The sequence below is a fragment of the Burkholderia sp. B10 genome, assembly GCF_004368385.1.
GTDB lineage: Bacteria > Pseudomonadota > Gammaproteobacteria > Burkholderiales > Burkholderiaceae > Burkholderia > Burkholderia vietnamiensis.
This window is the reverse complement of sequence record NZ_PQMX01000051.1, coordinates 1-43,857: the sequence shown is the minus strand read 5'-3', so window position 1 is coordinate 43,857 and position 43,857 is coordinate 1. Positions and strand designations below refer to the sequence as shown.

Sequence of the window (43,857 nt, the reverse complement as noted above, 5' to 3'; positions counted from 1 at the left end):
TACCAGCGTCGTCGAAGGCATCAACAACACCATCAAGGTCATCAAGCGTCGGGCTTACGGGTACCGTGACGATGAATACTTCTTCCTCAAGATCCGCGCCGCCTTCCCCGGTAATCCTCGATGAACCGAAAAAAAGCCCGGTGCGCGATTGCTCGAACGCACCGGGCCCGCCATGCGGCAGCGACTGCCGCGCCAGCTTACTTGCGGTCGAACGAATACCGCCCCGGCCCGGTGAGCGCGAGCAACAGCAGGCCGCCGATGATGCTGACGTTCTTGTAGAAGTTGATCATCGCGACGTACTGATCCATCCCCTGCAGCGCCCAGTAGCGATGCCCGATCAACGCGGTCGCGAGCGTGTACGCCGCGAACAGCAGCGCCAGCGGCCGTGTGTAGAAGCCGACTGCGATCAGCGCGCCGCCGACCAGTTCGACCGCCACCGCGATCACCGCGGACAGCTCGGGAGACGGTGCGCCCGTCGACGCCATGTATGCGACCGTACCGGAGAAACCGGTCAGCTTCTGCCAGCCGAACAACACGAACAGAATCATCATCAACACGCGAGCGGCCAGCAGCAGCTCGTCCTTCTTCGACTCCAGCGACACGTAACGCATAGCAATCACCTTGAATTGACGGTTCGACGCATCCGGCACCGACGGCCGCCGAAACGGCGAACGCATGGATCGGTACCGAACCCTCCTCGCGCGATCGGTGCGGGCGTCCCTGCCCGCTTCCGACGAATCCGTCCGGTGGCGCGATCTCGGCGCTGCGGAGCGGTTCTGGCGAAGCACGGGTGCAGTCTACTGTCTCACCGGGAATCATCAATCCGTCAAAACAAGATTCGCTGTCACCCTCCGGTGGACAATTGTCACGTGACAAACGCAGCGTGTCGGCCGTGTGGGCCGATTGCCGCATCGCTTACCGCGTCACTTACCAGGTCACATCAGGTCGATTGGATAGCTGCTGTCGAGCTTGTCGTGCCACGCGCGCAGCGTTTTCGGCACGGTCTTTTTCCACGCCGGAACGTTCGTGTAGTACCGCATCCGCACGTCGTTGTGGGCGTCGAACACGAGGAGCCCGATCCACAGATCGGTGCCGCGGCGCATCACGATCGCGGCGTTCGTCGTCGCGATGCCGCGCACCCAGTACGACGTCACTTTTGCATTCAGGCCGTCGAGGTCGCGCTCGTCGTCGCGGTTATTGATCGTGTCGACGAGCGTCTGGTAATCCGCGCCGAGCAGCTTGTGCGCGATCGCATCCTGCCGCGCGTCGTCCAGCACCTTCAGCGTGACGAGATCCGCCGGCGGGCTCGCCTGCGCCTGCGACGCGGTCACGTAGTCGCCCGAATACACGACGCCCGCGCCGGCGCCGCAATCAGCGTCGCTGCCCTGCTGCGTCCCGCGCACGCGCGATCCGTGGCGGCTGAAGTCGAGCCGACATCGGTCCTGCCGAAACGTGCCGGCGTCGCCGTGCAGCGCGAGATCGCCGGCCAGATCGCCGGTGTTCGCGCCGTTGTTGCCGCTCAATTCGAAGTGAAGATGCGGCGCCGTGCCGGTAATCGTCAGCACGCCGCCAAGGGACGGGTTGGCGCTGTCGCGATACCAGGTCTGCTGCCAGCGGTCGGGCGCGAGCGGCGCGCCGTTCAGGATCGCAAGGCGCTCGCGATAGCGATCGGCGATGCACGAGGCGTCGCCGCCGCAGCGATCGCGCTGCGCGAGCCATTTCAGTTGGGCGGCCTTCAGCGCGGCCGTATCGCCGCCTTTCGCGCGCGCCTTCTGCCATGCGGTCGCGAGTTGAGTGTCCAGCGCGGACAGGCGTGCGTCCGCGCAGATTGCGTGTTCGGTCGGCGAAGCGGCCTTCGCACAGTCGAAACCGGCCGCATGGGTGGCCATCGGCAGCGCGGTCAGCCATGCGGCCGCCGCGAGCACGTGCGGAATCGCGTGGCGCGACGCGCGGGCGGGAAGCGCTGCGCTCGCGCGCATGCCGGCGTGAGGATTCGATCGGTTCGGAAGGATCATGGCGTTGGATCGTCGCTGGAGCGCGGGACCGCTGAAACGCCGGCCCGCGGAGTTCGGGGAAAGGCGCGCGACACACGATGCGACGTGCGCAACGCGGGCCCCAGCGTAACGCGAACCGGCCGCGCCATCCAGCTGCGCTATGCAGCCGATACCGCGTGTCCGAGCCGCTCGGCGAGAAACCCGATGAACGTGCGCAGCGTCACGAAGCCTTCCCGATGCTGCGGGAACACCGCGTTCAGCGTGAGCGGCGCCGGCGCATACGCATCGAGCACCGGCACCAGCGCGCCGCCGTCGAGCGCGGCGCCGACGATGAACTCCGGCAGCAGCGCGATGCCGAGCCCGGCGGTCGCCGCATCGCGCACGACCTCGCCGTTGTTCGCGACGAGCGGGCCTTGCACGTCGAACGTGCGCGCCACGCCGTCGACCCGGAATTCCCAGCCGACGCGCCGCTCGCGCCCGTACATCAGGCACGTATGGCCGGCCAGCTCCGCGGGCGACGCGGGCGTGCCCTGCCGCTCCAGATAGGCGGGGCTCGCGCACGCGATCATTTTCCATGCGCCCAACGGACGCGCGATCAGCGTCGAATCCTCGAGCGCACCGATCCGCAGCACGAGGTCGAAACCTTCGCCGATCAGGTCGACGCGCCGGTCGGTCAGGTCGAGGTTCAGCCGCACGGCCGGATGCGCGCGCAGGAATTCGGCGATCAGCGGCGACACGTGCGTGATGCCGAACGACAGCGGCGCGCTGATCTTCAGCGACCCGTGCAGTTCGGTGCTGCGCACCGACATCGCCTGCTCGGCGTCGGCGACTTCCGCCAGGATCCGCTGCGCGCGCGCATAGAACTCGTGACCCGACTCCGTCACCGCGAGATTGCGCGTATTGCGATGCAGGAGCCGCACACCGAGCGACGCTTCGAGCGCCATCGTGCGCCGGCTCACGAACTGCTTCGACAACATCAATTGGTCGGCCGCCGCCGTGAAGCTGCCCGCGTCGACCGTCGCGACGAAGATTCTCAGATCGTTGAGTTCCATATTGTCCACTCCAAGGTGACAGTCATTATCTTCACGGCCATTTATTTGTCAATTCGATTGACCTAAGATTCATCTCAACGAACGGCCGGCCCCACTTCCGAGGGCCGGCGACACCAAGGACACGCATCATGATCGAGACTCGTGCAGCAAACCAACGTGGCCGTGCCGAGCATGGCTGGCTCAGCTCCCGTCATACGTTTTCGTTCGCGAATTACTACGATCCGAAGCAAGTCGGCTTCTCCGACCTGCTGGTGATCAACGACGACCGCGTCGCGCCGGGCCGCGGCTTCGGCACCCACCCGCACCGCGACATGGAAATCCTGTCGTACGTGCTCGAAGGCGCGCTGGAGCACAAGGATTCGATGGGCACCGGGTCGGTGATCGTGCCGGGCGACGTGCAGCTGATGAGCGCCGGCACCGGCGTGCGTCACAGCGAGTTCAACCACTCGCCGGAAACGCCCGTGCACTTCCTGCAGATCTGGGTCGGGCCTGCCGAGAAGGGCGCCGAGCCGCGCTATCAGCAGACCAATATCGCGGCAGCGGACAAGCGCGGGAAGCTCACGCCGATCGTGTCGCCCAACGGTGACGCCGGTTCGCTGAAGATCCGGCAGGACACGCGGATCTACGCGGGCCTGTTCGACGGCGACGAGCGCGCGACGCTCGAGCTCGCGCCGGACCGCTATGCGTACGTCCACGTGGCGCGCGGCAGCGTGACGGTCAACGGCGTGACGCTCGGCGAAGGCGACGGCGCGCGCATCCGCGACGAACGGACGCTGACGTTCGCCGACGGTCACGACGCCGAGGTGCTGGTATTCGACCTGCGCCCGGTCGAAGTGACGGCCGACTGGGCATGACGCCCGTTCGGAACACCCGGCCCCGCCGCGCGCGGGGCCTTTTCTAATCGGAGATTCGCAACATGGCCAAGGTACTCGTCCTTTACTACTCGTCCTACGGGCACGTCGAAACGATGGCGCAGCACGTCGCGGAAGGCGCGAAATCGGTGCCCGGCGTCGAGGTCACGCTCAAGCGCGTGCCGGAGACCATTCCCGTCGACCAGGCGAAGGCGATCGGCGTCAAGGTCGACCAGGCCGCGCCGGTGGCTACCATCGACGAACTCGCGAACTACGATGCGATCATCTTCGGCACGCCGACCCGCTTCGGCAACATGGCCGGCCAGATGCGCACGTTCCTCGACCAGACCGGCGGCCTGTGGATGAAGGGCGCGCTGGTGGGCAAGATCGGCAGCGTGTTCGCGTCGACCGGCACGCAGCACGGCGGCCAGGAAACGACGATCACGTCGTTCCACACGACGCTGCTGCACCACGGGATGGTGATCGTCGGCGTGCCGTACGCCTGCAGCGGGCTCGTCGACATGAAGGAAATCACCGGCGGCACGCCGTACGGCGCCACGACGCTCGCCGGCGCGGACGGCAGCCGCCAGCCGAGCGCGAACGAACTGGACATCGCGCGCTATCAGGGCAAGCACGTCGCGCAATTGGCGGCGAAGCTCGCGGCCTAATGCTGGCGGGGGTGCGGCTGCGTGGCTGCATCGCTGCGTGGCTGCCCGCCTGTAGCACGCCGTAGCTCGGAGCTCGGGGTTTGGGCTCGTCGCTTGGCGCTGGTAACTCGTAGCTCGTAGCTCGAGTGTGTAGCTCGCAGCGCGTCACTTGCAGCCCGGAGTGCGGAGCTCTCACCGTATCGCTTGCAACCCGGAGGCCGGAGTACGTAGCTCGCAGCGCGTCACCTGCAGCCCGGCGCCCAGAGGGTGCAACTCGCAGTGTGCCGCTTGCAGCCCGGAGTGCGGAGCTAGTAGCTCGCAGCTCACCGGTCATAGCCCCCGCCCGGCGCGCGTACCGCGTCGCTCGGTAGCCGGTGCCGGTAGCGCCATAGCCCGTAGCCGCGCGCCTCCGTACGCGCCGCCCAAGCCGCATACGCAGCGCATACAATCGGGATAGGGGCGGCCAGTTGATCTGGCCGATCCCCTCCCACACCACCCGGCATGCGGGTCCGCACCGGGCGGTTCGAGCAGTTGAGGTTACGAGAGCCGAGGCACCCCAAGTCGGTCGAAGTAGGCAACAGGCATCGCTCGGTTCAGCAACAGGCGGCTGTTGTGCCACCAGCTCCGGCTGTTCGCGGCCACCTTGCGAGCGTCCGCCTCCGAGGCACCCAATGCCAACAATTCCCGATACATCGTCGTGCCACGGCGCCAGTGCTGGAGCTGCATCGCGCGCAACCTGTGCCGGATCCACTTGTCGAGTTCGCGGAACACCTTGGGCGTCTGCGCCAACTGGAAGTACGCCTTCCAACCCGGCATGTACGCCCTCAGACGCTCCGCTACCTCTGGCAAGTTTCTCCCGCCCGAGCGGCGGGTCAGTTCCCGGATGCGTTGCTTGAAGGTCTCCAGGGCCTTTCGGGCCACCGCACATTTGATCCGGCCGCCCGCGCCGCGCCACAGTCTGTAGCCCAGGAACTTGCGACCGGTCGCCGGTGCGACCGCCGTCTTCGCCTCGTTGACCTTCAGGTGGAGCCGATCGTAGAGCTTGCGCAGTCCTTCCAGCACCCGTTCGCCCGACCGGCCACTGCGCACGTACACGTTGCAGTCGTCGGCATAGCGCACGAACCTGTGTCCGCGCCTCTCCAGTTCCCGGTCCACCTCGTCCAGCAGCACATTGGCCAGCAGCGGCGAGAGCGGCCCGCCTTGCGGCGTGCCCTCGTATCGCTCACTGACCACTCCGCCATCCATGATCCCGGCCACAAGGTAGAGACGAATCAACCGCAGCACAGCCTTGTCGTCGATCCGCCTCGATAGCCGCTCCATCAGGATGTCGTGATTGACCCGATCGAAGAACTTCTCCAGATCCACATCGACCACCATCCGGTAGCCGTCCTGTACGTGTCGTTGTGCCATCAGCACCGCGTCGCGCGCTCGACGCCCCGGCCGGAAGCCGTAGCTGTGTTCGGAGAAGGTCGGATCAATGATGGGCTGCAGAACTTGCAGCAGGGCTTGCTGGATCAACCGATCCGCGACCGTTGGAATCCCCAGTTCACGCATCCCGCCATCCGGCTTCGGAATCTGGACTCGCCGCACCGGCCATGGCCGATAGCTGCCGTCCAGTAATGCTTCCCGAATCCCGGGCCAGTGCGTCTTGAGGTGTTCCGCCGTCTCGGCAATCGACTTCCCATCCACCCCGGCACTGCCACGATTGGCTTTGACGCGTTTCCACGCCATCACCAGATTCGCTCTCGCGAGCGCCTGCGATAGCAGACTGTCTCGCCCCAAGCCTCCAGTTTCGTATCGCGCCGTCCGTGCTTCATCACGCCTCGCTTCAGGCTCGGCTTCACCTCGCCATCCCGCGTTGCGCGCTACCTGCGTAGCCTTCTGATGCCCTGCACGTCCGAACGACACGTCCTTCGGCCCTCCTGCTCGTTCGGCCCTTTGCCCCCATACCAGCGGCTACTACGGCCTCTGCTGACTTCTCGCTCCGGCTCAGCACCGTCGCCCTTTCAGGCACAAGGCGAGATCTCCCCAGGTAAGAACGCACTCCTTCATCGCACAACCGCTGCATTTACGCCGCCTCGTCTTGATCACGAGAGCTTCGCGGTCTCTTGCCCGCTCGCCCTGCTCGGCAGTGCCTTCTATGCAGTTATTGTCCATCGGCTCGCGATTTACGCTCCACGCTTCCTCCCCACACTCGGTCGCCCTCATGCAGTTGCGCTTCACTTCATTTGCCGTGATCAGCTTATGGCGGGACTTGCACCCGCAGGAGTGCGCCCATGCTGGGCGCACAAAACCAACGGCGCCGGTTTCACCGGCGCCGTCTCCTTACCTCGCTCCCCGCCCGTTACTGCCCCGATGCCGGCGCGGCCGGCACGCTCTTCGTCGCGGGCGCCTTCTCCACCGCGTTCTGCGGGTAATTGCTCTGATCGTTGGTCAGCCGGTAGCCGCTGCCCGTTCCGATCGCCTTCAGGTCCTTCGCGTGGCGCGCGCGCGCCGCCTTGCGGGCGGCCTTCTTCTGCGCCTTGTCGAGCTGCTTCTGGGTCGGCGCGGATGCCGAAGCCTGCAGCGGCGCCGACGCCGCATCCTGTGCATATGCGGCCGGCGCGGCGGTCAGCAACAGACCGAACGACGCCGTGATTGCCGCTGCCACCGAAACCACGCGAGACTTCGTCATGGCCGGAACTCCTTGTCGATTGTTGGTTGTGGGTCGAACGCCCGCGTGCGATGCCGGCGCCGATGCAACGTTAGCCGATCGCCGGAAAAATGTCCGTGCCAGTTTCTGAATTCTCCTGATAACGGCCGCGATACGTCGGCGGCCCGCACATTGTCCATGCCGGCCCGAGGCGCTTGCCGCCGCGCCGCCGATTCGCAGCGCGTCGCACGACACGCCGCATCGCGGCCTGGCCGCCGTGCGCGCAAACCTCGCGAAAGCCGCAGCCGGCGAGCCGCCGCCGCCCAGCCTCAAATCCACCGCGACAACACCGGCAGCAGGATCGGCACGATGAACGCGGTGAGCACGCCGTTCAGCCCCATGCCGAGTCCCGCGAACGCGCCGGTTTCCTCGCCAATCTGAAACGCGCGCGCGGTGCCGATCCCGTGCGACGCGACGCCCAGCGCGAAGCCGCGCACGGCCGGCTCGTCGATGCGCAGCACGTTCAGGATCGCGCGCGCGCACACCGCACCGAAGATGCCGGTCGAAATCACCAGCACGGCGGTGAGCGACGGAATTCCGCCGATCTGCTGCGCGACGGCCATCGCGATCGGCGTGGTCGCGGATTTCGGCGCGAGCGACGCAATCGTCTGATGCGACGCGCCGAACAACGCCGCAACGCCCACCGCGGAAACGATCGCGGTCAACGAGCCGGCCAGCAGCCCGACGAGCAGCGGCAGCGCGGCGCGCCGCAGCTTCGACCACTGGCGATACAGCGGCAGCGCGAGCGCGACGGTCGCCGGGCCGAGCAGGAAATGGACGAACTGCGCGCCCTCGAAATACGTCGGATACGGCGTATGCGTGACGGTCAGCAGCCCGACGATCAGCGCGACGGCGATCAGCACCGGATTCGCGAGCGGGTTGAAGCGCGAGCGCGCATAGACGGCCTGCGCGATCAGGTAGGCGATCAGCGTGATGGTGAGGCCGAGCAGCGGCGTGGCGGCGAGATAGACCCAGATCGCGCCGAGTTTCGGGAAGGCCGTCATCGTGCCTCCCCCGCCGTGCTGGACGCGGGCCGCTGGCGCCGCAGCAACGCGCGCGTGACGAGCGCCGTGACGGCGATCGCGAGCGTCGTGCTCACCGCGAGCGCGACGACGACCGCGAGCGCATCGCCGCGCACGCGGGAAGCCGACACCATGATGCCGACGCCGGCCGGCACGAACAGCAGCGACAGATGGCGCAGCAGTTCGAACGCGGTCGGCTCGATCGCGTCGGCCACCTGCGGGCGCAGCATCACGAAGCCGAACAGCAGCAGCATGCCGATCACCGGGCCGGGCACCGGTATGCCGAACAGATAGGACACGCCTTCCCCGAGGCACTGGAAGGTCAACAAGACCGCGAACGCCTGCAGCATCAAACACTTCTCCCGAACGTGGCCGCGCCGGCGTGCCGCCGCGCGCGCGATGGGCCGGCCGCACCCGGCGCCGGCATGAACGATACGCGCGATCGTACCAACAATGAATGCGCCGCGCCCGCGCGCGGGGCCGTCACGCTGCCGGTTCGGTCCGCTTCGCGATGCCGCGCCTCGCCGCACGCGTCCCGCCCACGCAAAAAAGCGGCGGGCCGAAGCCCGCCGCTGCGCCGATCGGCTTAGGCGTGTTCACGCCGGCGCGAATGCCGCTCGCCGCGTTACTTCAGCCGCGCCGCGATTTCGTTGCCCATCGCCTTCATCGCGGCCTTCGTCGGCGCGTCGTTGGCGAGCGCGTTGAGCAGGCCGAAATCGTGGATCGTGCCGTCGTAACGCGTGGTCGTGGCGTCGACGCCCGCTGCGTCGAGCTTGCGGCCGTACGCTTCGCCTTCGTCACGCAGCACGTCGAACTGCGCGACCTGGATCAGCGCCGGCGGCAAGCCCTTCAGCTGCGCGACGCTCGCGCGCAGCGGCGACGCGTAGATCTCGTCGCGTTGCGCTTCGTTCTTCGTGTAGGCGTTCCAGAACCACTTCATCAACGGCCGCGTCAGGAAGTGTCCCTGCGCGTATGCGCCGTACGAGCCGGTGTTGAAGTCGTGATCCGTGACCGGCCACAACAGCCCCTGGAAACGGATCGCCGGGCCGCCCTTGTCCTTCGCCATCAGCGCGACGACCGCCGCCATGTTCCCGCCGACGCTGTTGCCGACCACCGCGAGACGGCTGCCGTCGACGCCGATCTCCGCACCGTGCGCCGCGACCCATTTCGTCGCCGCATACGCCTGGTTGATCGCGACCGGGTAATGCGCTTCCGGCGACGGCGTGTAGTTGACGAACACCGCGACGGCGCCCGATTGCACGACGAGATCGCGCACGAGGCGCTCGTGGGTCGGGAAGTCGCCGAGAATCCAGCCGCCCCCGTGGAAGAACATGAACACCGGCGGCGTGCCGCTCACCTGTTGCGGCCGCACGATCGTGATCGGCACCGACAGCCCGTCCTGCTCGATCGTGCGATTCGACACGTCGATGCCGGACAGATCGACCTTCACGCCGCTCTGCGCATCGACCAGCACCTGACGCGCCTTCTCGGGGCTCAGTGTCTCGAGGCCCGGCCCCTTCTGGCCGTTCAGCTCGGCGAGGAACGCGCTCGTCGCGGTGTCGGGGCGAACGGCTTGCGCGGATGCCGCGGTGGCGGCCGATGCGCCGGACCACGTGGCTGCGACGACGGCGGCGATCAACAGCGGCTTGACGATCTTCATGATGAAACTCCCTGGCTCAATCGGTATGCAACGGATGGACGGTGGACTGCGTGGTAGCGGAATCGGGCGCGATCAGACGAGCGTCAGCGTGACGTCGATGTTGCCGCGCGTCGCGTTCGAGTACGGGCAGACGATGTGCGCGCGATCGATCAACGTTTGTGCGGTTTCGCGGTCGAGGCCCGGCAGCGAGATCTTCAGTTCGACCTCGATGCCGAAGCCGTTCGGGATCGCGCCGATCCCGACGCTGCCCTCGATCGCGGCATCCGCGGGGATCGCGATCTTGTCGCGCGCCGCGACGAACTTCATCGCGCCGATGAAGCACGCGCTGTAGCCGGCCGCGAACAGCTGCTCGGGGTTCGCGCCCGCGCCGCCCGCACCGCCGAGCTCGCGCGGCGTGGTCAGCTTCAGGTCGAGGCCGCTTTCCGGCACGGTCGCACGGCCGTCGCGGCCGCCGGTGGCTTTTGCATGAGCGCGGTAGAGAACTTTTTCGATCGACATGACAGACTCCTTTTCAACGATGAGTGAGTGAACCAACTTGCAAACCGGAGCCGCGCGCCGGCGGTGTCGCCGTCGGCATCGCGTTTGTTTATCTACTCATAGATAGATAAACCAGCCCAAAAAGTGCGGATGTTTCATTCATCCGCTTCAAAAACTATCTACTACAAGATAGACAACCAGCCACAACAAAAAGCGGTGCAAACATGCCCGGCGCTCAAGCCCGGACCTTCCACACCGCCTCCACATCTTCGAGGCGCGCCCGCGTATGAAACAGCCGGCTGGCCAGCACGCTGCCCTGAAACGCCGCGAACAGCGTGCGCGCCGCCGATTCCGGCTTGCCGCTGAACTGCAGCGTGCCTTCGGCCGCGCCCTGGGTCAGCAGCTCGGCGAGCCACTTTTCGTTCGCCTTGAAGAACGCCTGCACCGCTTGCCGCACGTTGTCCGGCAACGATTCGATATCGGCCGCCAGCATGCCGCAGAGGCAGATCCGGTCGCCGTCGCCGAGCGTGCGCCCGAACAGCTTCGTGTACAGGCTCAGCTTCACGTCGGCAGGCAGTGCCGGATCGATCGTCCGGATCGCCGCGAGCACGTCGTCGCTGTAGGCCGCTACCGCTTCCAGCACGAGGTCGTCCTTCGACGGGAAGTAGTAGTGGATGCTCGACGTCTTCACGCCCACCAGATCCGACAGGTCTCGATAGCTGAAGCCGTTGTAACCACGCAGCATAATCAGCGTGATCGCATGATCGAGAATCTGTTCGCGGACGGTCGGTTTCGTTTCCATGGATCGAACTTTATCTACTCATAGATAGAGAGTCAAGCACTTTTTTACGGGTGCGGCGGCGGTGCGGCGCTTCGCTTCCTTACGACCGGCCTGCAGCGTCGGCGAATCGGTGCGACACTCGCTGCCGGACGACGCGGTCGCAACGTATGACGCTCGATCGACGTCGGATCGCGTGGCCGAATCACCGGAGGAAAAAGATCGATGTTTTCGTGGTTTGAACGACGCCTGCCCACCTTCCCGCTCGACGATCCCGTCACGCCGCCGAAGGGATTCTTCTCGTTCGTCTGGGCGTGCACGAAAGGCGCGCGCGGCTGGCTTCTGCTGATCGCGCTCACGTCGGCCGCGCTCGCCGGCTACGAGGCCGCGTTGTTCGCGATGATGGGGCGCGTGGTCGACTGGCTGTCGTCGGCGACGCCGGCCAACTTCGGCGGCCGCCACTTCGGCACGCTCGTCGGGTTCGCGGCGATCCTCGCGGCCAGCGCGCTGCTGATTGCGCTGCATACGCTCGTCAAGCACCAGGTGCTGGCGATCAACTTCCCGATGCGGCTGCGCTGGCTGTTTCACCGGCTGATGCTCGACCAGAGCCTGTCGTTCTATGCGAACGAGTTCGCCGGCCGCGTGACGACCAAGATCATGCAGACCGCGCTCGCGGTGCGCGATGCGCTGTTCATGTCGGTCGACGTCGTGATCGGGGTCGCGGCTTACCTGATCGGCATCCTCGCGCTCGCGGCCAGCTTCGACTGGCGGCTGATGATCCCGCTCGCGCTGTGGGCGCTCGGCTACGGCGCCGCCTGCGCGTTCTTCGTGCCGCGGCTCGGGCGCGTCGGCAGCGAGCAGGCCGACGCGCGCGCGCTGATGACGGGCCGCATCACCGACGCCTATTCGAACATCACGACCGTGAAGCTGTTCTCGCACACGCGCCGCGAAGCCGATCACGCGCGGCACGCGATGGAGGCGTTCAAGGCGACGGGCGACGCGCAGATGCGTCTCGTCAGCGCGTTCGAGATCGTCAACCATCTGTTGTCGACGCTGCTGCTGGTCGGCTCGACCGGCCTCGCGCTGTATCTGTGGCTGCACGGCGAGGCGAGCGCGGGCGTGGTCGCGGCCGTGGTCGCGATGGCGCTGCGCCTGTCGAGCTATTCGCACTGGATCATGTGGGAGATGACCGAGCTGTTCGAGAACGTCGGCACGATCCAGGACGGCATCAACACGCTGACGAAGGTGCGCAGCGTGCGCGACGCGCCGGACGCGACGGCGCTCACCGTGCCGCGCGGCGAAATCGTGTTCGACAACGTGCGCTTCGCCCACGAAGAACACGACACGCCGGTGTTCGACGGGCTGAACCTGACGATCCGGCCGGGCGAGCGGATCGGTCTGATCGGTCGTTCGGGGGCCGGCAAGTCGACGCTGGTGAACCTGCTGCTGCGCTTCTACGACGTCGACGGCGGCTCGATCCGGATCGACGGGCAGGACATCGCGCACGTGACGCAGGACAGCCTGCGCGCGGCGATCGGGATGGTGACGCAGGATACGTCGCTGCTGCATCGGACGATGCGCGAGAACATTCTGTATGGGCGGCCCGACGCGACCGAGCGCGAGATGCGCGAAGCGGCCGTGCGTGCGGAGGCGGCCGACTTCATCGCGCAGCTGCGCGACCGGCACGGGCGCAGCGGCTACGACGTCGAGGTCGGCGAGCGCGGCGTGAAGTTGTCCGGCGGCCAGCGGCAGCGCGTCGCGATCGCGCGCGTGATGCTCAAGGACGCGCCGATCCTCGTGCTCGACGAAGCGACCAGCGCGCTCGACTCGGAAGTCGAGGTCGCGATCCAGCGCAGCCTCGACAGCCTGATGAGCGGCAAGACGGTGATCGCGATCGCGCACCGGCTGTCGACGATCGCGGCGATGGATCGGCTGATCGTGCTCGATGCGGGGCGCATCGTCGAGGTCGGCACGCACGCCGAGCTGCTGCAGCGCGGCGGCATCTATGCGGCGCTGTGGGCGCATCAGAGTGGCGGTTTTCTCGGCGAGACGGCGGACGCGCAACGCGAGACGCAGTAATGCGCAGGCGGCGGCGCGGTGGGTGCCGCGTCGCCGCAGCACGCCACCGTGCGCCGTGCTATCGACGACGCAACGCGCAATAAACGCCCGCGGCGCTCGCGCCGAACACCAGATGCGCAACCAGCGTGATCGCGCCGCGCACCTGCGCGAACCACGGAAACACCGCGGTAAACGCGTACAGGTTGACGCCGTAGAGAACGAGCCCGAACACGGTGCCTGCGCACAGTGCGGCGCCGCGCGACAGATTGCGCACCAGCGCCGCGAGCATGGCTGCGTACGCGAGCGACAGCGCGGCGTGTACCAGCGTCGCCACGCCCATGATAGTCGGATCGAAACCCGCGGACGATCGAAGCGCCGTGCGCCCCAACGCGATCGCCGCCGTCAGCCGCGCGTCGCGCAGCAGGTTGCGCAGGGCATCATCGCCGACAAGCGACCAGAGCAGCAGTTCGATCACGGTCGAAGCAAGCGCCGCCGCGCATGCCGCGTACAGGATCGGGACGGGTCGGAGCCGGTTCACGTGGGTCGCCTGCCATGTATGACGGCTTGCCGCGCGATCCGCGCCGCCGCCGTGCGTGTACATGCGCGTGCGCGGACTACAGAGGACGATCGCAATCGGTCCAGTACGCGAACGGATCGCGATGGCGCGGATAGTGCGAGTCGAGCCATTTCAACAACGTCGCACGTGCGTTGTCGAGATCGGCCTTAGACGACGACGTCGTCAACTCGTGCAGTTCGACGGACTTTTCCCGGTCCATCACGTAGCAGTTCCAGTCGGGGCCGTCGAGATCCGGATCGTCGGAGGCCTTCGACGCCTTGCGCCAGCCCACGCCCTTGCGCGCATCGATGTAGTAGCGTGGATGCACTTTCAGGTAAGACATCTCGCCGCCCTGCAGGCTGCTTTCCGCACGCAGCACGTCGCGTTCGTCGACGATCTGCGTGACTTCGGGCAGCCGGCGCGCGCGCCAGCCGACCGGCAGCGTCGCCGTTGCGCGCACCGCGTCGTACGCGCCCCACGTGAGCCCCCACGCTTGCGCCATGCGCTGCATGAACGCATCCGCGCCCGGATAGCCGCGCAGCTGGATGCGCGTCGACAGCGTGACTTCGACGCGGCCGTCCGCGCCGGTGGCGTCGTCGGCTGCTTCGAACGGGTTGCCCGGGCGCGACGCGCTCGGGCGCGCGTCCGCGGGCGCCAAGCCCGAAAACAGCTGGTCCAGCGCAGCACGCGCCTTCGACGACTTGTCTGGTCTATTCATTACTCGTTCCCTTTACATTCGAGCGGCTCGAACCGCTCGATTTCCGTATTTTCGTCCATCTGTCGAATCTCGCGCTTTTTCCGCGGTCGCATTGTCGGCGATCGGCCGGCCGCGGTCGAGCGGCAACGACGCCGACGCACGCGCGGCTGGCCTATCCGAGCGCCGCGCGCATCCGCTCCATCAGCGCCAGCACTTCGGGGCGCGCCTCGCCCTTTGCATGCACGAAGTGATAGCTGAGCGGCGACTCGACCTCGTGCCTGCTCACGCGCACGAGCGCGCTGCGCTCGAGATACGCGCTAGCAAGCGGCGTGCGCGCCAGCGCCACGCCGAGCCCCGCTTCGGCCGCCGCCAGCACGAGGTTGTAATCCTCGAAGCGGCGGTCCTGCGCGCGCGGCTTGAACGCGATGCCGAGCGCGGCGAACCACGTGCGCCAGCCGGTGACGTCCGAATCGTGCAGCAGCGGCATCTCGAGCAGCGCCGCGTCGCCGCCGCGGCGGCGCAGCGTGGCGAGCTGCGCGGCGAGCCGCGGGTGCGCGACCGGATGCAGCTTCTCCGGCATGAACTCGCGCGTTTCCAGATGACGCCAGTTGCCGCGCCCGTAGCGAATCGACAGATCCGCTTCGCCCGCTGCGATGTCGACGTTGCGCAGCTCGATGCCGAGCTCGATGCGCAACGCCGGCGCCTCGCTCTCGAGCGCCTGCTGCCGCTCGAACAGCCAGAGCTGCGCGAAGGCGGGCACCACGCTCATCCTGACGAGCCGCGGCGCGCGCGGCAAGCGCCACTGATCGGCCGCGCCGTCGATGATCGCGAACGCCTGCTCGATCCGGCCGACGAAGCGCTGGCCGTCCGGCGTCATGCGCACGCCGCGCGCATGACGTTCGAACAACGTCATGCCGAGCCAGTTCTCGACCGCAGCCACGCGGCGGCTGATCGCGCCGTGCGTGACGCCGGACACCTCGGCCGCCGCCAGAAACGAGCCGTGACGCGCGACCGTGCAGACGGTCTCGAGGCTCGCGAGCGGCGGTCGCGAGCCCGGCTGCGGCAGCGCACCCGGCTGCGAGTGCGCCGGACGGTCGCCACGGCGGCGCGCCGAGCTGTGAGCCATATTCATATCCGGATGTCGATCTGTGCGCTAGCTTAACATCTCGCGACGCTGCACCATGGCCGCATGAACACGCTCTCCTCCTCTCCCCCCTCTTCGGCACGCGACGCGCGACAGCGGCTCGTCGCGGCCGGCGCGGTGGCGTTCACGATCGTCTCGTGGGCCAGCGCGTTCCCGTTCATCCGCATCGGCCTGCACGGGCTGACGCCGCTGCAGCTCGCCGCCGCGCGCTTCGCCACCGCGGCCGTGCTCGCGCTCGCATGGCTCGCGTGGCGGCGGCCGCCGAAGCCGAGCCGCGGCGACGCATTGCGCTTTCTCGCATGCGGCCTGCTCGGCATCGCGCTCTACAACGCGCTGCTCAACACCGGCGAGCAAACCGTCTCGGCCGGCGCGGCCAGCTTCATCGTCAACACGCTGCCGATCTTCACGGCACTGCTTGCCGCGGTGTTTCTGCATGAACGCTTCAATCGCTGGGGCTGGCTCGGCTCGCTGGTCAGCCTCGCCGGCATCGCGGTGATCGCGCATGGTCAGCCAGGCGGCCTCGTGCTCGGCTCCGGCAGCACGCTGATCCTCGGCGCGGCGCTGTGTTCGGCCAGCTATTTCGTGTTGCAGCGGCGGCTGATCCCCGTGTACGGCGCGCTGCCATGCACCGCGTACACGCTGCTGGCCGGCGCGGTACTGCTTGCGCCATGGTTGCCCGGCGCGCTGGCGGCGCTCGGCGACGGTGCGTCGCACGAGACGGTGTCGGCCGTCCTCGTGCTCGGCATCTTCCCGGCGGCGCTCGGCTATGCGGCGTGGTCGTTCGCACTCGGCCATTTCGGCGCGGCGCGCGCGTCCAGCTTCCTGTATCTGACGCCGGCGGTCGCGACGGCGATGTCGATGATGCTCACCGGCGAACGGCCCGGCATCGGCACCGTGGGCGGCGGCCTGCTGGCGATCGTGGGTGTCGTCGTCGTCGCATTGCGCGGACGCGCGTAGCCGCGCGGCGACGTCGCACGCGGAGGCCGCGTCGAGTGAGCGGATCACCGCACGCTCCGGAGCCGGCTACGATTGCTGCAAAACCGACGAGCGACTCGGCAAGCAAGCGAAGCGCGCGTCGATTCGCCGGCGCCAGCGGGCTCGACCGTTAGTTGCATCGAATCGGAGGAGGCGTTGCCGCGCCGATGAATCGAAGTGTGCAGACGAATCGACCGAACAGTTGCTGACTGATTGCATCGCACTGTCCATGGCTTCGGAATCCGGCCCGTCGAATAATCAGGGCCATTGACGGCGCGACACGCGCACGCGCCGATCGCGCGACGGCCGTGCGGCCGCATCACATTTGCGCAAGCTCGGACAATTCGCCGAGACGGGCGCAAGCGCGTTCAGATATATTCAGACGAATTGTGTGTCGTCCGATGAAGTCGCATGCGCCGCGGTGGCACCACGGCGTACTCGACGATCGGCGACAGGCAAGCCGAACCCATCGCGGGTCGCGGAGACTCGCCCGGCTCGCCGGCCGCCTCACAAGGGCGTGCGCGATCGAACGGGCGGCAACAGCACTATCAATCAACGGAGATGGCAGATGGAACGAAGCACCGTCGGCATGCGCTGCAAACCCCTGGTCACCGTCGCACTGGCAGCCGCCGCATTCGCGGCCGCCTCGAGCGCGATGGCCGACCAGGTCGTGAAGATCGGCAGCGTCGAACCGACAACGGGCGGCATTTCGCACCTGGGCAAGGACAACGAGAACGGCGCGCGTCTCGCCGTCGAAGAGATCAATGCGAAGGGCCTGACGATCGGCGGCAAGAAGATCACGCTGCAGCTCGACGCGCAGGATGACGCGGCCGACCCGCGTCAGGCGACGCAGGTTGCGCAGAAGCTGGTCGACGACAAGGTCGTCGCCGTCATCGGCCACCTGAACTCGGGCACGTCGATCCCGGCGTCGAAGATCTACAGCGATGCGGGCATCGTGCAGATCTCGCCGTCGGCCACCAACCCGACCTACACGCAACAGGGCTTCAAGACCACCTATCGCGTGGTCGCGACCGACGCGCAGCAAGGCCCCGCGCTCGCGAGCTACGCGCAGTCGAAGGGCGTGAAGAGCGTCGCGGTGATCGACGATTCGACCGCGTACGGCCAGGGCCTCGCGAACGAATTCGAGAAGAAGGCCAAGGCGCTCGGCCTGAAGGTGCTGTCGCACGACGCGACCAACGACAAGGCCGTCGACTTCCGCGCGATCCTGACGAAGGTGAAGGGCGAGAACCCGGACGCGATCATGTACGGCGGCATGGATGCCACCGGCGGCCCGCTCGCGAAGCAGGCGAAGCAGCTCGGCCTGCGCGCGAAGATCCTGTCCGGCGACGGCGTGTGCACCGACTCGCTGGCGCAGCTGGCCGGCCCGGCGGCCGACAACGTGCTGTGCTCGCAGGCCGGCGCGGCGCTCGAGAAGATGCCGGGCGGCGCGGCGTTCGTCGCGAAGTACGAGAAGCGCTTCAACCAGGGCATCAAGTTCGATGCGCCGTTCGCATACGACGCGGTGTATATCGCCGTCGACGCGATGAAGCGCGCGAACTCGACCGATCCGGCCAAGATCGTCGCCGCGATGCCGTCGACGAAGTATGAAGGCGTGATCGGCACGACGACGTTCGACGCGAAGGGCGACCTGACGCACGGGATCATCTCGATCTACGGCTACAAGGCCGGCAAGAAGACCTTCCTCGATCAGGTGAAGATGTAATTCCCCGCGATGCCGGCGCGACGGGAACGCCACCCGTCGCGCCGGTGCCGCGCGGGCCGGTTCAGGCTTTGCGGAGATGAAGTGACATGTGTGCAATGGCGTATGCGGAATTTCAGCAGGAGTTGAAGAAGGCGCAGCTGACGGCGCGCGAATTCGCGCGGCTGATCCGGATGAACGAAAGCTCCATCACGAACTATTCGAGCAAGGGCACCGTCCCTTCGCACCTCGCGGTCATCGCGACCCTCATCGGCGCGCTCGCGGCGCACGAGATCGATTTCCGGCACGTGATCGGCAAGACGGCGATCGAGCCGAAGCGGCCGCGCGGCGGCGGGGTGTTTCCCGCCGGCGACAAACCGCGCGCGCGGAGGACCGTCAAGGTCGGCTCCTGATGCATCGAATTCACCGGTAGCGGCGTCCTCGTCCGCGCCCATGGAGCGGCCGATCGAACCCGTCAGTCGGCGGCGCCTGCGACGCCGTCCGCCCGTCAGTCTGCCGCTCGCACCTGATCGAGCAACGCCTGCAACGGATGCCGCAGTTGCTTCGACGACATGCGCTTCACCTGGCTGCGGCACGAGTACCCGGTCGCCAGCGCCTCGCCTCGTTCCGCGGAACCATCTACGTGCGCCGCCCACGATTGCGCATAGATCGCCTTCGACGTCGCGAGATTGCGCGCCTCGTGCCCATAGGTGCCCGACATCCCGCAGCAGCCGGCCGCCTCGACCGTCAGGCGCATACCGCGCCGCGCGAATAGCTGCGCCCATTGCCTGCCGCTGTCCGGTGCGTTGGTCCGCTCGGTGCAGTGCGGCAGCAGCCGAAACGCGGCGCCCGACGCGCGGCCCGCGCGGGCTTCCGGCAACGCATCGAGCAGCCACTCCTGCGGCAGCGCGACCTGCGGCACGTCGACGAGCCCGGTCACCTTCAGGTATTCCTGCCGATACGTGAGCGTCATCGCCGGATCGAGGCCGACCAGCGCGACGCCCGAGCGTGCAAGCGCGGCGAGCTGCGTCGCGTTGCGGATCGCCGCCCGCTCGAACGCGCGCAGAAAGCCCTGCACGTGCAGCGCCTTGCCGTTCGGCGCGAGCGGCGCGAGCCATACCTGGAAACCGATGCGCGCGGCCAGTTCGATCAGCGTCGCCAACTGCTCGGTGTCGAAGTAACGCGTGAACGTGTCCTGCACGATGACCACACTGCGCGCGCGCTGCGCGTCGGTCAGCGCGGCGAGCGCGTGCGGATCGGCCGGCCGCACGCGCCATTGCCGCAGCGCGGCCGCGAGATCGAAGCGGCTCAGCAGCGGGCTGTCGACCATGCCGACCTGACGCTCGAGCAGCGTGCGCACCCACCCGGCCGCCATCATCCGGTTGTACAGCGCGGGCACGCGTGCGAGCCACGGCATCGTGAATTCGAGCGAGCCGATCAGATAGTCGCGCAGCGGCCGCTGATAGCGCTGGTGATACAGCTCCAGAAAGCGCGAGCGGAACTCGGGCACGTTGACCTTGACCGGGCACTGCCCCGCACACGACTTGCACGCGAGGCAGCCGGCCATCGCGTCGTACACCTCGTGCGAGAAGTCCGCTGCGCCGTTGCGCGCGGCGCGGCTGTTGCGCCAGCGCGTGACGATGCCCGTCGCCCACGGCTGCCGCACACGCGCCGCCGCGACGACGTCGACGCCCGCCTGTCCTTGCAGGCGCAACCATTCGCGCATCAGCGAGGCGCGCCCCTTCGGCGACTGCACGCGCTCGCGCGTCGCCTTCCACGACGGACACATCGCGTCGTCCGGGTCGAAGTTGTAGCACGCACCGTTGCCGTTGCAGTGCATCGCGGTGCCGTAGCTGCGCCACACGCGCTCGTCGATCTGCCGGTCGTGGTCGCCGCGCGTCGGCACCTCGTCGATCTTCAGCAGCCGCAGCGTGCGCAGCGGCGGCGTCGCGATCTTGCCGGGATTCAGCTGGTTGTGCGGATCGAACGCGGCCTTCAGCTGCTGCAGCGACGGATACAGCTCGCCGAAGAACGCCGGCGCGTATTCCGACCGCACGCCCTTGCCGTGCTCGCCCCATAAAAGGCCACCATGCCGCTGCGTGAGCGCGGCCACCGCGTCCGACACCGGCCGCACCAGCGCCGCCTGCTTCGGGTCCTTCATGTCGAGCGCGGGGCGCACGTGCAGCACGCCGGCGTCGACGTGGCCGAACATCCCGTATTGCAGCCCGTGAGCATCGAGCAGCGCGCGGAATTCGGCGATGTATTCGGCGAGGTTCTCGGGCGGCACCGCGGTGTCCTCGACGAACGGCTGCGGGCGCGCCTCGCCCTGCACGTTGCCGAGCAGCCCGACCGCGCGCTTGCGCATCGCGTACACGCGCTTGACCGCGTCAGCGCCGCTCGCGAGCGTATGGCCGAAGCGCTCGACGCTCGTATCGGTGCGCAAATGCTCGACGAACGCATGCACGCGCGCATCGACGTCATGGGCGTCGTCGCCGCTGAATTCGATCAGGTTGATGCCGAGCGTCGGACGCCCGTCGTCCTGCGGGAAATACTCGGCCACGCTGCTCCAGACGAAATCCTTCATCGCGAGCATCAGCACCTTCGAGTCGACCGTTTCGATCGACAGCGGCCGATGGGCGAGCAGCGCTCGCGCATCGCGCAGCGCGTCCATGAAGCCGCCATAGCGCACGTTGACCAGCACCGAGTACTTCGGGATCGGCAGCACGTTCAGCTTCGCTTCGACGACGAAGCCGAGCGAGCCTTCGGCGCCGCACAGCACGCTGTTGAGATTGAAGCGGCCGTCGGCTTCGCGCAGGTGCGCGAGGTCGTAGCCGGTCAGGCAGCGATTGAGCTTGGGGAATTTCGCATCGATCAGCGCCGCCTGTTCGTCGCGGATGCGGCGCGCGGTGCGATACACGTCGCCGACGCGGTCCTGCCGCGCGCAGCGGCGTTCGAGTTCGGCTTCGTCGACGGCGTCGCTGCATAGTTGCTCGCCGCCGAGCAGCACGAAGTCGAGCGCGAGCACGTGGTCGCGCGTCTTGCCGTAGGTGCAGCTGCCCTGCCCGCTTGCGTCGGTGTTGATCATCCCGCCGATCGTCGCGCGATTCGACGTCGACAGCTCCGGCGCGAAAAACAGCCCGTGCGGCTTCAGCGCGGCATTGAGCTGATCCTTGACGACGCCGGCCTGCACGCGCACCCAGCGCTCGTCGGCGTTGATTTCGAGAATCCGGTTCAGGTTGCGCGACAGGTCGACGATCACGCCGTCGGTCAGCGACTGCCCGTTGGTGCCGGTGCCGCCGCCGCGCGCCGCCACCGCGACGCCGCGATGCTCGGGCTGCGCGAGCACGCGCGCGAGCAGCCGCACGTCGTCCGCATGCGCGGGGCTAATGACCGCTTGCGGCAGGCGCTGATAGATCGAGTTGTCGGTGGCCTGCACGGTGCGGTTCGCGTGGTCGGCGCGGATTTCGCCGGCGAAACCGCCAGCCTGCAGCGCGGCGAGGAAGTCGCGGTAACGGGCCTCGAGCGGGCTGACGGGACGGGACAACGAAGCGATCGGCATGGAATGGCAGCGCAAAGTGATGGGAGCCGTTGCGCGGCCTCGATTAAAACCATGAGTTTTGAGCAAGTTTCCACGCGCGCGGGAAATCCAGTATCTTGCGGAACGGTCCGACGAACAAACGAATTCTGCCCCATCAACGCTTGCATAAAACTCATGAATTATCGCCGCCTGACCCCGTCGATGTCGCTCTTGCTGGTGTTCGAAGCCGCCGCACGGCACGAGAGCTACACGCGTGCCGCCGACGAGCTGTCGCTGAGCCAGAGCGCGATCAGCCGGCAGGTGCAGACGCTCGAGGCTCAACTCGGCGTCGCGCTGTTCCGGCGCGAGGGCCGCTCCGTGAAGCTGACCGAGGTCGGGCGGCGCTACTTCGCCGAAGTGAGCGGCGCGCTCGGGCGCATCCGCGGCGCGACGCTGCAGGCGATGTCGCATCAGGCCGGCGCCGGCACGCTGCGGCTCGCGACGTTGCCGACCTTCGGTTCGAAATGGTTGCTGCCGCATCTGCACGGCTTCTACGCCGCGCATCCGGGCGTGACGGTGCATCTGCATTCGCGGATCGGCGCGATCGACTTTCACACCGACGACGTCGATGCGGCCATCACGGTCGGCACCGGCGACTGGCCGGGCCTGCACGCGCACCGGCTGTCCAACGAATTCCTGATCGCGATCGCCAGCCCGGCCGCTGCCGGGCAGCGCAACGCCAAGGCGCGGGCGCCCGCCTGGGCGGCCGGCCAGACGCTGCTGGGCGTGACCAGCAATCAGCACGCGTGGGCCGAGTGGTTCGCGCATTTCGGCCTCGATCATCGCGACATGCGGGTCGGGCCGAGCTTCGAGCTGACGTCGCACCTGATCCAGGCCGTGCGGGCCGGCATCGGCATCGGCCTGGTGCCGAAGGTGCTCGTCGAAGACGAACTGACCCGCCACGAGCTCGTGCCGATCGGCGACGCGATCACGAGCCGGCGCAGCTACTATCTCGTGTATCCGCCGGAAAACGAAACGCTGCCGTCGCTGGCCGCGTTTCGCGAATGGCTGCTGAAAGCGTGCTGACAAATCGTGCCGACGACGACACGCTCGCTCGGCGCGAGCCGCCATGCGGGCGTCGGCCTGCGCATGCGACCGATGCGTCGAGGCCCCCTGAGCGACGCCATTTTCGTTACATTCGTGCTACGAATGCTCGGATGCTACGTCACGCGGCGGGCGGCGCTTCATTGCCGCCGCCCACCGCGTACGATCAACCGCCCGCAGACCGCCCGGTTCGGCCGCCCTGCGCACCACCGTCAGGAACCCTCGCCATGAAGAAGCTCGTGAACCTCCCGTCCGATGTCGTTAGCGAAATGCTCGAAGGCATCGCGCGGCAGTCGCCGCATGTCGCGATCCTCGGCGACGAGCACGTGCTCGTGCGCCAGCCGCTGCCCGAGCCGTCGCGCCGGCCGGTCGCCGTGCTGTCCGGCGGCGGCAGCGGCCACGAGCCCGCGCACGGCGGTTACGTCGGCGAAGGCATGCTGAGCGCGGCCGTGTGCGGCGAGGTGTTCACGTCGCCGTCGACCGACGCCGTGCTCGCCGCGATCCGCGCGAGCGCCGGGCCGAACGGCGCGCTGCTGGTGGTGAAGAACTACACCGGCGACCGCCTCAATTTCGGGCTGGCCGCCGAACTCGCCCGCGCGGAAGGCATCCCGGTCGAGATGGTGATCGTCGCCGACGACGTGTCGCTGCGCGGTGTCGTCGAGCGCGGCCAGCGGCGCGGCATCGCCGGCACCGTGCTGATTCACAAGCTGGCCGGCGCCGCCGCCGCACGCGGGCTGCCGCTCGCGCGCGTCGCGGCCGTCGCGCGCGAGGCGGCCGCCGAGCTCGGCACGATGGGCGTCGCGCTGGATGGCTGCACGATCCCCGGCGCGGACAAGTCCGGGTTCAGCCTCGCCGATCACGAGATCGAGCTGGGCCTCGGCATCCACGGCGAAAAAGGCGTCGAACGCACCGCGCCGCTGCCGGCCGACGCGCTGGTCGAGACGCTGCTGTCGCGCATCGTCGCCGACCTCGTGCTCGATCGCGGCGAACGCGTCGCGCTGCTGGTCAACGGCCTCGGCGCGACGCCCGACATGGAGCTCGCCATCGTGCTGCGCGCCGCGTACGACAACCTGATCCGGCGCGGCATCACGGTCGCACGCGCCTGGGCCGGCACGTTCCTGTCGGCGCTGAACATGCCGGGCTGCTCGATCTCGCTGCTGCGGCTGAACGACGAACGCGCCGTGCTGCTCGACGCACCGACGCAGGCGCGCGCATGGCCCGGCGGCGGCGCAGTGAACCCGCATGTACGGATCGACGCGCCGGTCGCGCACGAGCCGCCGCCCCAGCCGGTCGATGCGGCCGCGAGCGCATGGGCTGCGCGTTTGCAGCCGGCGCTGCGCGCGGTCGCGCAAGCACTGCTCGACCACGAAGCGACGCTGACGGAGCTCGATACCGCGGCCGGCGACGGCGATCTCGGCGCGAGCATGCATCGCGCCGCGCAGGCGATCCTCGCGCTGCCGGACACCGCCTACGGCGCGCCGGCCGCTACGCTTGCGGCGTTGGGCGCCGCGTTGCGGCGCGCGATCGCCGGCAGTTCGGGACCGTTCTATGCGAGCGCGTTGTTGCGCGCATCGCGGCGCCTTGCCGACGCGTCGGACCCCATCGCGCCGTCCGCGCGCGACTGGGCGGCTGCGCTGCGCGGCGCAGCCGACGCGATCAGCGAACTCGGCGGCGCGCGCGCGGGCGACCGCACGATGCTCGACGCGTTGGTGCCGGCCGCCGACGCGTTCGGCCGCGCGCTCGATCACGACCACGACGTCGCGAGCGCATGGGCGGCCGCCGTGCAGGCCGCCGAACACGGCGCGCGGCAAACGGCCGACATGCCGCCGCGCGCGGGACGGGCGAGCTATCTCGGCACGCGCGCGCTCGGTACGTCGGACGGCGGCGCCGTGGCCGTCACGTACTGGCTGCGCGCGTTGCTGCCGCACGTGCGGTAGGCGGGGCGCGGGCGCCGCGGGCGGGCGTTTGCGGCCATCGCGTGCGGGGTAGGGCTGGGCGCGGCGTGGCGCACCCGGTTTGGCGTCGTTGTCGTCGGCTGGCGCGCTCGCGTGGTGCGTCGCTGGAATCGGCCGCCATGTCGCCCGGGTCGCGGGTGAAGCGGATGCGGCAAACGGGGGCCGCAGCAAGCGCGCGCGACGCGTGGTATGTCGTGCCGTGCTGTGCATTGTTGTGCCGCTTCGGGCCATGCCTTGCCATGCGGTCCCGCTCTGCGCCGCGGGGGGCCTCGCATCACCTCGCATCACCACCCCACCCCAGCTCCCCCCGGGGAAAACCCCGATCCTCACATCGTCCTATGACATCCGGCGTCGCTAATTGGCGGGATTACTTTGATCCTCGTCGGCGCCCGTCCGGGCGCATGCTGATAGCGAGGATCCCTCATGCGATACGTGCCATCGATGACTTCCGTTTCCGCGGCCGCTTCCGTTGCGGACGACGCGGCTTCCCGCGGCGACGAGCCGCACTGTCTGCCGCGCGTCGCGATCGCGGCCGCGGCCCTCGGCAATGCGACCGAATGGTTCGACTACGGCATTTACGCGTACGGGCTCGCCTATATTTCGGCCGCGCTGTTTCCAGGCAGCACGGCCAGCGCGACGCTGTTCGCGCTCGGCACGTTCGCGATCTCGTTCCTGATCCGTCCGCTCGGCGGCCTGTTCTGGGGCCCGCTCGGCGACCGCCTCGGCCGCAAGCGCGTGCTCGCGCTGACCGTCCTGACGATGTCGGGCGCCACGCTGCTGGTCGGCGTGCTGCCGACCTACGCGAGCGCCGGCTGGCTCGCGCCGGCCGCCCTGATCGTGCTGCGCATGGTGCAGGGCTTCTCGACCGGCGGCGAATACGGCGGCGCGGCGACCTTCATCGCCGAATACGCGCCCGACGCGCGACGCGGCCTGTGCGGCAGCTTCCTCGAGTTCGCGACGCTCGCCGGGTTTTCGCTCGGCGCGCTGCTGATGCTCGGCTTCGCGCTGCTGCTCGGCGACACCGCGATGCACGCCTGGGGCTGGCGCCTGCCGTTCCTCGTCGCGGCGCCGCTCGGGCTGATCGGCTTCTACCTGCGCTCGCGCCTCGAGGAAACGCCGGTGTTCCGCGAGCTCGAAGAACTGGCGCAGCGGCGCGAGCAGAGCGCCGCGGCCGCCGCGCTGCCGCTCGGCCGGCTGCTGGTCCGGTATGCGAGGCCGCTGCTGCTGCTCGGCGGGCTCGTCGTCGCGCTGAACGTCGTCAACTACGTGCTGCTCGCGTACATGCCGACCTACATGCACAAGGAACTCGGCGTCAGCGAAAACCTGTCGCTGTTGATTCCGCTGCTCGGCATGCTCGCGATGATGGTGCTGCTGCCGTTCGCCGGCTGGCTGTCGGATCGCGTCGGCCGCAAGACGATGTGGTGGATCTCGCTCGTCGGGTTGTTCGTCGCGGCCGTGCCGATGTTCGCGCTGATGACGCACGGCGTGCTCGGCGCATTCGTCGGCTTCGCGGTGCTCGGCCTGCTGTACGTGCCGCAGCTCGCGACCATTTCCGCGATGTTCCCGGCGATGTTTCCGACCCACGTGCGCTATGCGGGCATGGCGATCGCGTACAACGTGTCGACGTCGCTGTTCGGCGGCACCGCGCCGATCGTCAACGACTGGCTGATCGGCAAGACCGGCAACACGATGATCCCCGCCTACTACATGATGGCCGCGTGCGCGGTCGGGCTCGTCGCGCTGTCGGCGGTGATCGAGACGCGCGGCTGCTCGCTGCGCGGCGACACGGTGCCGGGGCAAGCGCGTTGACGCGCGACCGAGCACGCAGCGCCTCCCATAAACGGTAACCGTCGAATCGCCCGCCGCCCGGCACCGGACGGCGGGCGATCTGCGTTTCAGCTGTGGCGGAATCGGCGATGTCGTCGCCGCGCGCGCATGATCGCGCGGTCGTCCGCTTCGATCGCGCATGTGCGGCCGTCAACATCGGTTGCTTGGCGAGGCTTCGAAGCGTCGGCGCTTTCGCGTGCGGCTCCGTAGGCGCCGCACCTGCCAACGGCCTCACGAACGGCGTGCCGCGACGGCCTCATGACCGACGACTCACCGAAGGCGCGCCACCCGCCTCATGCGCAGCGCTGCAGATCGACTCAGAACGTCGCCCAATCCGCGCCTCCGACTCGCGCCGGTGCGTTGCCGACCTTGCCGGTTTCGCGAACAGGGCGCTTCGCGCCGCGTGCCAGCGTGCGCGCAGCCGCTGCGACCGGCGCCGACGCTGCAGCCGCCGCCGGCTGCGACCTCGACTCGACCTTGAATATCGCCACCGCCGCCTTCAGGCTGTCCGCCTGATCGGCCATCGACTGCGCCGCAGCCGTCGCCTGCTCGACCAGAGCGGCGTTCTGCTGCGTCACCTCGTCCATCTGCGTGACGGCGACGTTGACCTGCTCGATCCCCGTGCTTTGCTCGCTCGATGCGGACGCGATCTCGCCCATGATGTCGGTCACGCGTCTGACCGAGCGGACGATCTCGTCCATCGTCGTTCCGGCGTTCGACACCAGCGCCGAGCCGGCGGCGACGTGCGTCACCGACGTCTCGATCAGCTCCTTGATCTCCTTGGCCGCGACGGCACTGCGTTGCGCCAGCGTGCGCACCTCGCCGGCGACCACCGCGAAGCCGCGCCCCTGCTCGCCCGCGCGCGCCGCTTCGACGGCCGCGTTGAGCGCCAGGATATTGGTCTGGAACGCGATCCCTTCGATGACGGAGATGATCTCGGCGACCTTCTGCGAGCTGGACGCGATGTCTTCCATCGTGCCGACCACCTGCTTCACGACGGTGCCGCCGGACGCGGCCGTCTGCGAGGCCGCTGCCGCCAGCGTGCTGCCCTGGCGCGCATTCTCGGTGTTTTGCCGGACGGTCGACGTGAGCTGCTCCATGCTCGCCGCCGTTTCTTCCAGCGAGGCGGCCTGCTCCTCGGTGCGCTGCGACAGATCGACGTTGCCCTGCGCGACCTCCGCGGCGGCGAGCGAGATCGACTCCGCGGACACCTTGATGCCCTGCACGATCGTCGTGAGCCGCGCGCGCATCGCATCGAGCGACGACATCAGGCTCGATGAATCGCCGTGCGCGACCGGCAGGTCGATCATCAGGTTGCCGTCGGCGATCTGCGCCGCCGCGTGTTGCGCGACCGACGGCTCGCCGCCGAGCTGACGCAGAATGCTGCGCGCGATGACGATCGTCGTCGCGACGGCGACGAGCAGCGAACCGCCGACGATCGCAGCCACCAGCGCACGCACGCTCGCGTACGTCGCGGCCGCATCCTGCTTCGCCTGCTCGTTCATCTCGTCCTCGAAATTGGCGAGCTCCGTCGCCCGCGCCAGCCACACACGCTGCGGCGGCCTCGCGTTCTCCATCAGCTCCTTGGTGGCCGCCGCCGGGTCGTTGCTCAGGCCGAGCTGGGCCGCCTTGCGCAATGCCGGCTGGGCCGCCGCCTCGTCCTGCTTGAGCGCGGCCACCAGCGTCCGCTCGCGCTCGGTCGTCGCCGGTTCGTTGGCGAACATGCGCGCGAGTTTCTGATACGCATCCGCGTAGATGTCGTCCTGCTTCTTGATGCGCTCGGCTTCCTGCGCCATCTCCTGCTGATCGGTGAGCAGCGCCAGATTCCGGACGGCGATCGCGCGATCCTGGATCGTCGCGCGAAGCCGGTTGGCGAGCTTCGCTTCGGTGTTGTTCACGCGCGCGATGGTGTCCAGCTGGCCATGCAGTTGCCACATGCCGTAAAACGCGGTCGCGGCTACGGTCACCAGCAGGATCGTCAGCAGCCCGAAACCCAGCATCAGGCGGCTGGATACTTTCATCTCTCTCATTTTGGCCCTCGGAGCAATGTCAGATTGTTGTTATTCGTTGTTTACGGCCGCGCACACGTTTGCTTAAGGAAAATTTCGGACAGCATGCGAATCGTGTGATGGGGTCGGTTGGCGAACACGCGCGGACAGCGGCAGCCCGCTCCGGCTGAACCCAAAAGCAACGACGCCGTCGCACTCCCGTGCGACGGCGTCGTCTCGCGCGCAGCAGCGGCGCGTATCAGGGCCAGGGCCGCAACGAACTCACGACACGGCGGCCAGATTGCGCTCCGCCACTTCGTCCACGGCTTCCTTCACGATACCGACGATCTCGTCGGCTTCCGCGCGCGTCATCACGAGCGGCGGCGCGAACCCGAGAATGTCGCCATGCGGCATCGCGCGTGCGATCACGCCGCGCCGCAGCGCGGCGGCCGACACCTGCGCGCCGATCTTCAGCGCCGGATCGAACGGCGTGCGCGCGTCGCGGTCGGCCATGAATTCGAGCGCGGCCAGCATCCCGACGCTGCGCACTTCGCCGACGAGCGGATGCGCACCGAACGCGTCACGCAGCTTCGCGCCGAAATACGCCCCCACTTCGGCGGCGTTGCCGACGAGATTCTCGCGCTCGAGAATCGCGAGGTTCGCCAGCGCGGCGGCCGCGCACACCGGATGGCCCGAATACGTCCAGCCGTGCCCCATCGGCCCGTGCGCCTGCGAGCCGCGGGCGATCACGTCCCACACCTTGTCGCCGACGATCACACCCGACAGCGGCGCATAGGCGCTGGTCAGTCCCTTTGCGACGGTGATCAGGTCCGGCTCGATGCCGAAATGCTGCGCGCCCATCTTCGAACCGAGACGGCCGAACCCGCACACGACTTCATCGCTGATCAGCAAGATGTCGTGCTGGCGCAGCACGGCCTGGATCGCGGGCCAGTAGCCGGCCGGCGGCGCGATGATGCCGCCCGTGCCCATCACCGGCTCCGCGATGAACGCGGCGATCGTGTCGGCGCCTTCACGCGCGATCAGCTTCTGGAGCTCGTCGACGCAGTACGCGACGAACTGCGCTTCGCTCATCCCCACCGGCGCGTTGCGATACCAGTGCGGACATACCGTGTGCTTCACGCGGTCGATCGGCAGATCGAAATGCTGATGGAAGCTCGGCAGCCCGGTGAGGCTTCCCGTCACGATGCCCGAGCCGTGATAGCCGCGCTCGCGCGAGATGATCTTCTTCTTGTTCGGGCGGCCGAGCACGTTGTTGTAGTACCAGACGAGCTTCACTTGCGTCTCGTTCGCGTCGGAACCGGACATCCCGTAGTAGACCTTCTTCATCCCCGCCGGCGCCCATTCGATGATGCGCGACGACAGCTCGATGATCGCGTCCGACGCGTGGCCGACATACGTGTGGTAATACGCGAGCTGCTTCGCCTGCTCGTGCATCGCATCGGCCACTTCGGTGCGGCCGTAGCCGATGTTCACGCAGTAGAGCCCAGCGAAGGCGTCGATATAGCGCCGGCCCTCGTGGTCCTCGATGCGAATGCCGTGCGCGCCGCGCACGATCCTGCCCGGCAGCGCGCCGCTTTCGTGGTCGTACGCGTGCGTCGACGGATGCATGAAATGGGCGCGGTCCGCGCGCAGCAGTGCGTCGATCGATTGATTCATGATGTGCTCCTTGAATTGGGTCGTATGGATGTCAGGCCGTCGCCGCGATGGGCAGGCCGAGATTGCCGAGGCAGAAGTACTTGGTTTCGGTGAACGGTTCGAAGCCCTCGACGCCGCCTTCGCGGCCGAGGCCCGACGCCTTCATCCCGCCGAACGGAATCGGCGCGCCGGTGAACTTCACGCCGTTGACCGATACCATCGCGAAGTCGAGCCGCCGCACGAGCTGGAAGATCGTGTCGATGCGCGTCGCGCATACGTAGGCGGCCAGCCCGTACTCGGTGTCGTTCGCGCGCGCGACGACTTCGTCGAGCGTGTCGAACGCGCACACGGCCGAGATCGGCGCGAAGTTTTCCTCGTCGTACACGCGCATGCCCGGCGCGGCGTCCGCGATCACCGTCGGCTCGTAGAACCAGCCGCCCAACGCATGCGGCCGGCCGCCCGCGACGATGCGCGCGCCGCGTGCGCGTGCGTCGTCGACGCGCGCGACGGTCGCGTCGAACGCCGCCTGATGCATCAGCGGCCCGACGTCGACGCCGGGCTCGAACGCGGGTCCTGTTTTTAACGCGCGCACGGCGCTCGCGTAGCGGCCGACGAACGCGTCGTACAGCGCACGCGTGACGAAGATCCGGTTCGCCGCGCAGCAATCCTGTCCGGACGTCTGGAACTTCGCGCCGACGGCGATCCGCACCGCGTCGTCGAGATCGGCATCGTCGGTCACGATGAACGGCGCATTGCCGCCCAGTTCGAGCGCGATCTTGCGAATGCCGGCTTTCGCCGCCGTCTCGGTGACGAGCCGGCCGACCCGCGTCGAGCCGGTGAAGCTCACCGCGCGCACGCGCGCATCGCCGACGAGCGCCTCCATCGCCATTTGCGGCTCGCCGAGCACGACGTTGAACACGCCGGCCGGGAAGCCGGCCTCGTCGGCGAGCTGCGCGAGCGCGAGCGCCGAGAACGGCGTCTCGTGCGCGGGCTTCACGATTACCGTGCAACCGACCGCGAGCGCGGCGGCCGCCTTGCGCGTGATCATCGCCGCGGGGAAATTCCACGGCGTGATCAACGCGGCGACGCCGACCGGCTCCATCACGGTGCCGAGGTGTGCGCCGTCGATATGTGTCGGGATGGTGCGGCCCGCGGCGCGTTTCGCCTCGTTCGCGAACCATTCGACGAAGCTCGCCGCGTAGCGGATCTCGCCGCGCGCTTCGGCGAGCGGCTTGCCCTGCTCGAGCGACAGCAGCGCGGCGAGATCGTCGAGATGCCGCAGGATCAGCGCGTGCCAGCGCAGCAGCGCCGCGCTGCGTGCGGCCTGCGGCGTCCAGCGCCACGTGCCGAACGCGCGCTGCGCGGCGTCGACCGCACCTACGATCTGCGCGCGCTCGAGCATCGGCACGTGACCGATCACCGACTGATCGGCGGGATTCACGACGGCGCGCGTCGCGGCACTGTCGCTGTGGATCCAGCGACCGTCGACATAGCACATCGACTTGAACAGGACCGGGTGTCCGGGCAGCATGCTGCGTCTCCTCGTTGGGTGGGTCACGAGCTTCATTCTGTCGTGCCGACGGATGCGAAATATTCGGTTTCGGCGCGCCGTTCTTGCGGTTTTTTCCGTATTGAGCTCGGTCCGCGCGAAGTTTCAATGCCAGTCCGGCGCGCCGCCCGCGTCGCACTTGACGACCTTCGTCACGATGTACGTGAAGTAGCGCTCGATGCCGAGGTCGTCCATCAGCAATGCATCGATGAAGCGCTGGTAGTGATCGATGTCGCGTGCGACCACGTGCAGTACGTAGTCGACGCCGCCGCCGGTCGCATAGCACTGCGCGACTTCGGGCGCGGCGCTCACGCGCGCCTCGAAGCGCCGCATGTCGGGCGCGGTGTGACGCGACAGCGTCACCTCAACGACGATGCGGCTGCCCGAGAACGTGCCGACCCAGTCGACGTCCGCGCGATAGCCGCGTATCACGCCGCTTTCCTCGAGCTTGCGTACACGCTCCCATGCGGGCGAGATCGACAGGTTCACCGCTTCGGCGAGCCGCGATTTCGTGATGCGGCCGTCGCGTTCGAGAATGCGCAGGATCGCCAGGTCGTATCGGTCGAGCTTGATCACGTCGCGCGCGCTCCTACACGCCCACCGGGACGTTTCGCTCGACGATGTCGGCGACCACCGCGATCGTGTCGCCGGCCTGCACGAGCCCAGGGAAATGCCGGGCCGCGAGCAGCCCGCGCCGCCGCGCGACATATTCGACCGGCGCGACGCCCGTGCGGTCGATGTCGTGCACGCGCGCGAGCACGTCGCCCGCTTCGACCTCGCTGCCGAGATCGCGGCACATCTCGAGCAGCCCGCGATGCTCGCTAGTCGTGAAGCAGGAGCCGTCGGGCATGTCGAGCAGCGTGGTCGTGCGGGGGGCGGCGCGCACCGCCGCGCTTGCATCGTCGCGCTTCGCGAGCACGCCGGCATGTTCGAGAAAGCCGCGTACACCGCGCTCGGCGATCGCGACGCTCGCGGCCGTCGACGTGCCGCCGCCGCCCAGCTCGGTCGACACGAACACCTTGCCGGCCGCCTCAGCGGCCGTGTCGAACAGCCCGACGCTGTCGAGTTCGAGCATGCGCATCGAATACGGCGCGCCGAACGCGCGCATCGCGCGTTCGCAGCGGGCCTCCTGCTCGCGGTTCTCCAGCACGTGCATCGCCGCGAACGGCACGAAGTCGAGCGTGCGGCCGCCCGCGTGGATGTCGAGCACGTGGGTGGCGAGCGGCAACAGGTGACGCTGGAAGTAATCGGCGATCTTCTCGGTGACGGTGCCATCGGGCCGACCGGGGAAACTGCGATTCAGATTGCCCGCGTCGATCGGCGACGTGCGGCGGCCCGCGCGAAACGCCGGGTAGTTCATGAACGGCACGACGATCACGCGTCCGGTCACGTCGGCCGCCTTCAGCGAGCCGGCGAGCTTCGACAGCGCGACCGGTCCTTCGTATTCGTCGCCGTGATTGCCGCCGGTGAGCAGCACCGTCGGCCCGTCGCCGCGTTTCACGACGGCGATCGGAATCATGATCGCGCCCCACGCGGAATCGTCGCGCGAGTAAGGTAGTTTCAGAAAGCCATGCTGTACGCCGTCCGCATCGAAATCGACGGTCGGCGTGATCGGAGAGGCGCGCATCGCTCTACTCCTTCACGAACAGCTTGCGCGGCGTACGGCAGAACGTCTCGACGCCGGTGTCGGTGATCAGGATGCTTTCGGTGATCTCGAGCCCCCAGTCGTCGAGCCACAGTCCCGGCATGAAGTGGAACGTCATGCCGGGTTCGAGCACCGTGCGATCGCCGGGGCGCAGGCTCATCGTGCGCTCGCCCCAGTCCGGCGGATAGCTCGCGCCGATCGGATAGCCGCAGCGGCTGTCCTTCTCGATGCCCGCACGGCGCAGCACCGCGAAGAACGCGTTCGCGATGTCCTCGCACACGTTGCCGGGCTTCGCGGCGGCCAGGCCGGCCTCGATGCCTTCGATCACCGCGCGCTCGCCTTCGATGAAATGCGCGGGCGGCTTGCCGAGATAGACTGTGCGCGACAGCGGGCAGTGATAGCGGCGATAGCAGCCGGCGATCTCGAAGAACGTGCCGGCGCCGCGCGCGAACCTCGAGTCGTCCCAGGTCAGGTGCGGGGCCGCCGCGTCGGCGCCGGTCGGCAGCAGCGGCACGATGGCCGGATAGTCGCCGCCGTGGCCGTCGGCGCCGGCGATCCCGGTCGCGTAGATCTGCGCAACCAGGTCGCTCTTCTTCATGCCGGGCTCGATGGTGTCGACGATGTGCGCATGCACGCGTTCGACGATGCGTGCGGCGATGCGCATGTATTCGATCTCGCGCGGCGATTTCACCGCGCGCTGCCAGTTCACGAGCGCGGTCGCATCGACCCAGCGCGCGGTGGGCAGATGCTTCTGCAGCGACGCATGGGCCGCCGCGCTGAAGTAGTAGTTGTCGAGCTCGACGCCGATGCGCAGCGTGCTCCAGCCGCGCGCGGCGATCACCACGCTCGCCAGGTAGTCCATCGGGTGACGGTCCTGCGACTGCACGTAGTGGTCGGGGTAGCCGACGATGTTCTCGTGCGTCATGAACGCGGTGCGCTTCGCACCGTTCGCGTCCTGCGCGCGGCCGTACCAGACGGGCTCGCCTTCCATCGGCAGCAGCACGCACTGGTGCACGTAGAACGACCAGCCGTCATAGCCGGTGAGCCAGGCCATGTTGGTCGGATCGGTGACGATCAGCAGGTCGATGCCGGCCCGCTGCATCGCCGTGCGCGTCTTCGCGATGCGCGCCGCATATTCGCTGCGCTCGAACGCAAGCCGCGGCGCGGCTTCGTAGGTGTCGATGACTGCGGACATCTGTCTCCTCTCAAGTCGTGAGGTCGTTGTGGAAAGTCGTGCCCGCCCGCGCCGCGCGCGCGCGTTGCAGCGCCAGTACGGCAATGGCGGTGTCCTGCGCGCCCGTTCCGGTCAGGTCGCAGATCGTGATGTCGTCGCGCTGCGTGCGGCCCTCGCGCCGCCCGGCGATCACCTCGCCGAGTTCGGGAAACACCGCATCGGCCGCGACCGCGCCCGCGGCGATCGCATGCGCGAGCTCACCGGCGACGCGCGTCTGCTGCAGCCGGTCGCAGAAGTAGCGCGCCGCGCCGAACACCGACGGCGCAAGCTCGGTCTTGTAGTGCGCGTCGGAGCCCATCGCCGTCACGTGCAGCCCCGCATGGAGATCGGCGGCATGCACGAGCGGCTCGCGGCTGGGCGTCGTGGTGACCGCGACGTCCGCGTCGGCGAGCGCGGCATGCACCGAGCGCGCGACCGTCGCGTCGATCCCGTGCGCGACGCGTGCGTCGTCCGCGAATCGCGCCGCACGCTCGGCATCGCGCGCCCAGACCGTCACGTGCGTGATGTCGCGCACGAGCATCAGCGCGTCGAGCTGCAGCCGCGCCTGCTCGCCCGCGCCGACGATGGCCGCGCGGCGCGCATCGGCGCGCGCGAGCCGCCGTGCGGCGACGGCGCCGGCCGCCGCGGTGCGCACGGCCGTCAGGTAGCCGTTGTCGAGCAACACGGCTTCGGTCAGGCCGGTGCGCGCGGACAGCACGAGCATCAACCCGTTCAGGCTCGGCAGCCCGAGCGACGGGTTGTCGAAGAAGCCGGGGCTGACCTTGATCGCGAAGCTGTCGAAGCGCGGCAGATAGGCGGTCTTCACGTCGACTTCGCCGTGGCGCTCGGGTAACGCCAGATTGAGGATCGGCGGCATCGCGACCGCTTCGGTCGCAAGCGACGCGAACGCGGCTTCGATCTGGTCGATCGCGGCGACGTCGAGCGGCACCAGCGTGCGCAGTTGCGCGCGATCGAGCAGCGTGACGGGAGGAATCATGTCAGTGCTCCGAGACGATACGGCGATGCACGCCCATGTCGATGTTCGCGCCGCTGACGACGACGACGATCGGGCCGTCGCAATCGCGACGCGCGATCCGCTCGTCGAGCAGCGCGGCGATGCCGACGGCGCCGGCGCCTTCGACGACCAGCCGCTCTTCGCGATACGCATGCGCGATGCCGCGCGCGATCGCCGGTTCGTCGAGCAGGACGATCTCGTCGATCAGCGCGCGCGTCATCTCGAACGTGTAGCGGTTGTGGAGGCCGATGCCGCCGCCGAGCGAATCGGCGAGCGTCGGCCGTTCGTCGACGTCGACCGGATGACCGGCCGCGATGCTCGCGTGCATCGCCGCGCCGCGCGCCATCGACACGCCGATCACCGCGAGCGACGGCCGGATCGCCTTCGCCGCGAACGCGACGCCGCTGAACAGTCCGCCGCCCGACAGCGGCACGACAAGCGTGCCGGCATCCGGCAACGCTTCGAGGATCTCGACGCCGATCGTCGCCTGCCCGGCGACGATGCGCGGGTCGTCGAACGGCGGCACGTACACGCAGCCTTCATCGCGCACGAGCTGCCGCGCGGCGGCTTGCGCGTCGTCCTGGCTGTCGCCGGCGATCACGATCCGCGCGCCGAGCGCGGCCACCGCGTCGACCTTGTTCGCCGGCACCAGCGACGACATGCACACCGTCGCCTCGATACCGAACGCACGCGCCGCATGCGCGACCGCACGGCCATGATTGCCGGTCGACGCGGTGACGACGCGCGTCACGTGCTGCGCGGCCAGCTCGGCGAGCGCATTGGTCGCGCCGCGCAGCTTGAAGCTGCCCGTCGGCTGCAGCGTCTCGAGCTTCAGATGGACCGGCACGCCGAGCCGCGCCGACAGCGCGGCCGAGCCGACGAGCGGCGTGACGCACGCATGCCCGGCAATGCGTCGGCGTGCGCGATAGACGTCGGACAGCGACAGGAAGGACATGGAACGCACGCCTCATCGATATGGTGCGATCCAGTCTAATGTTCCAAATGGCGCTTTCGAATGTCCTGATACATTGTGCGGCGCGTATCGGGTATCAGTGACGGGCGTCGGGCGCGGCCGTCGCTTCAGTGGAAGTCGTGCACGTGCGGATACTGTTCGAACACGCGCGCGATGGTCTCGAGCGCCGCGTTGCACGCGGCGTCGGTGGTCTCCGCGCCGATGCACACGCGCACCGCGTTCGGCCGCTCGGCGCCGCCGACCACGAACGGGTCGGGCGACGTCACCGCGATCTTGCGCGTGCGCAGCTCGCGCACGAGCCGGTCGGCCTGCCAGTAGTCGGGCACGCGCAGCCACGCCGACAGCGCGTTCGGATGCGCGCCGAGGATGTACGGGCCGAGCGCGGCCTTCACCATCTCCTGGCGCAGCGCGAGCCGTTGCCGCTGCAGTTCGACGAGCCGTCGCGCGGTGCCGTCGACGATCCAGCGGGTCGCGATCTCCGCGATCGGCGAGGTCGCCATCCAGCTGCTGACGCGCAACACGCTCTCCACGCGCAGCGCGAGCCGCCGCGGCATCGCGAGATAACCGGTGCGCAGCCCCGTCAGCACCGATTTCGTCATGCTGGTGCAGTAGAAGCCGAGCTCCGGTATCAGGCTCGCGATCGGCGTGGCAGTTCTGGCCGGCAACGGGCCGTACACGTCGTCCTCGATCACGTAGACGCCGTAGCGTGACGCGATGCGCGCGATCGACTTGCGGCGCGAGTCGGGCATCACCGACACCGTCGGATTGTTCAGCGTCGGCGTGCAGACCAGCGCGCTGATGCGTTCGCCGTCGCACATCTCCTCGAAATGCTCGGGGCGGATGCCGTGCTCGTCGATCTCGAGTCCTTTCAGCGTAAACCCGAGCACGTTCGCGGAGCCGATCACGCCGTGGTCGGTCAGGCTCTCGCACAGCACGGTGTCGCCCGGCCCGACGATCGAGGCGAGCGCGAGGAAGATGCCGTGCGCCGCCCCGTTGGTGATCAGCAGCGATTCGCGGTCGACCGCGAGGTTCAGCGACGCCAGCCACGCGGCGCCGGCCTCGCGATGCGCATCGAGGCCGGCGATGGGCCGGAACGAGCGGATCCACGGCTGGTCGCCGGTATCGGCCAGCGCCGCGCAGACGGCGCGCCACGCGGCGTCGTGCTCGGGCGTATGGACGATCCGCGCGATCGAGAAGTCGACCAGCTCGCGCTCGGCCGTGTCGAGGATGTAGTTCGACATCGATTCGGTGACGCGCGCGGCGACGAAGCTGCCGCGGCCGACTTCGCAGCGGATCAGCCCTTGCCTTTCAAGTTCCTTGTAGGCGTTCGTGACCGTCTGCACGCTGACGCCGAGGCTCGCGGCGACGTCGCGCTGCGGCGCGAGCCGCGCGCCCGCGGCGAGCGCGCCGCTGTCGATGTCGGCGGCGATCGCCTTCACGAGCCGCTTGTATTTCGACTCGATGCCGTGCACCGCGCCGATCGCTTCGTGCCAGCGCGCAGATACCTCGGTCCGTCTCATCTCGATGTCTCCGTCGTTGCCTGTGCATGGTCGCTCAGAAAGACACCCTCAAAATATTGTCCTAGTGCAATTGCGTGCGGTGTGGCGCGGGTGTCGCGTGCCGCGCGCGACATCGCGCATGGCGCGTGCCCGGTGTCCTGCACCGCCATGGCGCACGTCGACACCAGCGGTACGACTAATCGATCGGTCGGGCGATGCGGCACCGCACCACCCGCTTGTCACCGGCTCGCGAACCGGAGCTTCGTCGGTCGGCGCACCGCGGCTTTGGACGGCCGTTGCGCGGCCGATGCACTGAAGCTGCAAGACATCCGCATGACAAAAACGGTAGTTTGCTATCGAATTACTTTGCCCCTATCATCTCGTGCATGACGAATCTGCCCGATCTCCGCCTCGCCGTCAGCAGCCTGCTGGTGCTCAGCGCCCGCAAGTGGCGCCGCACCAGCGACGCGGTGCTGACCGCGTACAACGTGTCCGAGGCCTGCGCCACGCCGCTGCTGATCGCCGGGCGCCTGGGCGAAGGCGTGCGCCAGGGCACGCTGGCCGAACACGTCGGCATCGAGGGGCCGTCGCTCGTGCGGCTGCTCGACCAGCTGTGCGCGGCCGGTCTCGCGCGGCGCGACGAGGACCCGTACGATCGTCGCGCGAAAACGATCTCGCTGACGGCCGCCGGCCGCTCGGTCACCGCGAAGATGGAAGAAGACCTGCGCGTGCTGCGCGCGCAGGTGCTCAAGGGCGTGTCGCGCGCCGACCTCGAGGCCACGCTGCGCGTGCTGAATGCGTTCAACGCGGCCGACGTGCCGAACCCGGCACCGGGCGCGCCGCAATCCGCCAGTTCCGCGTCATGACCTTTCCGAGCCTTCGCGACTGGCTGTTCTCGGGCAAGACGTTCGCCGCGTCGATGCTCGCGCTGTACCTCGGCCTGTATTTTCAGCTGCCGCGTCCGTACTGGGCGATGGCGAGCGTCTACATCGTGTCGAACCCGTTCGTCGGCGCGACGCGTTCCAAGGCGCTGTATCGCGCGCTCGGCACCGCGCTCGGCGCAGCCGCCGCGATCCTGTTCGTGCCGCCGTTCGTCGAGACGCCGATCCTGTTCAGCATCATCGTCGCGACGTGGTGCGGCACGCTGCTCTACCTCGCGATCTCGGACCGCACCGCGCGCAGCTACGTGTTCATGCTGGCCGGTTACACGATGCCGCTCATCGCGCTGCCGACGGTGGCCGATCCGTCGACGATCTTCGACGTCGCGATCGCCCGCACCGAGGAGATCGTGCTCGGCATCGTGTGCGCGAGCGTGGTCGGCAGCACCGTGTTCCCGAACCGGCTCGCGCCGACGCTGATCGAACGCACCGATGCGTGGTTCAAGGATGCCGCGTTCTACGGGCGCGAGACGTTGTCCGGGCATCTCGCGGGCAAGGCGCTGTCCGCGTGCCGCCAGCGCCTCGCCGCCACCATCACCGGCCTCGAGTTTCTGCTGAGCCAGCTGAGCTACGACCACGCGCATCCGCGCGTGCTCGAGCGCGCGCAGGCACTCGCGGGCCGGATGCAGCTGTTCCTGCCGCTGATGTCGTCGCTGGCCGACCCGCTCGTCGCGCTGATGCGCGAACTGAAAGTGCGCCCGCCCGGGCTCGACGCGCTGCTCGCCGACGCCGCGAAGTGGTTCGATGCGCCGCTGCCGGCCGTGAAGGCCGACACCGGCGGCGAGATGGCGCACGATCCGGCCGCGGACGACCTGCGCGCGCGCATCGCGGCGCTGCAGCCGCCCGACAGCGCACTCGCGAGCTGGGACGGCGCGCTGCTGTCGAACGCGCTGTGGCGGCTGCGTCAGGTCATCGACATCTGGCAGGACTGCCGTTCGCTGCGCGCGCTGATCGCGAACGAGTCGGGCATCTGGCAGCCGCGTTTCAGGCACTGGCGGCTCGGCGGCACCGAGCGTTTCTTCGATCGCGGGATGATGCTGTTCTCGACGCTCACCGTGGCCGGCGCGATCGTGTTCGCGTGCTGGCTGTGGATCGCGTCGGGCTGGCACGACGGCGCCGGCGCGGTCACGCTGGCCGCCGTCGCGTGCAGCTTCTTCGCCGCGCTCGACGAGCCCGCACCGCTCGTGTTCAAGTTCTTCCTCGCGACCGCCGCGAGCGTCGTGTTCGCGGGCCTGTACCTGTTCGCCGTGCTGCCGCACGTGCACGACTTCGCGATGCTCGTGCTGATGTTCGCCGGCCCGTTCATCCTGATCGGCACGCTGCTGCCGCGCCCGCAGTTCAACATGGTGACGATGCTCGTCGCCGTCAACACGGCGACCTTCATCAGCATCCAGAGCGCGTACGACGCCGACTTCTTCGTGTTCCTGAACAGCAACCTCGCCGGTGTCGCCGGGTTGCTGTTCGCGTATCTGTGGACGCGCGCGACGCGGCCGTTCGGCGCCGAACTCGCCGTGCGACGGCTGCTGCGCTCGGGCTGGGAGGACGTCGCGCGCTCCGCGTCGACGCAGCCGCTCGACGACCAGCGCAACCATGCGTCGCGGATGCTCGATCGCGTCACGCAATTGCTGCCGCGGCTCGGCGCGTCGGACGATCATCGTCATCCGTCGATCGAGAGCTTCCGCGACCTGCGCATCGCGCTGAATGCGCTCGACCTGCGCCGCGCGCGCCGCAGACTGTCGGGCGACGTACCCGATGCGATCGACCGCGTGCTGGCCGGCGTCACCGATCACTACGCGCGCTGCGCGGCCGCCAACGCACGACAGCCGGCGCCGCCCGCGCTGCTCGCGTCGATCGACGATGCGCTGCGGCGCGTGGCGGGCCGCACGCGGCCGCACGCCGCGTCGGCCGGCGCGGCGGAGGCCGGCGCGACGCCTGCGGCACCGACGTCGCGCGCCGCGCACCGGCGCTTGCGCAACACGCTGCACGCGCTCGTCGGGCTGCGGCTGTCGCTGTATCCGGCTGCGGCCGCGCAGCCGCCGCAGGCCACGGCGGACGGAGCACGCGCATGATCCGGCTTTCCCACCCGTCCTTCCGAGCGCGACCATGATCGGCGAAATCGACATCTTCGGCGTATTCGTGCCGGCTCCCCTCGTGCTGATGCTGATCGCGTATCTGATCAACATCGTCGTACGCGCGCTGCTCGAGCGCGTCGGCTTCTACCGCCTCGTCTGGCACCGTTCGATCTTCGATCTCGGCATCTACGTGTTCGTGCTTGCCGCCGTCGTGGTCGTGTCTCACCATCTCGTGGCTAGCTAATCGTGAAAAAAACCTGGTACTCGGCAGGACAGATCCTGCTCACGCTGATCGTCGTCGTCGTGGCCGCCCTCGTGTTGTGGCGCATCATCAATTACTACATGTTCTCGCCGTGGACCCGCGACGGGCACGTGCGCGCCGACGTGATCCAGGTCGCGCCGGACGTGGCCGGCCTCATCACGTCGGTGCAGGTCGCCGACAACCAGGAGGTCAAGCGCGGCCAGGTGCTGTTCGTGATCGATCAGGCGCGCTACACGCTCGCGCAACGCCTCGCCGAAGCGACCCTCGCGCAGCGCCGCGCGACGCTCGCCCAGGCGAAGCGCGAATATGCGCGCAACCTGCAGCTCGGCAATCTGGTGGCGAGCGAACAGGTCGAGGAAAGCCGCACGCGCGTCGAGCAGGGCGAAGCCGCCGTCGCCGATGCGCAGGTGTCGCTCGATACCGCGAAACTGAATCTCCAGCGCACCACGATCGTGAGCCCGGTCGACGGCTATCTGAACGACCGCGCGCCGCGCACCGGCGAATACGTGGCGGCCGGCCGTGCGGTGCTGTCGGTCGTCGATCGCAACTCGTTCCGCGTGGACGGCTATTTCGAGGAAACCAAGCTGCGCGGCATCCATATCGGCGAGCCGGTCGACATCGTCGTGATGGGCGAGCCGCATCCGTTGCGCGGCCACGTGCAGAGCATCGTCGCCGCGATCGAGGATCGCGACCGCACGCAGGGCGCGAACCTGCTGCCGAACGTGAACCCGGCATTCAGCTGGGTGCGGCTCGCGCAGCGCGTGCCGGTGCGCGTCGTGCTCGACGAGGTGCCGGACGATTTCCGGATGATCGCGGGCCGCACCGCGACCGTCGCGGTGCGCTCGCATGACGCACGCCGTGACGACACGACGCGGCCGGCACCGGCGCCCGCCGCGGCCAGCGCGACCGGAGCATCGCAATGAAGCGGCATGGGCTGCGCCTCGCGGCGGCGCTCGCGCCGCTCGCGCTCGCACTCGGCGCGTGCAAGTCGGTCGGCCCCGATTACGCGCTGCCGCAGCACGCATACGTGAATGCGCCGCTCGCGAACCATGCGCTCGACGATGCGGACGGCGCGCTCGTCTCGCGCGATGCGGTGCCCGGCAACTGGTGGCAGCTGTACGACGATCCGGTGCTGAATGCGCTGGTGCAGAGCGCGCTGAAATCGAACACCGACCTGCGCGTCGCCGCAGCGAACCTCGCGCGCTCGCGCGCGGCGCTGGAGGTCGCCAACGAACAGGGCGGCTTCTCGGGCCACGCGGAAGCCGGCGTGCAACGCGCGCAGGAATCGGCCGAACAGTATCTGCTCGAGAACAAGCTGCCGGTCGTCAACGAAGGCGCGGTCGGCATCAACGTGTCGTACGAGCTCGATCTGTTCGGCAAGCTGCGGCGTGGCGTCGAGGCCGCGCACGCGGACAGCGACGCGGTGCAGGCGGCGGCCGACCTCGCGCGCATCACCGTCGTCGCGGACGTGGTGCGGGCGTACGTCGAGTCGTGCTCCGCCGGCGACGAACTCGCGATCGCGAAGCAGTCGCTCGCGCTGCAGCAGCAGCGCGTGAAGCTGTCGCAGCGGCTGCGCGACGCGGGACGCGGCAATCAGACCGACGTGACGCGCGGCGTCACGCAGGTACGCACGCTGTCGGCCGACATCCCGCGCTTCGAAGGCCGGCGCAAGATCGCGCAATACCAGCTCGCCGCCTTGCTCGCGCGAGCGCCCGCAGATCTGCCGAAGGCCGTCGCCGAATGCGATCGGCTGCCGCAGCTGCGCCAACCGATCCCGATCGGCGACGGCGCCGCGCTGCTGCGCCGCCGTCCCGACGTTCGCGAAGCCGAGCGCCAGCTCGCGGCTGCCACGGCACGCATCGGCGTGGCGACCGCCGCGCTGTATCCGTCCGTGAGCATCGGGTTATCCGCGGGTTCGGTCGGCGTCGCCGCCGATCTGTTCTCGTCGACCACCAATCGCTGGTCGTTCGGGCCGCTGATCAGCTGGGCGTTCCCGATCAACGGCCAGCGTGCGCGCGTGCGCGAAGCCGAAGCGGCGACCGGCGGCGCGCTCGCGCACTTCGACGGCGTCGTGCTGAATGCGCTGCGCGAAACGCAGTCGAGCCTCGCGACCTATGCGGCCGACGTGCAGCGCACCGACGCGCTGCGCACGGCCTACGAATCGGCGCGCAGTTCCGCCGACGAAACGCACCGGCTCTATATGGCCGGGCGCGAGTCGTTCATTTCGGATCTGGATGCGACGCGCACGCTGACGAGCGTGCGCGCGCAGGTCGCGGCGGCTGAGGGGCAGGTTGCGGCGGATCAGGTCAGGTTGTTCCTCGCGCTCGGCGGGGGGTGGGAGG

At 68.5% G+C, this 43,857-nt stretch carries 38 protein-coding genes; 15 read left to right on the top strand and 23 right to left on the bottom strand.

Annotated elements, in window-relative coordinates; all coding sequences use genetic code 11:
* A partial coding sequence (locus tag C3Y15_RS22590) for a transposase (protein ID WP_148091201.1) occupies positions 1 to 124 on the top strand: 124 nt, incomplete at its 5' end.
* Positions 125 to 197: 73 nt separating this feature from the next.
* Here C3Y15_RS22590 and C3Y15_RS22585 read toward each other — a convergent pair.
* From C3Y15_RS22585 to C3Y15_RS22575, 3 genes are all read right to left on the bottom strand, one after another.
* Positions 198 to 611, bottom strand: a complete 414-nt coding sequence (locus C3Y15_RS22585; protein ID WP_011880646.1) for a DoxX family protein — start codon at positions 609 to 611, stop codon at positions 198 to 200.
* Positions 612 to 935: 324 nt separating this feature from the next.
* Entirely contained in the window at positions 936 to 2,015 is a 1,080-nt protein-coding gene (locus C3Y15_RS22580) for a lysozyme inhibitor LprI family protein (protein ID WP_243860264.1), read from the bottom strand.
* Positions 2,016 to 2,152: 137 nt separating this feature from the next.
* Positions 2,153 to 3,046, bottom strand: a complete 894-nt coding sequence (locus tag C3Y15_RS22575; RefSeq protein WP_011880648.1) for a LysR family transcriptional regulator — start codon at positions 3,044 to 3,046, stop codon at positions 2,153 to 2,155.
* Positions 3,047 to 3,174: 128 nt separating this feature from the next.
* Between C3Y15_RS22575 and C3Y15_RS22570 the strand changes: the two genes are divergently transcribed.
* Both C3Y15_RS22570 and wrbA read left to right on the top strand, forming a co-directional pair.
* Positions 3,175 to 3,900 carry a pirin family protein gene (locus C3Y15_RS22570; RefSeq protein ID WP_011880649.1) on the top strand — a complete coding sequence of 242 codons (726 nt, stop codon included), beginning with the start codon at positions 3,175 to 3,177 and terminating at the stop codon, positions 3,898 to 3,900.
* Between the two features lie 62 nt (positions 3,901 to 3,962).
* Complete coding sequence (wrbA, locus tag C3Y15_RS22565) at positions 3,963 to 4,565, top strand: NAD(P)H:quinone oxidoreductase (RefSeq protein ID WP_124260227.1); 603 nt, start codon at positions 3,963 to 3,965, stop codon at positions 4,563 to 4,565.
* A gap of 516 nt (positions 4,566 to 5,081) precedes the next feature.
* Here wrbA and ltrA read toward each other — a convergent pair.
* The 7 genes from ltrA to C3Y15_RS22525 all read right to left on the bottom strand — a co-directional run bounded on the left by ltrA (position 5,082) and on the right by C3Y15_RS22525 (position 11,197).
* Positions 5,082 to 6,326, bottom strand: coding sequence for a group II intron reverse transcriptase/maturase (ltrA, locus tag C3Y15_RS22560; protein WP_243860262.1), 1,245 nt, complete (start codon positions 6,324 to 6,326; stop codon positions 5,082 to 5,084).
* Between the two features lie 562 nt (positions 6,327 to 6,888).
* On the bottom strand, positions 6,889 to 7,218 hold the full coding sequence (locus tag C3Y15_RS22550) for a hypothetical protein (protein WP_011880653.1): 330 nt from the start codon (positions 7,216 to 7,218) through the stop codon (positions 6,889 to 6,891).
* Positions 7,219 to 7,505: 287 nt separating this feature from the next.
* Positions 7,506 to 8,240, bottom strand: a complete 735-nt coding sequence (locus C3Y15_RS22545; RefSeq protein WP_011880654.1) for an LrgB family protein — start codon at positions 8,238 to 8,240, stop codon at positions 7,506 to 7,508.
* Positions 8,237 to 8,608: a CidA/LrgA family protein gene (locus C3Y15_RS22540; protein ID WP_059559797.1), complete on the bottom strand. Its 372-nt coding sequence runs from the start codon at positions 8,606 to 8,608 to the stop codon at positions 8,237 to 8,239. The genes C3Y15_RS22545 and C3Y15_RS22540 overlap by 4 nt, the downstream gene beginning before the upstream one ends.
* A 275-nt stretch (positions 8,609 to 8,883) precedes the next feature.
* Positions 8,884 to 9,918 carry an alpha/beta hydrolase gene (locus tag C3Y15_RS22535; RefSeq protein WP_124260224.1) on the bottom strand — a complete coding sequence of 345 codons (1,035 nt, stop codon included), beginning with the start codon at positions 9,916 to 9,918 and terminating at the stop codon, positions 8,884 to 8,886.
* Between the two features lie 72 nt (positions 9,919 to 9,990).
* Positions 9,991 to 10,416, bottom strand: coding sequence for an organic hydroperoxide resistance protein (locus tag C3Y15_RS22530; RefSeq protein WP_011880657.1), 426 nt, complete (start codon positions 10,414 to 10,416; stop codon positions 9,991 to 9,993).
* 214 nt (positions 10,417 to 10,630) lie between these two features.
* A complete protein-coding gene (locus tag C3Y15_RS22525; protein ID WP_124260223.1) occupies positions 10,631 to 11,197 on the bottom strand; it encodes a TetR/AcrR family transcriptional regulator in 567 nt (188 codons plus the stop codon).
* Positions 11,198 to 11,398: 201 nt separating this feature from the next.
* Between C3Y15_RS22525 and C3Y15_RS22520 the strand changes: the two genes are divergently transcribed.
* Positions 11,399 to 13,252: an ABC transporter ATP-binding protein gene (locus C3Y15_RS22520; RefSeq protein ID WP_059559800.1), complete on the top strand. Its 1,854-nt coding sequence runs from the start codon at positions 11,399 to 11,401 to the stop codon at positions 13,250 to 13,252.
* Between the two features lie 58 nt (positions 13,253 to 13,310).
* Here the strand turns inward: C3Y15_RS22520 and C3Y15_RS22515 are convergent, their stop codons facing one another.
* From C3Y15_RS22515 to C3Y15_RS22505, 3 genes are all read right to left on the bottom strand, one after another.
* Positions 13,311 to 13,769: a hypothetical protein gene (locus C3Y15_RS22515; protein WP_059475845.1), complete on the bottom strand. Its 459-nt coding sequence runs from the start codon at positions 13,767 to 13,769 to the stop codon at positions 13,311 to 13,313.
* Between the two features lie 76 nt (positions 13,770 to 13,845).
* Positions 13,846 to 14,505, bottom strand: coding sequence for a hypothetical protein (locus C3Y15_RS22510; RefSeq protein ID WP_011880661.1), 660 nt, complete (start codon positions 14,503 to 14,505; stop codon positions 13,846 to 13,848).
* Positions 14,506 to 14,656: 151 nt separating this feature from the next.
* Positions 14,657 to 15,616, bottom strand: a complete 960-nt coding sequence (locus tag C3Y15_RS22505; protein ID WP_041494418.1) for a LysR substrate-binding domain-containing protein — start codon at positions 15,614 to 15,616, stop codon at positions 14,657 to 14,659.
* 57 nt (positions 15,617 to 15,673) lie between these two features.
* On the opposite strand from C3Y15_RS22505, the gene C3Y15_RS22500 reads away from it, so the two are divergent.
* The 3 genes from C3Y15_RS22500 (at position 15,674) to C3Y15_RS22490 (ending at position 18,715) form a co-directional block, all read left to right on the top strand.
* Entirely contained in the window at positions 15,674 to 16,585 is a 912-nt protein-coding gene (locus tag C3Y15_RS22500; RefSeq protein ID WP_034194413.1) for a DMT family transporter, read from the top strand.
* A gap of 586 nt (positions 16,586 to 17,171) precedes the next feature.
* Positions 17,172 to 18,326 (top strand): branched-chain amino acid ABC transporter substrate-binding protein, encoded by a 1,155-nt coding sequence (locus tag C3Y15_RS22495; RefSeq protein ID WP_011880662.1) that lies wholly within the window; start codon positions 17,172 to 17,174, stop codon positions 18,324 to 18,326.
* 86 nt (positions 18,327 to 18,412) lie between these two features.
* A complete protein-coding gene (locus tag C3Y15_RS22490; RefSeq protein WP_014726284.1) occupies positions 18,413 to 18,715 on the top strand; it encodes a hypothetical protein in 303 nt (100 codons plus the stop codon).
* Positions 18,716 to 18,810: 95 nt separating this feature from the next.
* Here the strand turns inward: C3Y15_RS22490 and C3Y15_RS22485 are convergent, their stop codons facing one another.
* Positions 18,811 to 21,861, bottom strand: coding sequence for an FAD-binding and (Fe-S)-binding domain-containing protein (locus tag C3Y15_RS22485; protein ID WP_124260222.1), 3,051 nt, complete (start codon positions 21,859 to 21,861; stop codon positions 18,811 to 18,813).
* Between the two features lie 153 nt (positions 21,862 to 22,014).
* Here C3Y15_RS22485 and C3Y15_RS22480 point away from each other — a divergent pair, with 153 nt between their 5' ends.
* The 3 genes from C3Y15_RS22480 (at position 22,015) to C3Y15_RS22470 (ending at position 26,687) form a co-directional block, all read left to right on the top strand.
* Complete coding sequence (locus C3Y15_RS22480; RefSeq protein ID WP_034194411.1) at positions 22,015 to 22,905, top strand: LysR substrate-binding domain-containing protein; 891 nt, start codon at positions 22,015 to 22,017, stop codon at positions 22,903 to 22,905.
* Positions 22,906 to 23,150: 245 nt separating this feature from the next.
* Complete coding sequence (locus tag C3Y15_RS22475) at positions 23,151 to 24,860, top strand: dihydroxyacetone kinase family protein (RefSeq protein ID WP_124260221.1); 1,710 nt, start codon at positions 23,151 to 23,153, stop codon at positions 24,858 to 24,860.
* A 441-nt stretch (positions 24,861 to 25,301) separates the two neighbouring features.
* Positions 25,302 to 26,687 (top strand): MFS transporter, encoded by a 1,386-nt coding sequence (locus tag C3Y15_RS22470; protein WP_124260220.1) that lies wholly within the window; start codon positions 25,302 to 25,304, stop codon positions 26,685 to 26,687.
* A gap of 335 nt (positions 26,688 to 27,022) precedes the next feature.
* Here C3Y15_RS22470 and C3Y15_RS22465 read toward each other — a convergent pair whose 3' ends face one another.
* The 9 genes from C3Y15_RS22465 to C3Y15_RS22425 all read right to left on the bottom strand — a co-directional run bounded on the left by C3Y15_RS22465 (position 27,023) and on the right by C3Y15_RS22425 (position 38,264).
* Positions 27,023 to 28,735: a methyl-accepting chemotaxis protein gene (locus C3Y15_RS22465; protein ID WP_124260219.1), complete on the bottom strand. Its 1,713-nt coding sequence runs from the start codon at positions 28,733 to 28,735 to the stop codon at positions 27,023 to 27,025.
* A gap of 240 nt (positions 28,736 to 28,975) precedes the next feature.
* On the bottom strand, positions 28,976 to 30,370 hold the full coding sequence (locus tag C3Y15_RS22460) for an aspartate aminotransferase family protein (protein ID WP_124260218.1): 1,395 nt from the start codon (positions 30,368 to 30,370) through the stop codon (positions 28,976 to 28,978).
* Between the two features lie 31 nt (positions 30,371 to 30,401).
* Positions 30,402 to 31,880, bottom strand: coding sequence for an NAD-dependent succinate-semialdehyde dehydrogenase (locus C3Y15_RS22455; protein ID WP_124260217.1), 1,479 nt, complete (start codon positions 31,878 to 31,880; stop codon positions 30,402 to 30,404).
* Between the two features lie 123 nt (positions 31,881 to 32,003).
* Entirely contained in the window at positions 32,004 to 32,474 is a 471-nt protein-coding gene (locus tag C3Y15_RS22450) for an Lrp/AsnC family transcriptional regulator (RefSeq protein ID WP_011879619.1), read from the bottom strand.
* A 13-nt stretch (positions 32,475 to 32,487) separates the two neighbouring features.
* Positions 32,488 to 33,525 carry a N(2)-acetyl-L-2,4-diaminobutanoate deacetylase DoeB gene (gene doeB, locus C3Y15_RS22445; protein ID WP_011879620.1) on the bottom strand — a complete coding sequence of 346 codons (1,038 nt, stop codon included), beginning with the start codon at positions 33,523 to 33,525 and terminating at the stop codon, positions 32,488 to 32,490.
* Between the two features lie 4 nt (positions 33,526 to 33,529).
* On the bottom strand, positions 33,530 to 34,738 hold the full coding sequence (doeA, locus tag C3Y15_RS22440) for an ectoine hydrolase DoeA (protein WP_011879621.1): 1,209 nt from the start codon (positions 34,736 to 34,738) through the stop codon (positions 33,530 to 33,532).
* Between the two features lie 10 nt (positions 34,739 to 34,748).
* Positions 34,749 to 35,753 carry a cyclodeaminase gene (locus C3Y15_RS22435; RefSeq protein WP_124260216.1) on the bottom strand — a complete coding sequence of 335 codons (1,005 nt, stop codon included), beginning with the start codon at positions 35,751 to 35,753 and terminating at the stop codon, positions 34,749 to 34,751.
* Between the two features lies 1 nt (position 35,754).
* Positions 35,755 to 36,726, bottom strand: a complete 972-nt coding sequence (eutB, locus tag C3Y15_RS22430; protein ID WP_059453395.1) for a hydroxyectoine utilization dehydratase EutB — start codon at positions 36,724 to 36,726, stop codon at positions 35,755 to 35,757.
* 125 nt (positions 36,727 to 36,851) lie between these two features.
* Complete coding sequence (locus tag C3Y15_RS22425; protein ID WP_124260215.1) at positions 36,852 to 38,264, bottom strand: PLP-dependent aminotransferase family protein; 1,413 nt, start codon at positions 38,262 to 38,264, stop codon at positions 36,852 to 36,854.
* A 365-nt stretch (positions 38,265 to 38,629) separates the two neighbouring features.
* Here C3Y15_RS22425 and C3Y15_RS22415 point away from each other — a divergent pair, with 365 nt between their 5' ends.
* The 5 genes from C3Y15_RS22415 to C3Y15_RS22395 all read left to right on the top strand — a co-directional run.
* Positions 38,630 to 39,109: a MarR family transcriptional regulator gene (locus C3Y15_RS22415; RefSeq protein WP_011879625.1), complete on the top strand. Its 480-nt coding sequence runs from the start codon at positions 38,630 to 38,632 to the stop codon at positions 39,107 to 39,109.
* Entirely contained in the window at positions 39,106 to 41,250 is a 2,145-nt protein-coding gene (locus C3Y15_RS22410) for an FUSC family protein (RefSeq protein ID WP_059453398.1), read from the top strand. The genes C3Y15_RS22415 and C3Y15_RS22410 overlap by 4 nt, the downstream gene beginning before the upstream one ends.
* Before the next feature lie 34 nt (positions 41,251 to 41,284).
* On the top strand, positions 41,285 to 41,497 hold the full coding sequence (locus C3Y15_RS22405) for a DUF1656 domain-containing protein (RefSeq protein WP_011879627.1): 213 nt from the start codon (positions 41,285 to 41,287) through the stop codon (positions 41,495 to 41,497).
* 2 nt (positions 41,498 to 41,499) lie between these two features.
* Positions 41,500 to 42,438 (top strand): HlyD family secretion protein, encoded by a 939-nt coding sequence (locus C3Y15_RS22400; RefSeq protein WP_059604359.1) that lies wholly within the window; start codon positions 41,500 to 41,502, stop codon positions 42,436 to 42,438.
* Positions 42,435 to 43,857, top strand: a 1,423-nt coding sequence (locus C3Y15_RS22395) for an efflux transporter outer membrane subunit (protein WP_124260213.1), incomplete at its 3' end; no start/stop codon positions are given. The genes C3Y15_RS22400 and C3Y15_RS22395, both read left to right, overlap by 4 nt.

Coding starts and splice junctions, on each gene's coding strand:
- C3Y15_RS22575 (WP_011880648.1), bottom strand. CDS start 3,046: ATGGAACTCAACGATCTGAGAATCTTCGTCGCGACGGTCGACGCGGGC.
- C3Y15_RS22410 (WP_059453398.1), top strand. CDS start 39,106: ATGACCTTTCCGAGCCTTCGCGACTGGCTGTTCTCGGGCAAGACGTTC.
- C3Y15_RS22495 (WP_011880662.1), top strand. CDS start 17,172: ATGGAACGAAGCACCGTCGGCATGCGCTGCAAACCCCTGGTCACCGTC.
- C3Y15_RS22455 (WP_124260217.1), bottom strand. CDS start 31,880: ATGCTGCCCGGACACCCGGTCCTGTTCAAGTCGATGTGCTATGTCGAC.
- wrbA (WP_124260227.1), top strand. CDS start 3,963: ATGGCCAAGGTACTCGTCCTTTACTACTCGTCCTACGGGCACGTCGAA.
- eutB (WP_059453395.1), bottom strand. CDS start 36,726: ATGTCCTTCCTGTCGCTGTCCGACGTCTATCGCGCACGCCGACGCATT.
- C3Y15_RS22475 (WP_124260221.1), top strand. CDS start 23,151: ATGAAGAAGCTCGTGAACCTCCCGTCCGATGTCGTTAGCGAAATGCTC.
- C3Y15_RS22470 (WP_124260220.1), top strand. CDS start 25,302: ATGCGATACGTGCCATCGATGACTTCCGTTTCCGCGGCCGCTTCCGTT.
- C3Y15_RS22465 (WP_124260219.1), bottom strand. CDS start 28,735: ATGAGAGAGATGAAAGTATCCAGCCGCCTGATGCTGGGTTTCGGGCTG.
- C3Y15_RS22545 (WP_011880654.1), bottom strand. CDS start 8,240: ATGACGGCCTTCCCGAAACTCGGCGCGATCTGGGTCTATCTCGCCGCC.
- C3Y15_RS22505 (WP_041494418.1), bottom strand. CDS start 15,616: ATGAATATGGCTCACAGCTCGGCGCGCCGCCGTGGCGACCGTCCGGCG.
- C3Y15_RS22415 (WP_011879625.1), top strand. CDS start 38,630: ATGACGAATCTGCCCGATCTCCGCCTCGCCGTCAGCAGCCTGCTGGTG.
- C3Y15_RS22425 (WP_124260215.1), bottom strand. CDS start 38,264: ATGAGACGGACCGAGGTATCTGCGCGCTGGCACGAAGCGATCGGCGCG.
- doeB (WP_011879620.1), bottom strand. CDS start 33,525: ATGCGCGCCTCTCCGATCACGCCGACCGTCGATTTCGATGCGGACGGC.
- C3Y15_RS22530 (WP_011880657.1), bottom strand. CDS start 10,416: ATGTCGATCGAAAAAGTTCTCTACCGCGCTCATGCAAAAGCCACCGGC.
- C3Y15_RS22520 (WP_059559800.1), top strand. CDS start 11,399: ATGTTTTCGTGGTTTGAACGACGCCTGCCCACCTTCCCGCTCGACGAT.
- C3Y15_RS22585 (WP_011880646.1), bottom strand. CDS start 611: ATGCGTTACGTGTCGCTGGAGTCGAAGAAGGACGAGCTGCTGCTGGCC.
- C3Y15_RS22435 (WP_124260216.1), bottom strand. CDS start 35,753: ATGATTCCTCCCGTCACGCTGCTCGATCGCGCGCAACTGCGCACGCTG.
- C3Y15_RS22510 (WP_011880661.1), bottom strand. CDS start 14,505: ATGAATAGACCAGACAAGTCGTCGAAGGCGCGTGCTGCGCTGGACCAG.
- C3Y15_RS22480 (WP_034194411.1), top strand. CDS start 22,015: ATGAATTATCGCCGCCTGACCCCGTCGATGTCGCTCTTGCTGGTGTTC.
- C3Y15_RS22460 (WP_124260218.1), bottom strand. CDS start 30,370: ATGAATCAATCGATCGACGCACTGCTGCGCGCGGACCGCGCCCATTTC.
- C3Y15_RS22485 (WP_124260222.1), bottom strand. CDS start 21,861: ATGCCGATCGCTTCGTTGTCCCGTCCCGTCAGCCCGCTCGAGGCCCGT.
- C3Y15_RS22550 (WP_011880653.1), bottom strand. CDS start 7,218: ATGACGAAGTCTCGCGTGGTTTCGGTGGCAGCGGCAATCACGGCGTCG.
- C3Y15_RS22570 (WP_011880649.1), top strand. CDS start 3,175: ATGATCGAGACTCGTGCAGCAAACCAACGTGGCCGTGCCGAGCATGGC.
- doeA (WP_011879621.1), bottom strand. CDS start 34,738: ATGTCCGCAGTCATCGACACCTACGAAGCCGCGCCGCGGCTTGCGTTC.
- C3Y15_RS22490 (WP_014726284.1), top strand. CDS start 18,413: ATGTGTGCAATGGCGTATGCGGAATTTCAGCAGGAGTTGAAGAAGGCG.
- C3Y15_RS22500 (WP_034194413.1), top strand. CDS start 15,674: ATGAACACGCTCTCCTCCTCTCCCCCCTCTTCGGCACGCGACGCGCGA.
- C3Y15_RS22525 (WP_124260223.1), bottom strand. CDS start 11,197: ATGGAAACGAAACCGACCGTCCGCGAACAGATTCTCGATCATGCGATC.
- C3Y15_RS22535 (WP_124260224.1), bottom strand. CDS start 9,918: ATGAAGATCGTCAAGCCGCTGTTGATCGCCGCCGTCGTCGCAGCCACG.
- C3Y15_RS22540 (WP_059559797.1), bottom strand. CDS start 8,608: ATGCTGCAGGCGTTCGCGGTCTTGTTGACCTTCCAGTGCCTCGGGGAA.
- C3Y15_RS22580 (WP_243860264.1), bottom strand. CDS start 2,015: ATGATCCTTCCGAACCGATCGAATCCTCACGCCGGCATGCGCGCGAGC.
- C3Y15_RS22405 (WP_011879627.1), top strand. CDS start 41,285: ATGATCGGCGAAATCGACATCTTCGGCGTATTCGTGCCGGCTCCCCTC.